This is a genomic window from Methyloglobulus morosus KoM1 (assembly GCF_000496735.2).
Lineage (GTDB): Bacteria > Pseudomonadota > Gammaproteobacteria > Methylococcales > Methylomonadaceae > Methyloglobulus > Methyloglobulus morosus.
In genome coordinates, this window is record NZ_AYLO01000064.1 from 1 (window position 1) to 50,029 (window position 50,029).

Consider the following 50,029-nt stretch of genomic DNA (forward strand, 5'->3'; position numbering starts at 1 on the left):
GTACTTAATGAGAATTTGGTTTTTTTTGCTCGGTAATATTTTGCCATATTGCTCTCTGCCTAGTTATAAACACTGGTTTTTGATGAAAGTACATAGCCAGTACAGAGATACTATAAATCTTTGCTGAGTTGTCCTCTGCGCCAAACACGTTCAGTACATCAGATGAAAGTCTCCAAGCTTATACATGATCAATATGTCAGTATGGTTAACTCTAAAAATTGTGGGCAATTTTAGAGTCGAAAATTGCAATTGAACCTACCGTAAGCTTAAGGCCTTGGGATGAATTATATTATTTTAGTACATCTCCCGTGATTGGCGAGCTTTATGCAATAACTCCTAAAATTTCTTCTGGATTTTACGCCTTCAGAGAATATACAGGCTAAGTTCCGTAGGTTGGGTTAGGCGCACAAAACAAATCACGCTAAGATTTCAATCAGATTGTCCGTGCGCCGTAACCCAACATTGGGCGGCAATTCAACCTCCGAACGTTGGGTTACGACGCGCCCAAACACCTTAACACGCTTTATTGCCCTACAGTTTGCGCGTCTAACCCAACCTACCGGAATATCTTATTCAGAAGCATCCAACTTGTAGCCAAACCCGCGCACAGTCTTTAGAAGTTTTAAGTCAAAATTATCATCGATTTTTCGCCGCAACTGGCGGATGTACACATCCACCACATTGGTCAGGGGGTCGGCGCTGTAGCCCCAGACTTGTTCCAGGATACGGGTGCGGCTTAATACCTTGCCGGGGACGCGCATAAAGCACTCCAGCAAGGCGAATTCCTTGGGGGTTAGGTCGATTAGGGTGTCCCCGCGCCGCACTTCATGGGTCTCCCCGTTCAATATCAGGTCCGCTATCTGGAGCTCCCGGGTCTCGGGTTTAATATCGCCGCCGCGCCGACGCATCAACACTTCAATCCGGGCCAGCAGTTCTTCAAAAGCGAAGGGCTTGGTCATGTAATCATCGGCTCCCGAACGCAAGCCGGTCACTTTGTCCTGCACGGTTTCCCTTGCCGTCAACATGAGGATAGGGGTGTCTATGCCAATGCTACGTAGCTGCTCGCAAACCTGTATGCCATTAAGGTCGGGCAGGCCCAAGTCCAGGATGATAGCCTGGAATTGTCCCTCAGTCCCCAGTGCTATGGCTTCCAGGCCGCTGCGTGCCACTTCGACGGCATAACCTTCTGCCTTTAGCCCGCGTTGGACAAAATCGACAATCCGCTGGTCGTCTTCTACAAGCAGGATCCGTGTATAACCAATATCCATTAGCGTTTTATCTGTAGGTTAGTGTCCATGGACTAGCTGCCATTTTGCCCCGCCGGAAGCAACGGAAGTGTAACAGTGAACGTCGAGCCTATGTTCTCCGTACTGGCAACCGTAATACTTCCGCCGTGTGCGTTTAAGATAGATTTTGCCATCGGCAAGCCCAGTCCGGTGCCATCGTTCCGCGAACGTCGGGCATTCTGGCTGCGGAATTGACGGTCAAAAATACGGTCCAAATCTTGGGTGGGTATGCCTATGCCTTGATCGGTTAGGGTAAAGACGGCTTCTTTGTCGTCTGTGCTTAACGCGATCCCGATGTGCCCTCCGAGTTTGGAATATCGGCAAGAGTTATCGCCCAGGATGAACAGTACTTGTCGCAACCGCTGTTTGTCGCCGCGTACCCAGATGGGTTCGTTCGAGGCATCCAAGGAAATCGAAATCGAGTTCTCTGCGGCCATTACTTGAAAATTCTCGACGGCGCTGACCACGAGGTCGGTCAGGTCTACGCTATCCCATTCAAATTGTAGGTTGGCGGTTTCGGCACGGGCTAAAAAGAAGAGGTCGTTGACGTACTTCCCCAACTGCATCGATAACTCAAGAATACGGAGCAAAGCATCTTTATATTCCTCTGCATTACGTTCCTGGCCTCTAAGGGTAACCTCCGCCTCGCCGCGAATGATGGTTATCGGGGTTCGTAGTTCATGGCTAAGGTCGGCCAAAAACGTCCGTCTCTCGCTATCCATGCGTTTTAATTCTTCATTTAACCCATGGAGTTCAAAAGTCCGGTCAGCCACCCGTTTTTCCAACAAGGCATGTCCCTCACGCAGCTTATCTTGCTGAAGTTCCAGCTTGGATGCCATCTGGTTGAAGTGATTGGCGAGATAGGCGAATTCATCTCGGGTATCGAGAGAAATGCGATAATGCAAATTGCCCGACGCTATTTCTTCGGTGCTTTTCATCAATGTTTCGATAGGTTTCCTGACACCGTGCAGGAGAAACACCCCGGACATCAAGCTAAACATCGCCGCCACTACTGATGCCAGGATGGCAATCCAACGCGACTGGGCAACCAAATTCTCCAGTTCTTGCTTGGCATTTGCGGCTTTTTCGCGTTCTGCGTTGATGGCGGCATCGATCAGGGGCTGGAATTTTCCGTCGATTTCTTCTTCGGAAAATTTCGAGAGCGTCTGCACTGCCATTTCGTTTTTGCCTTGTTGACGTAAGCGTTCGACTTCATCAAACCAATACTCGCTGGCATCCAGGAACGCCGTGAAATGGGCAACCCTGGACATCTCGGCAGGTTTGTCCTGCATATCACCAATTAAATTCCCAGTGGCTGGCGTTTGTATTGCTGTGTTTCTAAGTTCCTGCATCGCTTCGTATAGGCGATTTTTGGAAGATGCTACGCCCGCTTCCGCCGTTGGGCTGGACGTTATCAGCCTGTCCATCCGCTGCTTGAAATGGCGATAGGCTTCTTGGGACAACCGCTCATAACGGTCAAAAGCCTCATACGCCGTTTGGCTGCGCTGAAAATACCGGGAAACTTGGTTTGAGCCCCAGTAGAGGGCGATCCCTAAAAACAAGACAAATCCGAACGAAACAACAATGACAACAGTCAGGCGAAAACGAAACATGAGTTTTATTTTGCTTCTTCGTTCTCATCCAGGTGCTTTTCCATAGACCTGATGGCTTCTAGCTTTTCTCGTAACAGGCGGGTTTCATTTTTTTTCTCCCCGTTGTTGCTTTTCGATTCCGGTCCGGATGGTTCTGATCTTTGGCTACATTCCTGCGAGCCGTGCCTTCTTGAGGCATTGTTCAAGCGTTTTAAAATCTCCGTGTCTATGGTGACAAGTCGCTGTAATCTTGCATCGGGCATGTTTCCTGGAGGGATAGAATTTACGCCAGACAGTATCCTGGAAATATCGCCGCAGGCATCGGATAGCAAACGGCCTATCATCAAGCGTAAGTAAATGTCAGGGTTAGGGGATATTTTTTGCTGTTTAAGCAAGCTGCGGCAAGTCTTCGCGCGTGTAGAGCTTGGCATCGTTGCCATGCCGGATCCGAAAGCTTGCAGTTCATCAAAGTCTGATTGTAAGTAGGAACTGTTGTAACGGTTGGAATATCCGTATCCAGAATTAAATTCGGCACATCCAGCCAGCAGTAAAAGGCTGAGTGCTAATGTTATCGGTCGTATAGCGGTAGATGGTTGCATAATGATATTTGTACCCGATTGTTCAGGCTCCGCCGGCTAGCGGTAGCTGAACGCGGATACGAGCCCCTTGTTGGTCTTCCCTTGAATCAATAATATCGACATTGCCCTGATGGTTGGAAACATATTCTTTAACGATGGCAAGGCCTAATCCTGGCCCCTCGCTATTATCGTCGGGTTGGGGTGCTTTGCCACGGAAAAACGGCTCGAACACATGCGCCCGTTCATCGGGTGCAATACCGATACCTTCATCTTCGATTTCCAGTTCCATCTGGGAGCCTGAATCACGTAACATGATGCGGATTTCGCCGCCCGTTGGTGAGAACTTCACCGCATTTGACATGAGTTGTTCAATAATGCTTCGCAATTGATCGTGAATCCCGGAAATTTCGACCGGCCTGACCAGTTTTTTCAAGCGTATCGATTTGCTGTGCAAACGGGGTTGGAAGCTTTCGATGACCGATTCAAGCAAGACTTTCATATTGACAGTTTCCTTGCGGTTCAGTTCGGGCTTCGAGTTGATCTGGCTATAACGGACCAATTCCTCGGACACTGTTTTCAGCTTGTCAACATTGTTGCACAATAATAACGCGATGTTCTGTCTTGCAGGGTCTTGTTTTTCATTGGCCTCGTTCGCAAGCAGTTCTGCACCTTCACGAAGGCTTTCCAAAGGCATGTCGATTTCGCGAGCCACATTGTGCATGAACTGTTGTTTTGAAACCTCCAGCTCAATCAAATGTGTCCGCAGCCATTCCAGGCGATTGCCCAGATAACGCAGGTCAGAAGGCCCTTCAACATCAATGGGTTTATCCAGTTCGCCCGACCCTAAACAGCGGATACTGGCATCAAGTTGCCGCATTGAGCGCGAAAGTATAATTAGAAGTATGGCAATAAAGACAAAAGAGATGGCCAGTAGAACTGCGCCTTTGGTTAATAGCCCTTGTTCAAGGGATACGGATTGTTGGCGCAATTCGTTGAATTCATGTTCAACATAGCCTTCGAATTCACGCGAAAGGTTATTGGAAGATTCCCGAAGCCCTTGGAATGCTTCATCGACGGGTAATGTGAGGTCTTTCTCAGTTGGCGAGTTAATGATTTGCTGATAAATCAGGCTTTCTTTTTCTGATAATTCATTGACAGATAAGGCGATTTTGTTATTGACGTGCAATTTCTGCAAGGCGCTCAAGGCTTGGTTGAACGATGCCCGTGTGCTTTCATAAGATTGCCGCTCGTAAGGTTGGCGCAAGGTTGGGTCCGACAGGAGCAGGAACAGCCGGGCTTTCCGCTCGATATCGGATGTTTTTTGCAAAACCAGGCGAATCGCTTTGGTTTGTTCGAAAACCTGGGAATTGATAGTCCTCCCTAATGCTGAGGTTTCGCGCATACCAAAAGCGGCGTACATTACGGCTAAAAAAAGCGGGATCACGGCAATTACAAAACCCAGTACAATCAACGATTTTAGCGATAAAAGTTTCTTGAACTTTAATCGCCTGGAAACAGGTATGCACAGTTCCTCTAGCTTCGGCCAAAGCGATGCCAAATTCAGTTTACTGAGAATATCAAGACCGAAATGGGTAATGCGTTCTTTCATTGTTTTCCATGTTTGATTGTCAAAAGGATCCCTCTCTCCAATAAACTGTTCGGGAGGCCAAACCGCATGGCGCTAAGGCCTAAGGCTACCGTGATTTTTCAAGCAACATTTTAACCTAAATATTGTATACGCTGATTGTTGATTGAGTTCTATGAGGTTGGTAGATTTTTATCTCCTATGGGATTCTACAGCCAGATTGCTTGTGCAATGCATTGATAGGGGATGACGGCCTATCGCTAATCGGATAATACGGTGATATTCTGAAGAAATGCTTATGTCCATACAAGCACAACAGAAGATGATAGTTACAAAACCTACTTGTTAGGAATGCAGTAAAATTGGGTGTTCCTTAAGGGTTGAAATTATTTCTTTGGGAGACTTTCCTTCTGGCAAGTCTGGCATCAATTTCGGCCGTTGTGCCGAGGCTGGGAATTGGCCCTTGAAATGAGATGTCAAAGCAAATACCAATTTTGAATCACAATAACGGCCTGATGTCTATTTCTCGATAGACAAATTGTTGATTAAAACTTTTTTTGGTATATAATCGCTTGTTCTTTAGTTACGTCTGAAACAGGTCAGTAGTTCAATTGGTAGAATGGCGGTCTCCAAAACCGTTGGTTGGGGGTTCGAGACCCTCCTGGCCTGCCACTCAGTCGATAACAAAAACATACATACGTTACCTAAATTTAGAAATTAACGACATGAGCACACAAGCAGAAGCGCAAACGCCGGTTTTTGATATAGTCAAGCAAGTTTTTTCGGTTTTTCTCGTGGTTGCCGGTGTTTTTGCGTTCTATTTCTTCTCAGAAGTCTCTGTTTTATACCGCGTTATAGGCCTATTGGTCGTGGCGTTGGTCGTTTTGGGTTTAATGCTTACTACAGATTTAGGCCGCAATATCTGGGCCTTCTTCCTGGAATCAAGGCTGGAAGTTAGGAAAGTGGTTTGGCCTACCCGTGAGGAGACTACCCGCACAACTATGCTGGTGTTTGCTATGGTGTTCACCGTGGGCTTGATTTTGTGGTTGCTGGACATGGCGCTGTTCAAAGGTGTGCAGCTTTTGACTGGACAGGGCGGTTAACGATATGGCATTACGGTGGTATGTTGTTCACGCTTATTCGAATTTTGAAGGGAAAGTTAAGCAGGCCCTGGAAGAGAGGATAAAACGCGAAGGGCTAGAGCAATTTTTTGGAAAGATCCTGATACCCACGGAAGAAGTCGTCGAAATGCGGATGGGTCAGCAGCGCAAAAGCGATAGGAAATTTTTTCCAGGTTATGTGCTAGTGCAGATGGAGTTGACGGATGAAACGTGGCATTTGGTGAAAGATGTCCCCAAGGTTTTGGGTTTTATCGGAGGCACATCGGACAGGCCTGCCCCTATATCAGAAAAAGAAGCAATGACAATACTGAATAGGGTTGAGGAAGGGGTCAATAAGCCCAGACCAAAAGTTCTGTTTGAGGCGGGAGAAGTTGTCAGGGTCATTGATGGGCCATTTAAAGATTTTAATGGTGTCGTCGAAGAAGTGAATTACGAAAAAAATAAGCTGAAAATATCGGTGCTGATTTTTGGCCGTTCAACATCGGTTGAATTGGCTTTTGGGCAAGTTGAAAAAATCTAAGTAACCTGTGTCGTTCGTGCATTGAATTTGTTGAATCCCTTCCTTGGAGGTAGGGATTTTTGTGTCTAAGGGGAGCTGAAATGCGTTTGTACCCATATCGGAGAGAAAAATGGCAAAGAAAATAACTGCATACATTAAGTTGCAGGTCAAAGCCGGTGAGGCTAATCCCAGTCCGCCAGTCGGTCCAGCCTTGGGCCAGCGCGGTGTCAACATCATGGAATTCTGCAAGGCGTTCAATGCAAAAACGCAGGACGTTGAAAAAGGCTTGCCTTTGCCAGTCGTTATCACGGTATACAGCGACAAGAGTTTTACTTTCATTACCAAAACGCCACCAGCGTCAATCCTGTTGAAAAAGGCAGTTGGCATTAAGAGTGGCAGTAGCAATCCCAACACTAAGAAAGTGGGTACTGTAACGGTCGCCCAGTTGGAAGAAATAGCGAAAACCAAGATGGATGACCTGAATGCGGCAAACCTTGAAGCTGCCGTGAAAACGATAGCAGGCAGTGCGCGTAGTATGGGTCTGAATGTGGAGGGGATGTAATGGCACAGTTAACCAAAAAAGCAAAAGCAGTCAAGGCAAAAGTCGATAAGACCAAGCAATATTCGGTTGCGGAAGCTGTGCAGCTTTTGAAGGAGCTAAGCACCTCGAAATTTAATGAGGCAATTGATGTCAGCGTCAACCTCGGTGTTGATCCACGTAAATCCGACCAGAACGTCCGCGGCGCAACTGTCCTGCCAAACGGTACGGGTAAAACCGTGAGGGTCGCAGTTTTTACTCAAGGCCCTAATGCAGAAGCGGCTAAAGCGGCGGGCGCAGATATTGTCGGTATGGATGACCTGGGCGACTTGGTCAAAAAAGGCGAAATGAATTTTGACGTGGTGATCGCGTCCCCCGATGCCATGCGGGTTGTCGGTCAATTAGGCCAAATATTGGGGCCGAGAGGTTTGATGCCGAACCCCAAGGTTGGAACGGTAACGGCGGATGTTGCCACAGCGGTAAAAAATGCCAAATCAGGTCAGGTACGGTATCGCACGGACAAGGGCGGTATTATTCATTGCACGCTCGGGAAAATCAATTTTGATGCGGCCTCAATTCAAGGCAATCTTGAAGCCTTGCTAGCAGACTTGAGGAAAGCCAAACCGACTGCCGCCAAAGGAACGTACATAAAAAAGATTACACTTTCTTCAACAATGGGGCCTGGCCTTTGGTTGGATTCAAGTAGCCTTGGAGGCTAAGGAATGAATTAAAGAACTTTGGGTTGCCACGGCATTAATCGTCGGCAACCGTCAAAGACCGCAGGTGCCGAAAGGCTTAATGTTCCTGCGTAGACGGAAACCCTGGCCTGAATAGGTAAAAGGAACCGTAGGGGTATCCACTGGGATACGTTTGTAAATCTGAGTGATCAGATCATTAGGGAGGTCACCTGTGGCATTAAATTTAGAGGGCAAAAAAGCGGTTGTGGAAGAGGTTTCCAAATACGCCGCCAAAGCCCACTCTGCCGTCGCAGCAGAATACCGTGGATTGACGGTTTCGGAATTGACAGAACTCCGTAAAACCGCCAGGGAAACGGGTGTTTATGTGCGCGTGGTAAAAAATACACTGGCTAAAAGGGCTGTTGCCGGGACTGAATTCGAGTGTATGCAGGATGGCCTGGTAGGGCCGCTGCTGATTGCATTCTCGATGGAAGATCCAGGTTGTGCGGCACGCTTGATTAACGATTTTGCTAAAGCTCACGATAAGCTGGTAACGAAAGTTGTCGCAATCGGTGGGCAGTCTTTTGGTCCATCGGAACTTGCGCGGCTGGCGCGTTTGCCGACCCGCGACCAAGGTATTAGCATGCTGATGTCAGTCATGAAAGCGCCTGTTGAGAAGCTGGTTCGCACTTTGGCTGCCGTCAGGGACGAAAAGCAAGCAGCCTAAGGCTACCTAAACCAGTTAAATATTAAAGAATTTAGAGGAAATACAATGGCAATTGGAAAAGAAGACATTCTGGAAGCGGTGTCGAAAATGACTGTGATGGAAATTGTTGATTTAATTTCGGCAATGGAAGAAAAATTTGGCGTGTCCGCAGCTGTGGCTGTTGCGGCGGCTCCAGTCGCTGCCGCCGCAGCGGTTGAAGAACAAACGGAGTTTGATGTCGTCATGACCAGCTTTGGTGAAAATAAGGTTGCGGTCATCAAGACAGTCCGCACCATCACCGGCCTGGGGCTTAAGGAAGCGAAAGATGCAGTTGAAGGAGTGCCGACAACCCTTAAAGAAGGTGTTTCAAAGGCCGAAGCGGAAGAGATCAAGAAGCAGCTTCTTGAAGCGGGCGCGACTGTCGATATTAAGTAAGGGTTTCATGCAAGACAAGGCGTTAGCCTGACACAATCCGGTCGGTGGCAATGTTGTCATCGACCTTTTTCTGTTTGCGGTAAGCGGGCAGAAAAAAATCATCCATAGCGAAAAAAGGTCTGGAAGCAATATGTCCTACTCTTTTACAGAAAAAAAGCGTATCCGTAATAACTTTGGGAAAAGTATAGAAGTACTTGAGGTTCCCTATCTCCTGGCGACACAAATCAACTCTTATGCGGAATTTTTACAGGCTGGCATGCCACCTGCAAAGCGTATAGACAATGGGTTGCATGCAGCATTTTCCAGTGTTTTCCCCATCGAAAGCCATTCCGGTTATGCTGTCCTGGAGTATATTAGTTATCGCCTAGGCGAACCCACTTTTGATGTAAGGGAGTGCCAGCAGCGGGGCGCGACTTACGCGGCGCCATTGCGCGTACTGGTGCGCTTGGTGATCTACGACAAGGAATCGCCAGCTAATGCTAAGGTCGTAAAAGACATCCGTGAGCAGGAAGTTTTCATGGGTGAATTGCCCCTCATGACCGATAACGGTACGTTCGTCATCAACGGGACTGAACGCGTTGTCGTGTCGCAGTTGCACCGTTCACCGGGTGTTTTCTTTGATCACGATAAAGGCAAGACGCATTCTTCGGGCAAGTTGTTGTTCAATGCCCGTGTCATCCCTTATCGTGGTTCGTGGCTGGATTTTGAATTCGATCATAAAGACTGCGTCTATGTGCGTATAGACCGCCGCAGGAAAATTCCTGCCACTATTTTGTTGAGGGCCTTGGGTTACGATAATGAGGAGATGATTAAGATCTTCTTCGACACGAACCTATTCACCTTAAGTCCTGAAAAATGCTTATTCCATATTATCCCAGACCGGATGCGCGGGGAGATAGCTGCCTTCGACATCAAGCATGAGGATAAAGTGTTGGTGGAGGAAGGTCGCAGGATTACCGCCAAGCATATCCGAGAGATGGTTAAAGCGGGGCTTGTCGAAGTCGAAGTGCCTAAGGAATACCTAGTGGGTAAAGTGGTTGGGCATAACTTGATTGACCCGAATACAGGTGAGATCGTGGCTAAAGTCAATGACGAATTGACTTCAGCGATGCTGGATCGCTGTATTGAAAATGGGATTCAGGAAATCAATACTTTATTCGTTAATGACCTGGATAACGGGCCATATATGTCCAACGCGATGCGCCTGGATGCGACCAGTAATACGCTCGAAGCATTGGTCGAAATTTATCGTATGATGCGGCCTGGCGAGCCGCCCACCAAAGAATCTGCCGAAAATCTGTTCCAGAATTTGTTCTTTACCGACGAACGTTACGATTTGTCTACCGTCGGTCGGATGAAGTTCAACCGCCGATTGGGTCGGCAGGAAATTACTGGCACCGGTACATTGACCAACGACGACATTATTGATGTCCTTAAAGAGCTGATCAATATCCGTAACGGTGACGGCAACGTAGACGACATCGACCATTTAGGCAACCGGCGTGTGCGTTCGGTCGGCGAAATGATCGAAAATCAGTTCCGCGTCGGCTTGGTCAGGGTCGAAAGAGCCGTAAAAGAACGGTTGACACTGGCTGATTCCGAGGGCTTGGTGCCGCAGGAAATCATCAATGCAAAACCGGTTTCCGCCGCCGTCAAGGAGTTTTTTGGTTCAAGCCAGCTTTCGCAATTCATGGACCAAAACAACCCTCTGTCTCAAGTGACCCACAAGCGCCGCGTATCGGCTTTGGGCCCTGGTGGTTTGGCGCGGGAGCGTGCAGGCTTTGAGGTACGGGATGTACATGCTACCCACTATGGTCGGGTTTGTCCGATTGAAACGCCAGAAGGGCCTAATATTGGCTTGATCAATTCCTTGTCAGTCTATGCAAGGACGAACAATTATGGTTTTTTGGAAACGCCTTATAGGAAAGTGATTGACGGCAAGGTAACCGACCAGGTCGATTATTTGTCAGCCATCGAAGAAGGTGAGTTCGTTATTGCACAGGCCAGTGTTGCCGTAGATACAAGCGGAAAGTTGGTTGATGGTTTAGTTTCATGTCGACATAAGGATGAATTCACGTTAGCGATGTCCGACACCGTTCAATATATGGACGTGTCGTCAAAGCAAATCGTGTCGGTTGCCGCTTCCATCATTCCATTTCTTGAACACGATGACGCCAACCGTGCGCTCATGGGTTCAAACATGCAACGCCAGGCCGTACCCACCTTGCGGTCAGAAAAACCGTTGGTAGGTACAGGAATGGAGCGGACAGTTGCCAAGGATTCTGGGGTTACGGTGGTCGCTGATCGTGGCGGGCGTATTGAAGCCGTTGATGCGGCTAGGATCGTAGTGCGCGTGAATGATACGGAAACGGAAACCGGTACGCCGGGCGTCGATATTTACAACCTGACCAAATACACCCGCTCGAACCAGAATACCTGCATCAACCAAAAACCGTTGGTCAAGAAAGGCGACATCGTCAATGCCGGCGATATTTTGGCGGACGGCCCTTCCACTGATATGGGCGAGTTAGCGTTAGGCCAGAATATGTTGGTCGCTTTCATGCCTTGGAACGGTTACAACTTCGAGGATTCCATCCTGGTTTCTGAACGGGTCGTCAAGGAAGACCGTTTCACGACTATTCATATCGAAGAAAAAACCTGTGTCGCTCGGGACACCAAGCACAGCCCAGAAGAAATTACCGCCGACATTCCGAATGTCAGTGAAGAAGCCTTATCTAAGCTGGATGAGTCAGGTATCGTATATGTAGGCGCAGAAGTCAAAGGCGGCGATATTTTGGTAGGAAAGGTGACTCCAAAGGGCGAGACCCAACTTACGCCTGAAGAAAAATTACTGCGTGCTATTTTCGGTGAGAAAGCGGCCGATGTGAAGGACACGTCCTTGCGCGTACCTAGCAGTATTGAAGGAACCGTCATCGACGTACAAGTGTTCACCCGTGACGGGGTCAAGAAAGATAAGCGTGCGCTCGATATAGAAGACCAGGAAATCAAGCGTTATAGAAAAGACTTGGACGACCAACTAAAAATCCTGGAAGGTGACATATTTGACCGTGTAGCGAAGATGTTATTGGGCAAAGAGGCCAAATCAGGTCCTGGACAATTGAAAGCGGGGACTGAGATAACACAAGCCTACCTGGACAGCCTGAAGCATTCGGAATGGCTGAAAATCAGGATGAAAGACGAAGACCTGAACGTCCAACTTGAGGCGGTTAGCCAGCAGGTCGAACAGCAACGGAAAGCTTTTGACGAAAAATTTGAAATAAAGCGCAAGAAAATCACGATGGGCGATGATTTGCCGCCGGGCGTACTGAAGATGGTTAAGGTTTATTTGGCGGTCAAGAGGCGGATTCAGCCGGGTGACAAAATGGCAGGTCGCCATGGAAATAAGGGCGTTATCTCCATGATCCGTCCAGTTGAAGATATGCCTTATACCGCTGACGGCAATCCAGTCGATATTGTCTTGAATCCGCTGGGCGTACCGTCCCGAATGAACGTCGGGCAGGTATTGGAAACCCATTTGGGTTGGGCGGCGAAGGGCCTAGGTATCAAGATTGGCAAAATGTTGGAAGCGAGAGCCAAGGTAGTTGAAATCAGGGAATTCCTGGACAAGATATATAACAGCAGCGGACGCAAAGAAGACTTGGATTCCTTTACGGACAAGGAAATCTTGGAAATGGCTGCCAACTTGGTCGATGGTGTGCCCATGGCAACCCCGGTGTTTGATGGCGCGAGTGAAGATGAAATACGCACCATGTTGCGGTTGGCGGAATTGCCAGAATGCGGCCAAATTACCTTATATGATGGCTTGACGGGCGAACCGTTTGAACGTCAAGTTACGGTCGGCTATATGTATATGCTCAAGCTAAATCACTTGGTTGACGACAAGATGCACGCCCGTTCAACCGGCCCTTACAGTCTGGTCACCCAACAGCCATTGGGCGGTAAAGCCCAATTCGGTGGGCAACGGTTTGGTGAAATGGAGGTCTGGGCGCTGGAAGCGTATGGTGCGGCTTATACGTTGCAGGAAATGCTCACCGTCAAGTCCGATGACGTGACAGGTCGGACGCGCATGTATAAAAACATTGTCGATGGCGACCACAAGATGGAAGCCGGAATGCCGGAATCGTTTAATGTATTGATTAAAGAAATCCGTTCGTTGGCTGTCAATATCGAGTTGGAGCGGGAGTAACTTGCCTAAAAGCAAAACCAACTGATAGCTTGTTCTGGTACTGACCAGAAAATACTTAAAGAGGATAGATTCTTGAAAGATTTAATGAATTTCTTAAAGCGCCAAGGGCGTACCGATGATTTCGACGGCATCCGTATCGGCTTAGCTTCGCCCGACATGATCCGTTCCTGGTCTTATGGCGAGGTAAAAAAACCGGAAACGATCAATTACCGCACCTTCAAGCCTGAACGGGACGGCTTGTTCTGTGCGAAGATTTTTGGGCCGGTCAGCGACTATGAATGCCTATGCGGTAAGTACAAACGGTTGAAGCACCGTGGGGTAATCTGTGAAAAGTGCGGCGTTGAAGTGACGCTATCCAAGGTGCGCCGCGAACGGATGGGACATATCGACTTGGCGAGCCCGGTTGCCCATATCTGGTTTTTAAAATCGCTGCCTTCCCGTATCGCCCTGCTGTTGGACATGACCCTCCGTGAGATTGAACGTGTCCTCTATTTTGAATCTTTTGTCATCTTGGATTCAGGCACAACCCCATTGAATAAGGGTCAATTGCTGACAGACGATGAATATCTCGATGCGGTAGAGCAGTATGGCGATGACTTCACCGCAAAAATGGGTGCAGAAGCCATCTATGACCTGTTAAAAGCGATTGATTTAAAGGAAGAGGTCAATATCTTAAGGGAAGAAATTGGCGCAACAAATTCAGAAACAAAAATCAAAAAAATCTCAAAGCGCCTGAAAGTGATGGACGCTTTATTGAGTTCTAGGAATCGTCCCGAATGGATGATCCTGAAAGTGCTGCCTGTCCTGCCGCCCGAATTGCGCCCACTAGTTCCTTTGGACGGAGGTCGTTTTGCAACCTCTGACCTGAACGATTTGTATCGCAGGGTCATCAACCGAAACAACCGCTTGAATCGGTTGTTGGACTTGAGTGCGCCTGACATTATCGTCCGCAACGAAAAGCGCATGCTACAGGAATCTGTTGATGCATTGCTGGATAATGGTCGTCGTGGACGCGCAATTACTGGCACTAATAGAAGGCCGCTGAAATCCCTTGCCGATATGATTAAAGGCAAACAAGGTCGTTTCAGGCAAAACCTGTTAGGTAAACGTGTCGATTACTCTGGTCGTTCTGTGATCGTGGTTGGGCCAACATTACGCCTCCACCAATGCGGTTTGCCCAAAAAAATGGCCTTAGAATTGTTTAAGCCGTTTATTTTCAGTAAATTACAATTCCGCGGACTTGCCACGACCATCAAGGCGGCAAAAAAGATGGTTGAAAGGGAGGGTCATGAGGTTTGGGATATCCTCGAAGAAGTCATTCGCGAACACCCTATCCTATTGAACCGTGCTCCTACCCTGCACAGGTTGGGAATACAAGCATTTGAGCCGACCCTGATCGAAGGGAAAGCTATCCAGCTTCATCCTTTGGTGTGTAGCGCATTCAATGCTGACTTTGACGGCGATCAGATGGCGGTACATATTCCGTTGTCCATTGAAGCGCAATTAGAAGCGCGAACCTTAATGATGGCGACAAACAATATCTTGTCGCCGGCCAATGGCGAGCCGGTCATTAATCCGTCACAGGACGTGGTTTTGGGGCTTTATTACATTAGTCGCGAAAAGATAAACGCCAAGGGTGATGGCGGCATTTTTGTCAATGTTGGCGAAGTCCACAAGGCCTTGCTTGCCAAATCCGTTGAATTGCAATCAAAAATTCAATTACGCATCACAGAAAAAGTAACGAATGAGCAGGGTGAAACAGTCGATAAGACCCATCGTGTATCGACAACTGTGGGTCGCGCATTGATTTGGGAAGTCGTGCCGGATCGAATGCCGTTTGAATTGGTCAACTGTGATATGACCAAAAAGAACATTTCGCGTTTGGTCAATTATAGCTACCGACATTTAGGAAACAAAGACACGGTTGTTCTCGCTGACCAGATCATGTATTTGGGCTTCAGGTATGCCACGATTTCGGGGGTGTCTTTCGGTATAGAAGACATGGCGATACCCGCTAAAAAGGCCGATATCATCACCTCAGCGGAAGCCGAAGTGGGTGAGATCCAGTCGCAGTATGCCTCTGGCTTGGTGACTGACGGAGAACGCTATAATAAGGTCGTGGATATCTGGTCCCATGCGAATGATCAGGTGGCTAAGGTGATGATGGACGGTTTGGGTGAAGAGTCCGTCATAGATGCCGACGGCAAATCCGTGAAACAAAAGTCATTCAATTCGATCTTTATGATGGCTGAGTCGGGTGCTCGGGGTTCGGCGGCGCAAATTCGACAATTGGCGGGTATGCGCGGTTTGATGGCGAAACCGGACGGCTCGATTATTGAAACCCCAATCACTGCGAATTTTAGGGAAGGTCTCGACGTATTGCAGTACTTCATTTCGACGCATGGTGCCCGCAAGGGGTTGGCCGATACCGCATTGAAGACAGCAAACTCAGGTTACTTGACCCGTAGGTTGGTCGATGTTGCACAGGATCTAGTTATTATTGGTGCGGATTGCGGGACCTCAGATGGTTTGATAATGACTCCAATTATTGAAGGGGGCGATGTTGTTGACCCGCTTTCAGAACGTGTGCTCGGTAGGGTTGCTGCTGTTGACATTTTGGATGCCACAGGCGAAAACCTTATCGTCCCTAGAGGCACCTTATTGGATGAGCGGTGGGCGGCAATTTTAGATGAAAACAGCGTTGATAGGGTGTTGGTTCGTTCCATTATTACCTGTGAAAACAGGCATGGTGTTTGCGTCGCTTGCTATGGTCGTGATTTAGGTCGTGGCCATTTGGTCAATGTGGGTGAGGCGGTTGGCGTTATTGCCGCCCAATCCATCGGTGAACCCGGCACTCAATTGACCATGCGGACTTTCCACATCGGCGGTGCGGCATCTCGATCCGCAGCAATCAGCAATGTACAGGTTAAATCTGCTGGCACTTTGCGACTAAATAACCTGAAATCGGTCGTCAACCGTGAAGGCAACCTGATCGCGGTTTCAAGGTCGGGTGAGGTTGGGGTCGTTGACGAATATGGCCGTGAGAGGGAGCGTTACAAAATACCTTATGGAGCGGTGCTGTCAGTAAAAGAAGGGGACAGGGTCAAGGCCGGCGACATTATCGTGACGTGGGATCCCCACACCCATCCGGTCATAACTGAAGTTGACGGTGTTGTTGAGTTGATACATTTTGTTGACGGCGTGACCGTGCAAAAACAATCCGACGAAGTCACAGGCTTGAGTTCCCTGGTCGTTACCGATCCCAAGCAAAGGGGGAGTGCAGGCAAAGAGTTACGGCCAATGGTTAAATTGTTGGGCGCGAATGGGGATGCTATTTTCCTTCCTGGCACAGAAATCCCGGCGCAATACTTCTTGCCGACTGGGGCCATTGTCGGGATTAAAGACGGCGGGGAAGTGAAAGTGGGTGACGTTCTCGCCAGGATTCCACAAGAATCCAGTAAAACCCGTGATATTACCGGTGGTTTGCCGCGCGTGGCCGATTTGTTTGAAGCACGTAAGACCAAAGATCCGGCGATCTTGGCAGAAACAAGTGGAACGGTATCATTTGGCAAGGAAACCAAAGGCAAACAGAGAGTTATTATCACCGACTCGACCGGTGAGCAGGTGGAAACCCTAATATCAAAATGGCGACATATCACCGTATTTGAGGGCGAGTATGTTGAAAAAGGCGAGACGATTGCCGAAGGGGAATTGACGCCGCACGATATTCTTAGGCTGCGTGGCGTTGAAGAATTGGCTAACTATCTGGTTAAGGAAATTCAAGACGTATACCGTCTGCAAGGGGTTAAGATCAACGATAAGCATATCGAAGCGATCATTCGCCAGATGCTTAGGAAAGTCGAGATTACGGCACCTGGGGATACCTCGTTCCTGAAAGGAGATCAGATTGAACGTGCTTTGTTAAGGGAAGAGAATGATAAGATTGAAAAAGAAGGGAAAATCCCTGCCAGTTATGAATCGATTTTATTAGGCATTACCAAAGCCTCATTGGCTACCGAATCTTTCATATCAGCTGCATCCTTCCAAGAAACTACCCGTGTCTTGACTGATGCCGCAGTTCGAGGCTTGGGCGACAGTTTGCAAGGATTAAAAGAAAATGTGATAGTTGGGCGTTTGATACCGGCTGGAACTGGTTTGGCCTATCATGAAGCCAGGAAAAACAGGCAAGCCCAGAGTCAAGGTGTGGATACCGAAGTGACCCCAACGGTAGATACAGATGATGTCGAAGAAGCCCTGAAGCAGGCATTAAATAATGGCTAAGATAGTAAGCAATGAAATACAGCTTGACCTCATTATTGTTAGCAAGTATTATGCTCTGCTCACATGGGCTTAAGCAATTGAGCAAAGTCGAACTACCAAATTATAGTCGTTAAGTTAGGCGATTTTGAGTATTAAGACACCACCACTGTATTTGGAGTAAGGAAAATATGGCAACGATCAACCAATTGGTTCGTAAGCCGCGTGCAAAAAGAATAGAAAAAAGCAATGTACCCGCATTGGAGGCTTGTCCGCAACGCAGGGGTGTGTGTACGCGCGTTTATACGACAACACCTAAAAAACCGAATTCGGCGCTTCGCAAAGTGGCTAGGGTGCGTTTGACCAATGGTGCGGAAGTCAGTAGTTATATCGGTGGTGAAGGCCATAACCTTCAGGAGCACTCTGTTGTTTTGATCCGGGGTGGTCGTGTAAAAGATTTGCCTGGGGTTCGGTATCATGTCGTGCGTGGTAGCCTTGATGCGTCAGGTGTAAATAACAGGAAGTGCGGTCGTTCTAAATACGGAACCAAACGTCCGAAAGGTAAATAATCAGTTGGTGAAGAATGTCCAGAAGAAGAGTCGCTACTAAAAGAGAAATTATTCCAGATCCGCGGTTTGGCAGCATTACGTTGACCAAATTTATGAACATGATTATGGAAAGTGGCAAGAAATCAGTTGCAGAAGGAATTGTATACGGTGCTTTGGATGTGATTGAAAAGAAAGGCCATAGCGAGCCTTTGGATGTCCTCTCTAAAGCATTGGAAAATGTTCAGCCTAGGGTTGAGGTTAAATCGCGCCGTGTCGGCGGCGCAACCTATCAGGTGCCCGTTGAAGTCCGTCCTTCAAGGCGTATGGCATTAGCGATGCGCTGGCTGATAGATGCTTCCCGTAAACGGAATGAGAGGACGATGTCGTCCAAGCTTGCGGGTGAATTGATGGATGCGTTTGAAAGCAGGGGTTCTGCCGCTAAGAAGCGTGAAGATACCCACAGAATGGCGGAAGCCAATAAGGCGTTCTCCCACTACCGCTGGTAAAGATTGAAAAAAAATTAGGCTTAAGAGGTGGCTAGGAAAACGCCAATAGAGCGTTATCGCAATATCGGGATAATGGCTCATATTGATGCGGGAAAGACCACTACCACGGAACGGGTGCTGTATTACACAGGGGTATCTCACAAGATAGGTGAGGTGCACGATGGTGCTGCAACCATGGATTGGATGGAGCAAGAGCAAGAAAGAGGGATTACGATTACATCTGCTGCGACAACGTGTTTTTGGAGTGGCATGGAAAAGCAGTTTCCGCAGCATCGTATTAATATCATTGATACGCCGGGGCATGTTGATTTTACCATTGAGGTGGAACGGTCTTTGCGGGTGCTTGACGGGGCTTGCGCGGTTTTTTGCGCGGTAGGCGGGGTTGAGCCGCAGTCGGAAACGGTCTGGCGGCAAGCAGACAAGTACCATGTTCCGCGATTGGCATTTGTCAATAAGATGGACAGGTCGGGAGCGGACTTCCTGAGAGTAGTTAAGCAGATTGGGTTACGGCTTGGAGGTAAGGCTGTCCCTATGCAGTTGCCGATTGGTGCTGAAGAGCATTTTCAAGGTGTAGTCGATCTGGTCAAAATGAAGGCCATTTATTGGGATGATGCCAATATGGGCATGACCTTTAAAGAAACGGAAATTCCGACAGGCATGCTGGTAAGTTGCAATGAATGGCGAGAACGCCTGATTGAAGCGGCAGCGGATGCTAATGAAGAATTGATGGGCAAATACCTGGAAGAAGGTGTTTTGACCGATGAAGAAATAAAGCAAGGTATAAGGCAGCTCACGTTAGCCAACCAGATAGTTCCTGCTTATTGTGGTTCGGCATTCAGGAATAAAGGCGTTCAAGCCATGTTGGATGCCGTCATTGAGTACCTGCCTTCGCCAGTCGACATTAAGGCGATTAAGGGAATTCTGGACGATGAAATGACGGAAGCGGAGCGTCCGGCGTCGGATGACAAGCCCTTTGCGGCCTTGGCATTCAAGATTGCGACTGACCCGTACGTTGGGACGCTCACTTTTTTCAGGGTGTATTCTGGAATCCTAAGTTCTGGGGATGCGGTCTACAACTCGGTAAAAAAGAAAAAAGAACGCATCGGTCGTATCGTGCAGATGCATGCCAATAGTCGGGAAGAAGTAAAAGTCGTTTGTGCAGGGGATATAGCGGCTGCGATAGGGTTAAAAGATGTGACTACAGGGGAAACGCTTTGCGACCCGAATCATATCATTGTCCTTGAACGAATGGATTTTCCAGATCCCGTAATTTCGGTTGCGGTAGAGCCGAAAACCAAGGCCGACCAAGACAAAATGAGCGTCGCTTTGGCGAAGCTGGCTCAAGAAGACCCTTCGTTCAGGGTGCATACGGACGAAGAATCTGGGCAGGTCATCATATCGGGGATGGGTGAGCTCCATCTTGAGATTATTGTTGATCGGATGAAAAGGGAGTTTGGTGTGGATGCCAGCGTTGGGGCACCGCAAGTGGCTTACCGTGAAACCATTCGCAGCACAGTTGAGCAAGAAGGGAAATTTATTAGACAATCAGGTGGCAAAGGCCAATATGGTCATGTCTGGTTGCGGTTGGAGCCCAAAGTAAATGGTTCTGGCTACGAATTTATAAATGAAATTGTTGGCGGAGTGATTCCAAAGGAATATATTCCGGCAGTAGATAAGGGGATTCAGGAGCAGCTAAAAAGCGGTGTCTTGGCAGGTTATCCCGTTTTGGATGTAAAGGTTTCCCTGTTTGATGGCTCGTATCATGACGTTGATTCGAGCGAGATGGCATTCAAGATTGCAGGTTCCATGTGTTTTAGGGAAGGTGCAAGAAAGGCAAATCCGGTTCTGCTCGAGCCTATCATGAAAGTGGAAATCGTCACCCCTGAAGATTATATGGGTGATGTGGTCGGCGATGTCAATAGGCGGCGCGGGCTGATACAAGGCATGGATGACACGCCATCAGGGAAAACGATTAGTTGCGAAGTACCGCTAGCGGAAATGTTCGGTTATGCAACTGATTTGCGTTCGGCAACGCAGGGGCGAGCTACATACAGTATGCAGTTTGAGAAATACAATGAAGTGCCTGCATTTATTGCAGAAGCAATTATTAAAAAATCATCATAATTTGAATGTAACATAAAAGGTATTGAGTCATGGCTAAAGAAAAATTTTCACGTAGTAAGCCCCACGTCAACGTCGGTACAATCGGTCACGTTGACCACGGAAAGACAACGCTGACCGCCGCTTTAACGACAGTAATGGCTAAATTGCACGGTGGTGCAGTTAAGGCGTTCGACCAAATCGACAATGCGCCTGAAGAGCGTGCACGTGGTATCACGATTGCGACTTCGCACGTCGAATATGAATCTGCGGCTCGCCATTATGCACACGTTGACTGTCCCGGGCATGCCGACTACGTCAAAAACATGATTACTGGCGCAGCTCAGATGGACGGTGCAATTTTGGTTTGTTCTGCAGCCGATGGCCCAATGCCGCAAACTCGTGAACACATCCTGTTATCGAGGCAGGTAGGTGTTCCTTATATTGTCGTGTTCCTTAACAAAGCCGACATGGTGGACGATGCTGAATTGATCGAACTGGTCGAAATGGAAATCAGGGAGTTGCTGGATATGTATGAATTCCCAGGCGATGACACCCCGATTATTATTGGATCTGCCCTAAAAGCCCTTGAAGGTGAGGACAGCGAGTTAGGTATTCAGTCTGTCGTCAAACTGGTTGAAGCATTAGATAGTTACATTCCATTGCCTGAGCGTGCTGTTGACGGTTCTTTCTTAATGCCAATCGAAGACGTATTCTCAATCTCAGGCCGTGGTACCGTGGTAACAGGCCGTATCGAGCGCGGTATTATCAAGGTCGGTCAAGAAGTCGAAATCGTTGGCATTAAACCCACTATGGTAACTACTGTTACCGGTGTGGAAATGTTCCGCAAATTGCTCGACCAAGGCCAGGCGGGTGACAACGTAGGTTTGTTGCTCAGAGGCACGAAGCGTGATGAAGTGGAGCGTGGGCAAGTCCTCGCTCATAAAGGCACCATTAAGCCACACAAGAAATTTAAGGCCGAAATTTACGTATTGTCAAAAGATGAAGGTGGTCGCCATACACCATTCTTTGACGGTTACCGCCCTCAATTTTATTTTAGGACAACGGATGTTACTGGTGCCGTTAAGCTGCCTGAAGGTACCGAGATGGTCATGCCTGGTGACAATATCGCGGTTGAAGTCACGCTGATCAATCCTATAGCTATGGAAGAGGGCTTGCGTTTTGCAATCCGTGAAGGTGGACGTACCGTGGGCGCTGGGGTTGTTGCATCCATCATCGAATAAATTGTTGCACCTTAAATCGAGTAGAAGAAATGACAAACCAAACTATCAGAATCCGGTTGAAATCGTTTGACCACAAATTGATTGACCAATCGGCTGGTGAGATAGTAGAAACAGCAAGGCGGACAGGTGCCCAAGTTAAGGGGCCTATACCTTTGCCTACTAAAAAAGAACGCTTTACGATTTTGATCTCACCGCATGTCAATAAAGATGCGCGGGATCAGTATGAGTTAAGGACATACAAAAGGTTGCTTGATATCGTCGAGCCGACTGACAAAACAGTCGATGCGTTGATGAAATTAGATCTCGCCGCCGGTGTAGATGTCCAGATTAAATTGAATTAAGAAAAATAGAGGTTTCGGCAGATGTCAATAGGTCTTGTGGGTCGAAAATGCGGTATGACCAGAGTGTTTGGTGAGGATGGCGTTTCCGTGCCCGTTACTGTGCTACAAGTTGATTCCAACAGAATTGCCCAGATCAAAAGCGTTGAGGTTGATGGTTACCGCTCGATTCAAGTCGCGGTAGGTGACAAAAAGTCCTCGCACGTCACTAAGGCAATGGCTGGTCATTATGCCAAGGCTAATATGACCGCAGGCAGAGGATTGTGGGAGTTCCGGTTAGATGAAAACGAAGGCCAAGATTTAGCGGTTGGCTCTGAATTGCCCGTCAGTATTTTCTCGGCGGGACAAATGGTTGACGTGCAAGGAAAAAGCATTGGTAAAGGTTTTGCTGGTGGCATCAAGCGCCATCATTTCCACATGCAAGACGCTACCCATGGTAACTCCCGTTCTCATCGGGTATTGGGTTCAATCGGTATGAACCAAACGCCGGGGCGCGTATTTAAAGGTAAAAAAATGGAGGGTCATTTGGGGGATGTGAAAAGAACAACACAAAACTTGACTATCCATTCCATTGATACTGAACGGAACTTAATTCTAGTCAAAGGTGCAGTACCTGGTGCTAAAGGCGGTGATGTAGTCGTTACACCCGCAACAAAAATGCGAAATAAAGGTTAATCATGGCTTTGCAAATTCCAGCTTTAAGTGGAAGTAATTCCAGCAACATTGACGTGCAAGAGACGGTCTTTGGACAATCTTATAACGAGACGTTAATACATCAGTTAGTGACCCGGTATCTGGCCGGAGCGCGGGCGGGCACAAAAGCCCAGAAAACGCGGTCTGACGTAAGCGGCGGCGGGGCTAAGCCTTGGAAACAAAAAGGAACGGGTCGTGCGCGCTCAGGTTCTACCCGAAGCCCGATATGGCGAACTGGTGGTGTTGTGTTTGCGGCAAGGCCCAGGGATTACAGCCAAAAATTGAATAAAAAAATGTTTCGCGTCGGCATCCGTTCTATCCTTTCTGAATTGCTTAGACAAAACAGGTTGGTGGTCAGTGACTCTATTATTCCTGCCACGCCCAAGACTAAAGAATTTAATGCCAAGCTAAAAGATGTCGATGCAAGGCGTGTGTTGATTATTGTGGATAAGATTGAGGAAAATCTTGCCTTGGCATCGCGGAACATCCCCAATGTGGAGATTGTTGAGGCGGTAAACTTAAGTCCAGTCTTGTTGGTGGCTGCCGATAAAATTATTGCGACATCTGCTGCAATCAAGAGTTTGGAGGAGCATTTAGCATGAGTAATTACCAGTTGAGTGATATCTTGGATGCGCCGGTCATTTCAGAAAAAAGCACAATTGCCGCTGAAAAAGACAACCGATTTGTCTTCAGGGTGAAAAAGCAAGCGACTAAGATTCAGGTCAAAAAGGCTATAGAAGCTATGTTTAGCGTTGAAGTGGATTCGGTTCATGTGCTAAATGTTAAAGGCAAGAAAAAGCGCTTTGGCAAAACCCTGGGGCAGCGTTCAGATTGGAAAAAAGCCTATGTCAAACTCAAGCCCGGCCATGACATTAGCTTTGCAACTCCATAGTTTATTTAAGATAAAGAGACAATAGGAAACGGTACAAAATGGCTATTGTAAAGTCAAAACCGACATCACCAGGTTCGCGCTTTGTAGTGCGAGTCAAGAGCGAAGGTCTTCATAAAGGAAAGCCTTACGCGCCCTTGTTGAGTAAGCTCAGTAAAAGTGGTGGTCGGAATAACCAGGGTCGAATAACGACACGGCATGTAGGCGGTGGACACAAACAGCACTATCGAATGATCGACTTTAAGCGTAACAAATTCGATATACCTGCGGTTGTAGAACGTCTTGAGTATGACCCAAATAGGACGGCAAATATTGCCTTGATCTTATTTAAAGATGGTGAGCGCCGTTACATTATCGCGCCTAAAGGACTTGTGGTAGGTCAAGAACTTGTTTCGTCTGAAACCGTTCCGGTAAAGCCAGGTAATTGTATGCCATTGCGAAATGTACCAATGGGTACAGTCGTCCATTGCGTGGAGTTAAGGCCTGGCAAAGGCGCGCAGCTAGCCCGAAGTGCTGGAGCATCAGCACAATTGGTTGCGAGGGATGGTGCCCATGCGACGATACGGTTGCGCTCAGGCGAGATGCGGAAAGTCTTGGCGGATTGCCGCGCCGTGATTGGAGAGGTGTCAAATTCAGAACATAATTTGGCATCGTTAGGAAAAGCGGGAGCTACGCGTTGGCGAGGTGTCAGGCCAACAGTTCGAGGCGTTGTAATGAACCCTGTAGACCATCCGCACGGTGGTGGTGAAGGAAGAACGTCAGGAGGGCGTCATCCTGTCTCCCCTTGGGGAACGCCCACGAAGGGCTATAAAACTAGAAAAAACAAACGCACTGATAGCATGATTATCAGGCGCAGAAAATAAGATAAGAGAGGTATATCCGTGCCACGGTCAATTAAAAAAGGTCCATTCATCGATCATCATCTTCTAAAGAAAGTCGAAGATGCTGTTCATGCAAATAATCGCAAGCCGATTAAGACGTGGTCTAGAAGGTCGATGATTATCCCAGATATGTTGGGGTTGACGATAGCCGTTCACAATGGGCGGTTACATATACCCGTACTCGTCTCTGAAAACATGATAGGACATAAACTGGGCGAGTTTGCGCCGACCCGTACCTACAAAGGCCATGTGGCTGACAAGAAATCTAAATAAGGTTGTTGTGTAATGGAAGTTTCAGCGAAATTAAGTAATGCACCATTATCTGCCCAAAAAGCGCGGCTGGTTGGGGATTTGATCCGTGGCTTACCTGTAGAAAAAGCACTGAATACATTGAGATTTAGTTCAAAGAAAGGTGCGGCGATTGTCAAAAAAATTCTTGAGTCGGCTATAGCTAACGCCGAGCATAACGACAGTGCCGACATAGATGAATTAAAGGTGTCAACTGTATTTGTCAATGAAGCGGCAACCATGAAAAGATTTAAGGCAAGAGCTAAAGGACGTGCAAATCATATCCTTAAAAGAACCTGTCACATTACAATTAAAGTTTCGGAACACGGGTAGGCAGAAAATGGGACAAAAAGTACATCCAATCGGCATTCGACTTGGCATAGTAAAGGATTGGAACTCAAGATGGTATGCGAATAGCCATGATTACCCTTTGTTCCTGAATCAAGATTTGGAAGTCAGGCAATTCCTTAAAACAAAATTGGCACATGCTTCAGTAAGTCACATCCAAATTAACCGGCCAGCTAACAATGCCCATATCACAATCCATACCGCAAGGCCAGGGATTGTTATAGGCAAAAAAGGCGAAGATATAGATGTGCTGAGACAACAAATATCCAAAATGATTGGGGTGTCAGTGCAGCTGAATGTGGAAGAAATCAGGAAGCCGGAGCTTGATGCCTATTTGGTGGCAGAAGGTGTGGCGCAGCAACTCGAAAAACGAATTATGTATCGCAGGGCAATGAAACGTGCAGTAACAAATACTATGCGGCTTGGTGCGGAAGGCATAAAAATCATGGTTGGCGGACGTTTAAATGGTGCCGAGATCGCCCGTACCGAATGGTATCGGGAAGGTCGGGTGCCTTTGCATACCTTAAGGGCGGATATTGATTACGCTACTGCTGAAGCCAATACAACTTATGGAATTATTGGCATAAAAGTATGGATATTTAAAGGCGAAGTATTTGATATGGATACGCACAATGCCGCCATTAATTCTGATGCCAAGAAATAAGTAAAGAGAAGGGTCATGCTGCAACCAAAAAGAACAAAATTCCGTAAACAACACAAAGGTCGAAACAACGGTGTTGCCGTCCGTGGATCATCCGTCAGTTTTGGCGAATATGGCTTAAAATCCATTAGTCGTGGCAGGTTAACTGCCCGTCAAATCGAATCTGCCCGTCGGACAATTACACGGCACGTTAAACGTGGCGGCAAGATTTGGATACGTATATTTCCTGACAAGCCAATTACCAAAAAACCTTTAGAAGTACGTATGGGAAAAGGTAAAGGTAGTGTAGAATACTGGGTTGCACAAATTAGGCCCGGCACGATGTTATACGAGATACAAGGCGTTTCTGAAGAATTAGCTCGTGAGGCGTTTACCCTAGCTGCAGCTAAGCTGCCATTGAAAACTCTGTTCACAGCTCGGACGATAATGTAATGAAGGCGAAAGATTTACGTAAAAAAACCAAGGAAGAATTGGGTGCATTGCTTATCGAACTTTCCAAGGAAAGATTTAACTTAAAGATGCAAAAAGGCACAGGTCAGCTTTCTCGGCCGGATCAGGTCAAGAAAGTAAGGCGTGATATAGCGCGCGTCCACACCCTTATCACTGAAATGGCGAGATCGACACATGGTTGAAAATGAAGTCAAACTGCGGACAATAACCGGGAAGGTAGTCAGCAACAAAATGGACAAAACCGTAACGGTCTTGGTGGAGCGTGTGGTCAAGCATCCGGTTTATGGCAAGTATATTAAGCGTTCAACGAAATTGATGGCGCATGATGAACAAAACGTTTGCCAAGAAGGCGATCTGGTATCGATCACGTCATGTAGGCCGTTATCTAAACACAAGGCATTTAAATTGGTTGAAGTTTTGGAAAGTGCCAATCGGTAAGTGTTGCGGTTACACAGTTAAATAGGAAATAATCATGATTCAGATGCAAACTAACCTTGATGTTGCCGACAATAGCGGGGCAAAAAAGGTCATGTGTATCAAAGTATTAGGAGGGTCGCATAGACGGTATGCGGGCATTGGTGACATCATCAAGGTGAGCATAAAAGATGCTATTCCTCGTGGCAGGGTTAAAAAGGGCGAGGTTTACAATGCGCTGGTCGTTAGGACAGCCAAGGGCGTACGCAGGGCAGATGGTTCCGTTATCCGTTTTGATGGTAATGCTGCGGTCATCCTCAACAATAACTTGCAGCCGCTAGGTACCCGTATTTTTGGGCCAGTGACCCGTGAATTAAGGGGTGAGAAGTTTATGAAAATTATCTCGCTTGCTCCAGAAGTGTTATAGGGGACGCGCATGTTAAAGATTAAAAAAGGTGATGATGTTGTCGTTCGCACCGGAAAAGACAAGGGCAAAAGTGGCAGGGTAACGCAGATTTTGAAAGACAACAAAATCTTGGTCGAAGGTATTAATCAGGCCAAAAAAAGTCAAAAACCCAATCCAAATGCAGGGATAACGGGTGGAATTATCGCTAAAGATATGCCAATTGATGCCTCTAATGTTGGTATCTACAATCCTACAACCAAAAAAGCGGATCGTGTAGGGTTCAAGGTCTTGGAAGATGGCAAGAAAGTTCGGTATTTCAAGTCAACAAACGAAATTGTTGACGTTTAAGGTTTAGGATCATGGCTAGATTAGAGTCCGTTTATAAAGAAACAATTCTCCCAGAATTGGTAAAACAATTTTCCTACAAGTCTGTTATGCAGGCGCCACGGATCACCAAAATCACGCTTAATATGGGTGTGGGCGAAGCCGTTGCAGACAAGAAGACTTTGCAATCTGCTGTTGCCGATATGGAAAAAATTTCTGGGCAAAAGCCGGTGATTACCCTGGCAAGAAAATCCATCGCTGGTTTTAAAATCCGTGATGATATGCCAATAGGTTGCAAAGTGACTTTGCGTAGTCAAAGGATGTATGAATTCCTCGATAGGCTTATCAATATCTCTATACCAAGGATTCGTGATTTTAGGGGCTTAAGCCCAAAAAGTTTTGATGGTCGTGGCAATTATTCGATGGGCGTGAAAGAACAGATCATTTTCCCTGAAATTGATTATGACAAAATAGATGTGTTGCGTGGTATGGACATCACCATTACGACGACTGCGAAAACAAATGAAGAAGGGTTGGCGTTATTAAAGCTCTTTAACTTTCCGTTTAAGAATTGAGATTTAGATATGGCGAAAAAATCCATGATTGCCCGTGAAAACAAGCGCAAGAAATTGGCGTTAAAGTTTGATGTAAAACGTCAAGTATTAAGGGAAACCATAAGGTCTCCTAAGTCTTCATTTGAACAGAAAGAATCGGCACAACTGCAATTACAAAAGATGCCCAGAGATTCGAGTGCGGCTCGTATCAGGAATCGTTGCGGCCTGACAGGTCGTCCCCACGGATATTACCGGAAATTTGGTTTGAGCAGGAATAAGTTGCGGGAAGCGACCATGCGTGGTGATGTTCCTGGAATGGTTAAGGCCAGTTGGTAATGGGTACTAAAGGTTTGGAGACAAAACAATGAGCATGTCAGACCCTATAGCGGATATGTTGACTCGGATTAGAAATGGTCAATCTGCGGGTAAAAAATCGATACAACAGCCATCATCCAAAGTAAAGCTGTCTATCGCTAAGGTTTTGAAGGATGAAGGTTATATAACTGATTTTCGCGTCGAAACAGTGGGCAACCATAGTGAGATGATAATCGACCTTAAGTACCATAAAGGTACTCCAGTGATTGAAGAAATTAAAAGAATAAGTCGGCCTGGTTTGCGAATTTATAAGTCCAAAGATGAACTTCCAAAAGTGTTGGGCGGTTTGGGTATCGCTATCGTGTCTACTTCAAATGGCGTCATGACGGATAGGGCTGCAAGAGCCAAAGGTCATGGCGGTGAAATTATTTGTACAGTTTGTTAATGCAGGCGTTTTATGTCCAGAATTGCTAAGGCTCCCGTTACTATCCCGAAAGGTGTTGATGTCAAATTGACTGGCAACAATATGACTGTTAAAGGAAGTAAAGGTGAATTGTCATTCGATTTCAACCCGGCGGTTGGAATTACGGTTACTGATAATGTTATCCAGATGCAGTGGGATAAAGACAATAAGAACTCCGTAGCCCAAGCGGGAACGGCGCGAGCTATTGCCAACAGTATGGTAAGAGGTGTCTCTGATGGTTTTGAAAAGAAATTGACTCTAATTGGCGTTGGTTATAGGGCGCAAGCTAAAGGTAATGTGCTTAGTCTGTCTTTAGGTTATTCGCATCCGGTTGATTTTGACGTTCCGGCTGGAATTACAGTTGAAACGCCTTCCCAAACTGAAATTTTAGTTAAAGGCAGCGACAAGCAACAGGTTGGCCAAGTTGCCGCAAAAATTAGGGCTTATCGCCCGCCTGAGCCATACAAGGGCAAAGGCGTCAGGTATGCCGATGAGAATGTGGTGAAGAAAGAAGCCAAGAAAAAGTAGCGGCTTGAAATAGATAAGGTCGAAGTAGATTTAGTTTGAAATAGGTCAGTAAATGGACAAGAAAAACACCCGGTTAAAGCGTGCGACTAAATTGCGCTGCAAAATTAGGCAGCAAAAAGCAATTCGCCTATCTATACATAAGACAACGCAGCATATTTATGCGCAAGTCATTAGCGGGGATGGTACGACAACGCTAGCAAGCTCGTCCACTAACCAGTCAGAAATCAAAAGTGGATTGAAGAACACCGGTAATATTACTGCTGCTGCAGAAGTGGGTAAGTCTATCGCACAGAAAGCCATTGCAGCGGGTATTACGGAAGTTGCGTTTGATCGTTCTGGCTTTAAGTATCATGGTCGTGTTAAGGCTTTGGCAGATGCTGCCCGTGAAGCCGGATTAAAGTTTTAGGAGAATAAAATGTCTACAGCACCTGCACAAGGTAGTACAGATGGTTTGCAAGAAAAGCTGGTTAACGTAAGGCGTGTTGCCAAAGTGGTCAAAGGTGGTCGCGTATTTGGTTTTGCAGCCCTAACTGTGGTCGGAGATGGCGAAGGGCGTGTTGGTTACGGTGTCAGTAAAGCGCGTGAAGTGCCTATCGCTATCCAAAAGTCATTGGAACAAGCCCGTAAGAATATGCGTAAAGTCGCATTGAAAGGCGATACTTTACAATATCCGATTATGAACACAACGGGAGCGGCGAAAGTGTATATGCAGCCTGCATCGGAAGGTACCGGCATTATTGCCGGCGGTGCGATGCGTGCGGTGTTTGAAGTTGTCGGTGTGCATAATGTACTTGCTAAATGCATAGGTACAAACAACCCGATCAATGTGGTCAGGGCGACTATCAATGGCCTGACCGGAATGCATAACGCAAACCAAATAGCGGCGAAACGCGGTTTGACCGTTGAACAAATAATTGGATAGTGCAATGGCTGGTAATAAGTTAAGCGTCACGATGACGAAAAGCAAATTCGGAAGATTGCCCGTTCATCAAGAATGTCTAAAGGGTTTGGGTTTGAAGAGGATCAACCAGACTGTTGAAGTTCTTAATACACCAGAAAACCGGGGTATGATTAACAAGATATCCTATATGTTGCGAGTCGAGGAAAAATAATGTTTTTGAACACTATCCAAGCAAGCGAAGGGTCAAGAAAAAAAGCAAGACGAGTTGGCAGAGGTATTGGTTGCACTAAAGGCAAGACCTGTGGCAAAGGCCATAAAGGCCAAAAAGCCCGTAGTGGCGGGTTCCATAAAGTTGGTTTTGAAGGCGGTCAGATGCCTTTGCAACGACGTTTGCCTAAAATTGGCTTTATATCAAGATCAGCAAAATATTCTGCGGAAGTAAGGCTGGGTGAATTGGAAAAGCTGGGTTTGCATAGTGTTGATTTAGCCATATTGATCGAAAACAACATTGTCCCTGCCTTTACTCAAAAAGCGAAAGTCATTAAGTCTGGTGAAATAACCAGATCGGTTACGCTTAAGGGCATTAACGTGACAAGCGGTGCAAAGCTGGCAATTGAAGCGGCTGGTGGCAAGGTCGAGGTTTAAGTGAACACCCCAAAAACTGCGATGCCAACCTATAAATCAGGTGGTTTTTCTGAGTTACAGTCCAGGTTATTATTTGTATTTGGTGCATTTGTCGTTTATCGAATAGGTGCCCACATTCCTGTTCCTGGCATCGATCCAAAAGCGCTGCAAGTCATGTTTGAACAACAGAGTGGTTCCATTCTTGATATGTTCAACATGTTCTCCGGAGGTGCCTTGATGCGCTTAAGTCTTTTTGCGCTCGGAATTATGCCCTATATTTCTGCATCTATTATTATGCAGTTGATGACGGTCGTTATTCCAGCCATGGAGCAGCTAAAAAAAGAAGGCGAGTCTGGAAGAAAAAAGATTTCTCAGTATACGCGGTATGGAACAGTAGTGCTGGCGACATTCCAAGCGATAGGGATATCTTTGGCATTACAGAACCAAACGGCTGGTGGTTTGTCAGTGGTATTGGCTCCTGGTATTAGCTTTATTGTTGTGACGACTATCACTTTGGTGACCGGTACAATTTTCCTGATGTGGCTGGGTGAGCAAGTGACCGAGCGGGGCATAGGGAATGGTATTTCCTTAATTATTTTCGCAGGTATCGTTTCGGGCTTACCCAAAGCAGTAGGTGGAACTTTGGAACTAGCGCGCACTGGCGAAATGAACGGTGGGTTTATTATTCTCCTGTTTTTGATTGCGATATTGGTTACGGCTTTGGTTGTTTTTGTGGAGCGCGGTCAAAGGCGGATTACCATCAATTATCCAAAGCGGCAACAAGGTAGGAAAATGTATGCAGGGCAGACTAGTTTTTTACCCTTAAAGCTGAATATGGCGGGTGTAATTCCCCCGATTTTTGCTTCAAGTATTATATTGTTTCCTGCGACAATTGCCGGCTGGTTTGGTAACACTGAGGGTTTTACTTGGTTGCAAGATATCGCGACGATGTTGTCGCCAGGGCAGCCCGTGTATGTGTTGTTTTATGCCTCTGCTATTATTTTCTTTTGCTTTTTTTATACGGCATTGGTCTTTAATTCAAAAGAAACGGCGGAAAACCTTAAAAAATCAGGCGCTTTTTTGCCAGGTATTAGGCCCGGCATACAAACTAGTGCTTACATAGACAAGGTGATGACACGCTTGACTTTAATTGGCGCTATTTATATTACCTTAGTTTGCTTATTGCCTGAATTTCTGATCGTTTACTGGAATGTACCCTTTTATTTTGGCGGGACTTCTTTGTTAATTATTGTTGTTGTCGTGATGGATTTTATTTCACAGATGCAGACTCATGTCATGTCCCAGCAGTATGAAGGGCTGATGAAAAAAGCAAACTTGAAGAAATAAAACTAACTGAATAGTAGGAGTTGTTTGTGAAGGTACGTGCCTCAGTCAAAAAAATTTGCAGAAATTGCAAAGTCGTTAAGAGAAGTGGTGTTGTTAGGGTTATCTGCATAGATGGAAGACACAAACAACGGCAAGGATAGAAAGCAGTTGTTGCTGTAATAGAATAATAATGCTAAAATTTTCAGTTAACTTTAGATCCTATTCAATGGAGTACTAGATGGCACGTATTGCCGGGATAAACATACCAGAACATAAGCACGCGGTGATCGCACTCACCTCTATTTATGGTATTGGCCGTCAGACAGCAAGTGATATTTGTGGGAAAGTCGGCATATTGACATCCGTAAAGATAAAAGACCTAACTGAAGACCAGTTGGAGGCTATCCGGGGTGTTGTGTCTAAGATGACGGTTGAAGGCGATCTTCGTCGTGAAGTGTCCATGAATATCAAAAGGTTGATGGATCTTGGCTGCTATCGTGGCATTCGACATAGGCGTGGCTTGCCTTTAAGGGGGCAGCGCACCAGAACAAACGCTCGTACTCGCAAGGGTCCGCGGAAACCAATTAAAAAATAAGATAGCAATAAGGTTTGATTAATGGCAAGTCCAGCACGTACAAGAAAACGGGTAAAGAAAGAAGTTGCAGATGGCATTGTCCATGTCCATGCCTCTTTTAATAACACCATCATTACGATTACCGACAGAAAAGGTAATGCGCTTTCGTGGGCAACATCCGGGGGGTCAGGTTTTCGGGGCTCCAGGAAAAGCACCCCGTTTGCTGCCCAGGTTGCCGCTGAAAAGGCAGGTACAGTTGCATTAGAATTTGGCATGAAAAACCTTGATGTGCATATTAAAGGGCCGGGCCCAGGGCGAGAATCTGCAGTGCGTTCCTTAAATAATTTAGGTTTTAAAATTAATAACATCATAGATGTGACGCCCATTCCACATAATGGTTGCCGTCCACCTAAGAAACGCCGCGTGTAAAGGAGCTGTATAAATGGCAAGATATTTAGGCCCCACATGTAAATTAAGCAGAAGAGAAGGAACAGATCTTTTTCTAAAAAGCAGGGGCAAATCCTTAGAAGGAAAATGCAAGCTTGATCAAAGACCTGGGCAACACGGTACTAAACGTAACAGAAGCTCTGACTATGCGCTCCAGTTAAGGGCAAAACAGCGTTTGCGTCGGATCTATGGTATTCTGGAAAAGCAATTCAGGAATTATTATAAGTCTGCCGATATGAAAAAAGGGGCGACTGGTGAAAACCTGTTGAACTTGCTTGAGTCGCGGCTGGATAATCTTGTCTATCGTATGGGCTTTGCCGCCACTCGAGCAGAAGCTAGGCAGTTGGTCAGCCATAAATCTATACAAGTCAATGGTGCGTCGATCAATATACCCTCATACCAACTGTCAGTTGGTGATGTATTGTCAGTCAGGGAAAAATCCAAAAAGCAACAACGCATTATTGATGCTTTGGTTGTGGCTGAACAATATGGTTTTCCTACTTGGGTTGAAGTTGACTCAAAAAAGATGACGGGAACATTTAATTCTTTGCCGGATCGCGTTGATCTGGGTAGCGATATCAACGAACAGTTGGTCGTGGAATTATATTCAAAATAATTGCGGTTCTGAGGAATATACATGCAGAATTCTTTTGCTGGCTTGTTAAAGCCTCGGTTAGTTGAAGTCGTAAGCAAGACACCTAATCATTCACGTATTGTTATTGAACCTTTGGAAAGGGGGTTTGGGCACTCATTGGGTAATGCCCTGCGTAGGGTGTTGCTTTCCACTATCCCGGGTTGCGCTGTTACAGATGTTGAGATCGACGGTGTTCAACATGAATACACCACCATTGAAGGTGTTCAAGAAGACGTCATTGATATACTATTGAACCTGAAAAAGCTGGCTATCGTACTGCATTCAAGGGATGAAGTTGAGCTGACCCTCACCAAAAACGGTGAAGGTAGCGTGACTGCTGCAGATATTGCCCTGCCACATGATGTAGAAATTATAAACCCTGATTTGGTCATTGCAAATTTGACCCAATCCGGTGTTTTGAACATGAAACTCAGGGTGCGACGAGGTCGCGGTTATGAACCATTTAGCGTGCGTAAAACGAATTCAGATTATGTGCCTGTGGTTGGTGCCTTGCATTTAGATGCTTCTTACAGTCCAGTAGCCAAAGTTGCCTATCATGTTGAAAGTATGCGTGTTGAACAGCGGACCAACTTGGATAAATTAATTATCGAACTAGAAACAAACGGTACAGTTGATCCAGAGCAAACCATTAAATTGGCAGCAACTATATTGCATGACCAATTGTCCGTTTTTGTTGATTTTGAACGGGTTGTTCAACCACAAATAGAAGATGTATCAGTTACCGAAGATGAAATTGATCCGGTATTGCTGCGTCCAGTAGATGATCTAGAGTTGACTGTACGTTCGGCAAATTGCTTGAAAGCAGAGAACATATTTTATATTGGTGATTTAATCCAGCGGACTGAAGTCGAGTTATTGAAAACGCCAAACCTTGGCAAAAAATCGCTAACCGAAATAAAAGACATCTTAGCTTTGAAAGGCTTGTCGTTGGGTATGCGTCTTGATAACTGGCCACCAGAAAGCCTTGCTGACCAATCCCATACCATTACCCATTAGAAACAGGTTTAGCAATGAGACATCGTAAAAGCGGTAGACAATTAAATATGAATAGCAGCCATAGAAAGGCGCTATTCAGCAACATGGCTAACTCATTGTTTAAGAATGAGTTAATTAAGACGACATTACCAAAAGCAAAAGAATTACGCCGTGTGGCTGAACCGTTAATTACCTTATCAAAAGAAGATAGCGTAGCCAAACGTCGTCTCGCATTTGCAAGATTACGTGACCGTGACATGGTGACTAAATTATTTAACGAATTGGGGCCGCGTTACAAAAATCGCCCCGGTGGTTATCTTAGGATTATGAAATGCGGTTTTAGGCCGGGAGATGACGCGCCTATGGCATATGTTGAGTTGGTTGACAGGCCGACTCAGTCTTAATTGATGACTTAAAAGCATAAAAAAACCGGCATTGCCGGTTTTTTTATGCTTGTCGCCAGAAGGAAAGAGTTATTTTTCCAATAATTCTAATTTACCCGGTTTACCGTTCCAGTCATCAGCATCCGGCAAAGGTTTCGTTACTTCTGTGATGACAGGCCACAGCTTGGATAGCTCTGCATTCAGTTGAATAAATTGTTCTTGCCCTTCGGGTACTTCATCCTCAGCGAAGATGGCGTTGGCAGGGCATTCCGGTTCGCATAAGGTGCAATCGATGCACTCGTCAGGGTCGATCACCAAAAAATTGGGGCCTTGATGAAAGCAATCGACCGGACACACGTCCACACAGTCGGTGAATTTACATTTGATACAGTTTTCGGTGACTACAAAAGCCATTATTTTCTACCAGGATAAATTAAGGATTGTTTATATTTCAATTATTTTAGCAGAATTTAACAGCCTATAGAACAGAAAAGGCAGGTTATTTAAGCCTGCCTAATTTGCGAATTTTCGTTTTCTATAGCCGGAGCGTCTCGTTTTTATTTCAGGCTTGCAGAATTGAATAGCGACAAGAAAGCATTTTTTACGCCATTGATTTTACGGTTTTTGGTATTGGCGAGAGCGAGTTTTACTTCGTCTTTTAGCTTGTTGTCCGCGAAAAGCTGATCATCTCTGGACGGTGCCGATAACGCCTTCTCAAAATATATTTCAGCTTCTGTAGGGTGGTTATTCGCCCGTAGAAAATCGCCGTAAAAGTAATTGGCATCAATGCCATTTGGATTGATTTTAAGTGCAGCCTGGAACATTTGCTCTGCCTTTTCGGTATCGCCGAAAGCGATAGGCCATTTAGGAGCCATATAGTAGAGCGTGCCTAGTGTCACATAAGCCGAACCGTTCGCAGTTTGAGGGTTCATTTTAATGGACTGGAGCAATAAATCTCGTGACTTATGGATAGCATTCAAGGCAGTAAAACCATCTTGCAATTCGGCATTTGTAGCCAATATGACAGCTTGCCAAAAAAGCAGTTCAGAGGAATTCGGATGCTGCTCGGTTAATTTCGTGGCTTTTTTCAGCAAGGCATCATAAGCGCCTTCTTGGCTGCTTTTAGGTAGGGTGTAATAGATTGACGCCCACTCGGATTCGATTGCTTGAACAGAATTAGCCACGCCATCTGCATAGCATTGAAGTGAGAGTAGCAGTAATGCAACAAAAGTTGTTTTTTTCATACATTCACTATAGAACAATATTGGCTATTATTCAATAGGCTTCTGAAATATATGCTTATTAAGTCAAAATATTTATTTATTTCGCCAGTTTTTGTATGGGTTTATGGCCAAATTGTTGTTGTAATAACGCAAATCATGGGTGACTTCAGCACCTAACCAAGGCGGTTTCATGAAATGTTGCCCAGCTTCATGGAGTTCAATCTCTGCTACAACCAAACCTTGGTTATCGCCAGCAAACTCGTCAATTTCCCAAATATTGTTTTCATTGGGGACAAAATACCGTGTTTTTTCTATTAGCGGTTTATTGCACAGCATAGTGAGGATTTGCTCCGCATCGGCTAAAGGGATTTCATATTCAAATTCTAGCCTTTCTGTGCCGATGGTCGCACTTTTAATATTTAACCAGGCTTGAGTGTCGGCAATGCGTACCCGAATCGAACTGGTTGGCAGGGAGCTTAAATAACCTTGTTTGTAAGTGGCGGATTTTTGGATATGGTCGCGCCAACCTTCGTTAGCCACCAAAAATTTATGTTCGATTTCTAACGCCATGATTGTTTTTTCATTTTTTACATTGTTGCTGGTCGCAATAAGGGGGGGTACGGGTTTCAGAACAACCGCATAAAGCAATAGTTCCCGTTGTGCCGGCATAAAATTTCACTGATTTCTTGCTCGATTTTTCTCTGTGGGAATGGTCACATAACGGCATGCTTTGGCTATAGCCGCAACTGCACCATGAATAACGCTGCCCAATTTGTACCTCAAGTGGTAATGGATTGTTAGTTTTTGTAGTCATTGTGTATTTATCGTATGATAGCTATATATAGTTATATATAAATTGATTTTAATGCTGATCAATATTCTATAACGGATTTTAAATCGTACTGAAACATTAGTGATATTTTCGGTGACATGCCGCGTATTGTTTGGATCAACAAAAGCGATTGGCTAAAGCCAGGGCCCATCGTTTACATGGGTTTGCTCAATGCGCTGGCGTTCGTTCAGATGGGTTTGCCTACCGATTATTTTATAGGGGCAGGGCCTGATTCCGATACGAATGAAGATTTGGCCGATTTTTACGGGCAGCAACCCCATGATTTGCTTGCCATCCATCGCATCAAGGATCAAAAGCGTGGGCAGCGCCGCGTTTATAGCGTTGCTTTGGAAAACTTGGCGGCTTATTGCAGCCGAGGCGAAAAGGTCGTGGTGCTTACGCGAGAAATAGGCGCGTTATCTCTGTTATTAAGGCTCAAAGCAAAGTACCCCAAATTAAAAGTGCTGTACGAGGCGCATGATTATTATTTGACGACTCGGTATCTTAAAAAGCAAGGCCTTTCCATTTCGGATTTGCGTAGGTGCTGGTCGGAATGGATGTTGATACCAAAAACAGACGGCTTGATTTGTCTTACTGAGCATCAACGCGCTTTATACCAACAAGGTTTCCCGAAATTACCTATTATTGCGCTTCCTTTGGGCTGTTTGACACCTACGAAAAAATCAACGTTAGAGCAACGCAGATTACACAGGCGCATCGTTTATATTGGGCATTTGCACCATTTCAAAGGTGTGGAACTGATATTTGACTTGGCGGGGCGGTTAAAGCACGGCAATGTTCAATTGCAAAGTTTTGGCGGCAATGCGGATGAGATAAGGTCCTTACAAAACAAGGCTGAGCAGGAAGGGCTGGGGGAGGTATTACAATTTAAGCCTTTTATCAGCCCTAAGTCGTTGCATGAGATTCTGGACAATGAAATCAGTTTGGGTTTGATGCCGCTGCTGGACACGTTTTATAACCGATACTTGACTTGCCCTGTCAAGGCATTGGACTTTCTTGCGCATGGTCTACCAGTGCTTGCCAGCGATTTGCCCAGCACACGGGGCGTGTTGTGTGAGGCTGGGTTTTATTGCTCCAGTAAAAGTGTGACTGACTTTGCCCGTAACGCACTTATGCTGCTGGATGACCCGGCACTATATGAATCGGCAAGTGCGGTCAGTTATGGCAGGCGGGACGAATTGCAGTGGCAGTTACGCGCACAAGCCATATTGGATTTTGTCGAAAAGGGTTAATCAAGCAAACAGAATCCAATCTATCTCGATTTGACGTCGTGTATTCCGAGTAGCCACCCAAGCTTATGCAATCGGATAAGCTGGAGTACAATTGCGTGGCGGCGAATAAGCATTTTTAAAGCAGGGAAAAAGGTTATTGCCATGCTGCATTCCATCCGGTGTTTAAGCTATCGGTTTGTTTAGGAAAACAGGAGAGAATCAACCATGCCATCAGTTTTAATTACCGGGGCCAATCGCGGCTTAGGGTTAGAGTTTTGTCGCCAATATGCCGATGCAGGTTGGAAAGTTATTGCTTGTTGTCGCAATCCAGCACAAGCTGAGGCATTAAATGCGTTGCGCCAATCTCACGACTTTGTACAGATTGAAGCATTGGATGTGGCAGATTTCGGTCAAATCGACGATTTGTCGAAAACATTGCTGGATGCCTCCATTGATGTGTTAATCAATAATGCGGGCGTTTATGATGACCAGCGCGGCAATGGTTTTGGGCAATTGGATTATCAGGCTTGGCAGCACTCTCTACTAATCAACACGTTAGCTCCTGTGAAAATGGCGGAATCTTTTTCGCCCCAAATCAAGCGTAGCGGTAAAAAATTGATCGTCAATATTAGTAGCCTGATGGGCAGCCTTGCCGATAACGGCAGTGGCGGCAGCATTTTGTATCGTTCAAGCAAGGCGGCGTTAAATGCGTCAATGAAAAGCTTATCGATTGACTTAATGAATCAAAATATCGGCGTATTAATCCTTCACCCAGGCTGGGTACAAACCGATATGGGCGGCGCAAATGCCTTGATCGACAGCAAGACCAGCGTAAGTGGTATGCGCGCCGTGATAGACGGTTTTACCCTGGCGCAATCCGGCGCTTTTATTAAATATGACGGCACCCCCATGCCTTGGTAGATAAAAATGTTCAATAAGTTGGTTTACTCAATTTTTTTCTTATTACAGTCTTTTTTCGTTGTCGTCAGTGCGGGCGATGTGACGATCCCAGGCGCAATCGAAGTGCCAGGGGGAAATAGTGCGTATTTGACGGTCCATGCCAAAGGCGACCAGATTTTCCATTGCACTCTCAAAACGGGTGAATATTCCTGGAAATGGTATGCGCCTGAAGCAAAGCTATACGATACGCAAAACCAAGCCTTGGTCGGCAGTCACGGCGCGGGTCCAAGTTGGACGCACAAAGATGGCAGCAGCGTTAAGGCGAAGGGCGTCCAGAAAATCGATGCGCCCGATAAGTCGGCTGCACCTTGGTTGTTGCTTGAAGCCATAGAACATGAGGGCGATGGCTTACTGGCCCAAACCAATTATATTCAACGCATCAATACCCAAGGCGGGGTTGCCCCATCATCCGGTTGTGATGCCAATCATCTCGGATCGGAGAAGCGTGTTCCCTATAGCGCTGATTATAACTTCTACCGCAAATAACGGTCGCTAGGCTATTTGCCGTCCCGTTCCAACACTTGCTTCAAAAATGGAATAGTCAACTTGCGCTGGGCGGCCAATGACGCCTTGTCCAATTCGTCAAACATTGGCCACAAAGATGACAAATTCCTGTCGTAATGGGTCAGCAGGAATCGTGCGACTTGTGGTGTAATGTCAAAGCCCATTTGTTGCGCTTTATGGGTCAACGCGGCGATTTTGTCATTATCGTCCAGGGGCTGAATTTTTATCGACAATCCCCAGTTGATACGGGTTTGCAGGTCAGCCAAGGTGAAGGCCAGGGCGTTGGGCGGACGGGTTGCGGATAGGACCAGCCTGTGGTTGCGGTCACGATGGTGATTAAAAAAATTAAAAAAGGCCAATTCCCAATCGGCAAGCCCCATTAATGCCTCAATATTGTCCAGGCAAACAAGCTCGAACGCTTCAAGTCCGTTCAGTAACTCGGGTTCGCTTGAAATGGAAGTTGATAAATCCAAGTAAAAGGCACGGATGCCTTGGTTGAATGCATCCTGGCAGCAAGCCTGCAATAAATGGCTTTTGCCATGACCCTTGTCGCCCCAAAGGAAAATAAGTTGTTCGCCTGCGCCTGCAACCGATTTCCTTAATTGGACGATAATTTCCTGGTTGCTGCCGGGACAAAAATCGTCAAATGTTTGGTTGGACCTGAATTCAAATGTTACGGGTAGCTGTTCAGCCATTCAGGCGCGGGTTCCCGATAACCGTATGTAAAAAGTCGCGCCAAAAAAAATCATCAGGCTTAACAGGATTTCCAGCAAGGCGAATTGCCTTGTGTTTGCGTTGGCATAAGCTTCAGAACAGCCGTGCATAAAATAGATAAGGCTAATATAAGCGAGCCACGCGCAACTTTTTAGGCGACCCTCCAAAAATCCGCGCATGGGCAATAACAGGGGGGTAATCGTGAGGATTAACATGAAAGCCACAGGTAATTCGGACGCAGGCGTAAGGATCGTATTCCACAGCATCAACAAAGCGAACAATCCAAAAAAACCGACTAAAGCAATACGATAAGGGAAGTCGGATGCAATTTTCATGTGCCTTGTTTTAACAGCAACGCGGTTTTTGCCAGGCGTGCACCTAATGCCAAGCACAGCGCTTTTTCCTGCTCGGTGATGGGCAGATCTTCCGATGTGACTCGGCTAGGCCCGTAAGGCGTCCCTCCTGATGTGGTTTCGCGTAGGGCATTTTCCGAATAAGGCAAACCGAGAGTTACCATCCCGTGATGCAATAATGGCAACATCATCGACAATAAAGTGGTTTCCTGTCCGCCGTGCATACTGCCCGTAGACGTAAATACCCCGGCAGGTTTGCCTGAAAGCGCACCGGAAAACCAGAGTTCAGTCGTGCCGTCGAGAAAGTATTTTAACGGTGCCGCCATATTGCCGAAGCGGGTAGGGCTGCCTAATGCGAGGCCATCACAGCCCTTTAAATCTTCTAATGTAGCGTAAATTGCGCCTTCGGCTGGAATAGTGCTGGCGGTTTTTTCGCACACGGCGGAAACATCGGGGACTGTCCTAAGCACGGCTTCCGCGCCTTTGACAGATTCAACGCCGCGCGCAATAAGGTGAGCCATTTCTGCTGTTGAGCCGTCGCGGGAGTAAAAAAGGATCAAGATTTTTACCATAATTATTTGAAATGGTTCCGATGATTAAAGGAATCTCTGGTCGCGCCCTTCGATAGGCTCAGGGCGAAAGTAATCATTCTGTTCATGGGGGGGGCGAACCATGAATGGAATCATAAGTTCATCGATTGTTAAAGGATGCCAAGCACATTTTCCGGTGGACGACCAACCGCCGCCTTGCCATTGGCGACTACAATGGGACGTTCAATCAAGATAGGATGGCTGACCATGCCGTTGATTAAGGCTTGGGTATCCAATGCACTGTTGTCCAAGCCGTTGGCCTTATATTCGGCTTCCTGTTTACGCATTAAAGCGCGGGGTTCGATACCCAGTTTTTCCAGAATATCAGCCAATTCGGCAGGGCTGGGCGGTGTCTTCAAGTATTCAATGACTTCCGGTTCAATGCCTTTGTCTTTCAGTAATTGCAGGGTTTGCCGTGATTTCGTGCAACGTGGGTTGTGGTAAATTTTTACGGACATAGTGATCCACCTGTTCAAAACGAATATCAATCAATCTTCAATATGAGCGATTATAATAGCATTCTCACCTATCCTGGATTTTTATTGTGGCAATAACTATCACCAAAGAACGGCTATTAGACCGTGCCAAGCAATACGGCTTATTGGCACGGCTGGATCGGCCTATCGGCATCCTTATCCTGCTTTGGCCTGCGCTTTGGGCCTTATGGATAGCTAGCGGGGGCAAGCCTGACCCATTGGTGTTGACCGTGTTCTGCCTGGGCGTGGTGTTGATGCGGTCGGCGGGTTGCGTCATCAACGACTATGCCGACCGCGAATTTGACCCGCACGTGGAACGCACCAAACTAAGGCCAATCGCATCCGGCAAAGTCCAGGCTAAAGAAGCGTTGGTCGTTTTCGTCACGCTATGCCTGTGTGCATTCGGACTGGTTTTATTGTTGAATACGTACACTATTTTATTGTCCTTCGGAGGGGCGTTTTTAGCGGCCAGTTATCCTTTTATGAAGCGGTATACGCAGTTGCCGCAAGCCTATCTGGGCATAGCCTTTGGTTGGGCGGTGCCGATGGCGTTTGCAGCCCAACAAAACCAACTTCCTGCCGTAGCCTGGGTCATGTATTTGGCGGTGGTGTTATGGGCATTGGTGTACGATACCATGTACGCGATGGTCGATAAGGATGACGATTTGAAGATCGGCGTTAAATCTACTGCCATCCTGTTTGGTGATTTCGACCGCCACATCATGGCGGCATTGCAGTTGGTGATTATCGGCTTATTGATGACAGTTGGATTGATGCAGCAATTAAGCTGGCCTTATTATCTGGGCTTAACGGTAGCGACCGGATTGTCCGTTTATCAGCAGGGTTTGATTTTCCGTCGGGACAAGAAACGATGTTTCCAGGCGTTCTTAAATAATAACTGGTTTGGTTTGGCGGTGTTTGCGGGGATTTTTTTGGAATATGGCATTAAATAACGGATAAAAAACGATCAAACTCATTCCGCAACAAAGGTATTTGGCTCATCAAACGGTGGCCGTCATCGAGCATTAACAGGCGACAACGGTACTGCTGGCAGAATCTCCAGGCGTTTTCAGGGGGTACGATGTCATCCTGCCAGCCGTGGAATACCCAGGTCTGTCCTAACGGCTTGAATTCATGTCGCAGATAATCCGGTAAGTAGAAAGCAGGCGCTAATAAGAAAAGCCCCGATACAGGAAGGGTTTCCGCAGCAACGGTTGCTACATAAGCGCCCATGCTGGAGCCGATCAGAACGATTTTGGAATAGTTCGAGAAATCCATCGCCAGCAGTTGCTTAACCCGTTCATCTGGATTTATTTCATCCCGATAATCAGGGCTTTCCATCTTGTAACCATGACGTTTGGCAACGTCGGCAAAAGCCAGCGTTTTTTCTCCCCAAGGAGTGCTATCTTTGCCGTGGTTGTAAATGACCAGTTTGTTCATGATTTTTGGTGATTCTGTTTGTCTGTTAAAGACAGCAATTATAAGTTATTCGCCTTAAACGTATCACATTGGCCCAAATCCCCCGTTTGCGCACCAACGGTAAACCAGCGCATCCGTTGTGCCGATGAGCCGTGGGTAAAGGACTCCGGCACCACATAACCCTGCGATTGTTTCTGCAAACGGTCATCGCCAACGCCACTGGCAGCACCCAACGCTTCTTCAAGGTCGCCGGGTTCCAGGATCTTGCGGAATTGATTGGCCTTATTTGCCCAAACACCTGCAAAGCAGTCAGCCTGCAATTCCATCCGCACTTGTAATTGCTTGCCTCGAGTTTCACCGGCGCGTTGCTGGGCGGTTTGCACTTGGCTGGCTATGCCCAGTAGGTTTTGGACGTGATGTCCAACTTCATGGGCGACCACGTACGCTTGGGCGAAATCGCCCGGCGCATCGTACTGTGAGGAAAGGTCATTGAAAAAACTCATGTCGAGATAAAGCTTACGGTCGCCAGGACAATAGAACGGCCCCATCGCCGATTGTGCGTAGCCACAGGCAGATTCTACCTGGCCGCTGAAAAGCACCAGTTTCGGGTCTTCGTAATGGCGGCCTAGTTGTTGGAATATAGCTCCCCATGTGTCTTCGGTGTCCGCCAAAACCACTGACATGAATTTCTTTGTCCGTTCATCCTCAGGGCTGGATTGAATGGCCCCTCCGGTTTGCGACGGCGCTAAACTGGACAATTGGCCTATGGTATTTATTACGACCCTGGGGTCAACGCCTAACAAAAGGGCGACCACGGCAGCCGCAACCATTCCTAAGCCGCCGCCCGGAAATCCAGTGCTACCCAGGCCTCTGCCTAACCCCGAACTACGGCGGTCTTCGATATTCTCACTTTCCCGTCCATCGTCCTGGCGCATAAAATTACCTCGTGGTATTTATTTGGGGTTGACCAAAGTGACTTGATAAAAGTATTTTTTGGTTAAGAAAAATAAATCTTGCTGTTTTAGTATGCAATGAATTGGCTTAAGAAAGCACGGGTAAGCCTCCAGATAAGTTCGGGGTGGGAGGAGCGCTTTGATTCCGTTCCTCAGTATCCTATAGACAAATTTTAAGCGCCTCTTTCGCTTCATCCCAGTACGCATCAAGCTCCGAGAGTTGACAGTCCCTTAAGTCGCGACCTGTAGATTCGACTCGCTGTTCTATGTATTGAAAACGACGGGAGAATTTTTTGGTGCTGTGCTTGAGTGCTAATTCAGGGTTAATTTTTAAGTGACGCGCCAAATTAACTGTCACCAATAACAGGTCGCCGATTTCTTCCTCGATGTGGGCTTGGTTGCCTGAAGCCCAGGCTTCTTTGACTTCATCCAGTTCTTCTTGCACCTTATCGAAAACGGGCTCGATAGTCGCCCAGTCAAAGCCAAAGTTGGCGGCACGATTTTGGATTTTCTCGCATTCGAGTAGGGCAGGGAGGCTACCCGCAACGCCGTCCAATACGCTAAGTTGAACGGAAGCCTTGTTTTTTTCTTGGCGTTCGTCCGCTTTGGCCTGTTCCCAGGCTTGATGGCGTTCTTCATCGCTTGCATAAACGGCATCTGCAAATACGTGGGGGTGTCGCCGAATCAATTTGTCACAAATGGTTTCCGAGACTTCTTCAAAAGTGAAGTGGTTACGTTCGGCAGCAATTTGTGCATGGAAGGCGACTTGCAGCAATAAATCCCCTAGCTCGGCGCGTAAATCATCCATGTCATTGCGCTCAATGGCATCGACAACTTCATACGCCTCTTCGATAACGTAAGGGATTAAGCTGCGAAAATCCTGTTTGATATCCCAAGCGCAACCATCTTCCGGTTGGCGCAATCGCGCCATGATATCTAAGAGTTGTTGGGTATTTTTTAGCATTCGGTGCCAAGGTTATCAAAAGGATGTGCCAAAATTTTCAAAATACCGTTGCTGGAAATCTTCCATAGAGAACGAATGGTTCTGGGTGCCATTATGTTCTATTTTTATGGCGCCCATCAATGAGGCAATGCGGCCTGTTGTTTCCCAAGGCAATCCGTTCATCAGGCCATATAAAAGCCCGGCACGATAAGCATCACCACAGCCGGTAGGGTCTACAATGCTTTTCGGTTTGGCGGCGCGAACATAGATGCACTCACCATCGGCATAGATTTTGGAGCCTTGGGCGCCCAATGTAATGATTAAGGCATCTACTTTTTTTGCGATTTCCTCAAGGGACAAGCCGGTACGTTCCTGCATCAGTTCGGATTCATAGTCATTTAAGGTTAACCAAGTCGCTTGCTCTATAAACTGCAATAGCTCGTCGCCGTTAAACATCGGCATGCCCTGGCCGGGATCAAAAATAAAAGGAATGTCGAGTTCCTTAAATTGTTTGGCGTGCAATAGCATGCCGTCCTTACCGTCTGGTGAGACGATTCCAATCCTGATGCCCCCATCAGTGGGGATTGAGTTGAGATGCGAATAATTCATTGCCCCAGGATGAAAAGCGGTAATCTGGTTACCGGCTTCATCCGTCGTTATATAAGCTTGCCCGGTGTAACTGTTGTCCTGAACTTTGATATATTCGCTAGATAAGCCGTTTTGCCCAAGCCATTGGGCATAAGGTTCAAAGTCGTGCCCAACTGTCGCCATGATCAATGCTTTCTCGCCCAGTAACTTCAGGTTAAAGGCGATATTGCCAGCACAGCCGCCATATTCGCGGCGCATGACCGGGACGAGGAAAGAAACGTTCAGGATGTGTACTTTTTCAGGCAGGATGTGATTTTCGAATTTGTCATGGAACACCATAATGGTGTCATACGCCATAGAACCACAGATTAACGCACTCATTGTATCCCCCGTAAAAATAAGATAGAACCCCAGGTTATTCCCGCCCACACCAGCGACAGCATGACGGCTGCAGAACCGATGTCTTTGGCTCGTCCCGACAGTTCATGATGTTCAAAGCCCACTCGGTCAACGACAGCCTCAACCGCTGAATTGAGCAGTTCGACCAATAGTACCAGCACCATGCTGCCGACTAGCAGAAGTTTTTCTATGATGGACTCGCCGAACCATAAGCCCAAAGGCGTGGTCACCAAAAACAGTAAGACTTCCTGCCTGAAGGCTTCTTCATGTTGCCAGGTTGCCTTGAAGCCGTAATAAGAAAATACACAGGCATTGAGGATACGTTTGATGCCTTTTACATTTTGGTTAGCCATTCGTCGTTACAATCATATTTTGTTAGGGGATGGGCATGCTCAGTCATTAATCAGGTTCTGGTATTCTGCGCCGCTCATGAGTTGGTCCAGATCCGTTAAGTCATCTGCTTTGATACAAAAAAGCCAAGCGCCATAAGCATCGTCATTGACCAATTCAGGCTCGTCGATAACGGCTGTATTGACAGCCAAAACCTCACCTGAAACGGGGCTGAACAAGTCCGATGCGGTCTTGACGGATTCTACGACGGCGCATTGTTCTTGTGCTGCCAGCTTTCGTCCCAATTCAGGCAGCTCGATGAAAACCAAGTCGCCTAATTCCTGCTGTGCAAAGTCGGTGATACCCACCCGGACGGTATTGTCATTTTCGAGTCGCGCCCATTCATGCGAAGGTGCGTATTTTAAGTCAGTCGGCAAATTCGTCATTTAAGTTTCCAACGGTTTGGGTTATGTTCTCTTCTCTTCTTGAGCTTTAGGTTAAAGCCCAGCTATCAGGGCAATAATTATTCTTTAAGCCCGTGGCTAGGCATTATACTTTAAGCGTCTTTTATTAACGACCTGTCTGTGACATGCATTTTCCTTACGGCAACAAAATTTCGCTGAAACCGATCCTGATTTTACTGGCGTGCTGTTTTTTTGCAGGTGCGAATGCGGGTGACGATGATGCCGTCGGTCAGGAAGCACAGGATAAGCATATAGGCATAGGCGGCCAGCCAATTGTGGTAATCGATAGCGTAGCACAAACAAAATCAGGTCTAAAGACTTTGCGGGTGAAAACTATCCAACACCAGGCAGAATTCGAGGCGATGGGTAAAGTCATCAGCATCCAGCCATTACTGGCACTAAAGGAGCGCTACCTGGTTGCCCAAGCCGAACTCAACGGTGCCAAATCTCGGTTGAAACAGTCAGGGCAAAGCCTTAAACGTCAGCAGGATTTATTTAGGCATGGTGTATCGGCCAAACGGTCTTTACAGGAACATGAGGCGTTGGGCTCAGCGGATCAAGCCTTGCTGGATGCCAGCTATGCACGGCATTTGGCGATAGCCAATGAAGCCCGGCTCTTGTGGGGTGAAACGCTGGCCCAATGGGTGTTGTCCGATAAGGCCGTTCAAGTGAATGATTTTTTATCGGGAGGGCGGCGGCTCTTGCAAATTACTTTGCCTGCCAATAAACAATTGACGAGCGAAATTGATACTATAGTAATAGAGCCATCCGGTCAGCGTAGCAAGGCCCGTTCTGCAACATTGATTTCCAGGTCTAGCCAAGCCGACAACACCCTACAAGGTCAAAGCTATTTTTTTCAGGCTAACGGTGATGACCTGAGTATCGGCATGAAAGTAACGGCCTGGATACCCGAACCAGGATTGGGGGAGAGCGGGGTTATCGTCCCGGAATCGGCATTGGTCTGGTACATGGATCAGGTTTATGTTTACATTAAGGTTGCCAAAGATAGGTTCGCCCGACGTGCCATCAAGAATATCGAGTCAGTTCCTGACGGCTATTTTGTAAAAGATGATATAAGGGCAAACGAGGAAATCGTAACAACAGGAGGGCAAATGTTACTGTCTGAGGAGTTACGGGGACGGATACCGGATGAAGATTGAATATTCAGCCTTTAAAAAAATTGAGCACCGACAATAAGGATTTTGAGGCATAATCGTCCATTTTTACGGGATATGCGTGAGTTGAAATTGATCCCCATTAGGTAATGATAAGCTGCGTCCGTTTGAATCCATCCAAATCCGAATGATCTGTGTCCCGTAACGAGTAGAAATTAATGACCATGTTCACCATCACTAAAGAAGTCTATTTTTGCTACGGTCACCGTCTGATGAACCATGCCGGCAAGTGCCGTAATTTGCACGGGCATAGCGTCAAGGCGGCTATCTCTGTCGTGCAGGAAACGTTGAACGAACAAGGCATGGTGTGTGATTTTGCCGACATCAGGGAGTGTGTTGAGACATATATTGACGGGCATTTGGACCACAATTTCCTGCTACATAAAGATGATCCACTTATCCCTGCGCTGAAAGCAAACAACGAACGCTTTTGTGCGCTGGATGAACATCCGACAGCGGAAGTCCTGAGCAAAATGATTTATCTGCACTTAAAGGAAAGCGGTTTTAATGTGTCCCAAGTGGTGCTGTGGGAAACGGCCAGTGCCTATGCTAGTTACAAGGAAGGTTAATCTACAATCATGAGCTTTTTAAACCCCATCAACAAATCCCTTTGCCTAGAGCAAGTTTGTGCGTCTAATTATGAAAAGCTATTCCGGTTAATTCCCGACCTGCGTGAAATCAAGGACAATGCCATTGGTTTGGCAAGCAATAATACGACCCTGCATCTACAAATTATCGAACAAACCGCCTATACACTGACCATCGAATTAAGTCATTGCTTTAACAAAAAAACAGATGAATTGTTGGAGCCTGCCGTCAGGATCAGGATTTACTTGGATGCCCAGTTGGCGGAAGCATTAAGCGACCACGCCAGGGCTAGCGTAAACCAGGTATTCAAAGATTTTGGCTTGTGCCGTGAAATCATGAACTACAAATGGCGGCTCAATTATTTTTTGCAAAAATGGCTAGACCATTGCCTGACTAAAAATTACCAATTCAACACCTAGTTGCTTATGGCACTGAATTTTTGGCAAACCAAAACGCTAACGGAAATGACCCATGACGAATGGGAATCTTTGTGCGACGGCTGCGGTAAGTGTTGTCTCCACAAGCTGGAGAACGAAGAGACGGGCGAGATTTGCTATACCAATGTCGCCTGCCGCTTGTTGAGCTTGAATACCTGTCGATGTACTCATTACCAGGAGCGCACCCAGTTAGTGCCGGCGTGTCTTGACCTCAGGCAACACGAAATCTCAGGATTTAGCTGGTTGCCGTCCACCTGCGCTTATCGTCTGCTTGCTGAAGGCGAAGATTTGCCTCTTTGGCATCCCTTGGTTTCCGGTAAGCCGGGCACTGTGGTTGATGCTGGCGTTTCCATCAGGAGTTTTGCGATTGCAGAATCGCAAGTCGATGACTTGGAAGATCATGTGATTAAGTGGTTAGAATAGCGGCTTATAGATTCGGCCTTTTAATGTCTGAACCGTTCGTGCTGAGCTTGTCGAAGCACACACCGCCTTTTGACAGGCTCAAGGCGAACGGAAACTTAATACTTCACAAG

The 50,029-nt window shown here is 46.7% G+C and carries 66 protein-coding genes and 1 tRNA gene; 49 read left to right on the forward strand and 18 right to left on the reverse strand.

What is annotated here, in order from left to right; all coding sequences use genetic code 11:
• Window positions 1-569: 569 nt before the first annotated feature.
• Genes MGMO_RS08995 through MGMO_RS09010 form a run of 4 tightly spaced genes read right to left on the reverse strand, consistent with a single transcriptional unit; the run spans window position 570 to window position 5,065 of the window.
• On the reverse strand, window positions 570-1,268 hold the full coding sequence (locus tag MGMO_RS08995; RefSeq protein WP_023494741.1) for a response regulator transcription factor: 699 nt from the start codon (window positions 1,266-1,268) through the stop codon (window positions 570-572).
• 32 nt (window positions 1,269-1,300) lie between these two features.
• Window positions 1,301-2,899, reverse strand: a complete 1,599-nt coding sequence (locus MGMO_RS09000) for a sensor histidine kinase (protein ID WP_023494742.1) — start codon at window positions 2,897-2,899, stop codon at window positions 1,301-1,303.
• A 5-nt stretch (window positions 2,900-2,904) separates the two neighbouring features.
• Window positions 2,905-3,477 (reverse strand): hypothetical protein, encoded by a 573-nt coding sequence (locus tag MGMO_RS09005; RefSeq protein WP_023494743.1) that lies wholly within the window; start codon window positions 3,475-3,477, stop codon window positions 2,905-2,907.
• 22 nt (window positions 3,478-3,499) lie between these two features.
• Complete coding sequence (locus MGMO_RS09010; RefSeq protein WP_023494744.1) at window positions 3,500-5,065, reverse strand: sensor histidine kinase; 1,566 nt, start codon at window positions 5,063-5,065, stop codon at window positions 3,500-3,502.
• Between the two features lie 572 nt (window positions 5,066-5,637).
• On the opposite strand from MGMO_RS09010, the gene MGMO_RS09015 reads away from it, so the two are divergent.
• From MGMO_RS09015 to rplQ, 41 genes are all read left to right on the forward strand, one after another.
• Window positions 5,638-5,713: transfer RNA gene (locus MGMO_RS09015), tRNA-Trp, on the forward strand.
• 53 nt (window positions 5,714-5,766) lie between these two features.
• Window positions 5,767-6,144 carry a preprotein translocase subunit SecE gene (secE, locus tag MGMO_RS09020; protein ID WP_023494745.1) on the forward strand — a complete coding sequence of 126 codons (378 nt, stop codon included), beginning with the start codon at window positions 5,767-5,769 and terminating at the stop codon, window positions 6,142-6,144.
• 4 nt (window positions 6,145-6,148) lie between these two features.
• On the forward strand, window positions 6,149-6,682 hold the full coding sequence (gene nusG / locus MGMO_RS09025) for a transcription termination/antitermination protein NusG (RefSeq protein WP_023494746.1): 534 nt from the start codon (window positions 6,149-6,151) through the stop codon (window positions 6,680-6,682).
• A gap of 109 nt (window positions 6,683-6,791) precedes the next feature.
• Window positions 6,792-7,223 carry a 50S ribosomal protein L11 gene (gene rplK, locus MGMO_RS09030; RefSeq protein ID WP_023494747.1) on the forward strand — a complete coding sequence of 144 codons (432 nt, stop codon included), beginning with the start codon at window positions 6,792-6,794 and terminating at the stop codon, window positions 7,221-7,223.
• Complete coding sequence (gene rplA, locus MGMO_RS09035) at window positions 7,223-7,918, forward strand: 50S ribosomal protein L1 (protein ID WP_023494748.1); 696 nt, start codon at window positions 7,223-7,225, stop codon at window positions 7,916-7,918. The genes rplK and rplA overlap by 1 nt, the downstream gene beginning before the upstream one ends.
• A gap of 190 nt (window positions 7,919-8,108) precedes the next feature.
• On the forward strand, window positions 8,109-8,603 hold the full coding sequence (rplJ, locus tag MGMO_RS09040; RefSeq protein ID WP_023494749.1) for a 50S ribosomal protein L10: 495 nt from the start codon (window positions 8,109-8,111) through the stop codon (window positions 8,601-8,603).
• A 45-nt stretch (window positions 8,604-8,648) separates the two neighbouring features.
• Complete coding sequence (gene rplL, locus MGMO_RS09045; protein WP_023494750.1) at window positions 8,649-9,017, forward strand: 50S ribosomal protein L7/L12; 369 nt, start codon at window positions 8,649-8,651, stop codon at window positions 9,015-9,017.
• Window positions 9,018-9,147: 130 nt separating this feature from the next.
• Window positions 9,148-13,224, forward strand: a complete 4,077-nt coding sequence (gene rpoB / locus MGMO_RS09050) for a DNA-directed RNA polymerase subunit beta (RefSeq protein ID WP_023494751.1) — start codon at window positions 9,148-9,150, stop codon at window positions 13,222-13,224.
• 84 nt (window positions 13,225-13,308) lie between these two features.
• A complete protein-coding gene (gene rpoC / locus MGMO_RS09055) occupies window positions 13,309-17,505 on the forward strand; it encodes a DNA-directed RNA polymerase subunit beta' (RefSeq protein ID WP_023494752.1) in 4,197 nt (1,398 codons plus the stop codon).
• Window positions 17,506-17,672: 167 nt separating this feature from the next.
• On the forward strand, window positions 17,673-18,050 hold the full coding sequence (gene rpsL / locus MGMO_RS09060; protein WP_023494753.1) for a 30S ribosomal protein S12: 378 nt from the start codon (window positions 17,673-17,675) through the stop codon (window positions 18,048-18,050).
• Window positions 18,051-18,064: 14 nt separating this feature from the next.
• Window positions 18,065-18,535, forward strand: coding sequence for a 30S ribosomal protein S7 (gene rpsG / locus MGMO_RS09065; RefSeq protein ID WP_023494754.1), 471 nt, complete (start codon window positions 18,065-18,067; stop codon window positions 18,533-18,535).
• 27 nt (window positions 18,536-18,562) lie between these two features.
• Window positions 18,563-20,659: an elongation factor G gene (gene fusA, locus MGMO_RS09070; protein ID WP_023494755.1), complete on the forward strand. Its 2,097-nt coding sequence runs from the start codon at window positions 18,563-18,565 to the stop codon at window positions 20,657-20,659.
• Window positions 20,660-20,688: 29 nt separating this feature from the next.
• Complete coding sequence (gene tuf, locus MGMO_RS09075; RefSeq protein WP_023494756.1) at window positions 20,689-21,879, forward strand: elongation factor Tu; 1,191 nt, start codon at window positions 20,689-20,691, stop codon at window positions 21,877-21,879.
• 29 nt (window positions 21,880-21,908) lie between these two features.
• A complete protein-coding gene (gene rpsJ / locus MGMO_RS09080) occupies window positions 21,909-22,220 on the forward strand; it encodes a 30S ribosomal protein S10 (protein WP_023494757.1) in 312 nt (103 codons plus the stop codon).
• Window positions 22,221-22,241: 21 nt separating this feature from the next.
• Window positions 22,242-22,892, forward strand: a complete 651-nt coding sequence (gene rplC / locus MGMO_RS09085) for a 50S ribosomal protein L3 (protein WP_023494758.1) — start codon at window positions 22,242-22,244, stop codon at window positions 22,890-22,892.
• Window positions 22,893-22,894: 2 nt separating this feature from the next.
• Complete coding sequence (gene rplD / locus MGMO_RS09090; protein WP_023494759.1) at window positions 22,895-23,512, forward strand: 50S ribosomal protein L4; 618 nt, start codon at window positions 22,895-22,897, stop codon at window positions 23,510-23,512.
• Window positions 23,509-23,802, forward strand: a complete 294-nt coding sequence (gene rplW / locus MGMO_RS09095) for a 50S ribosomal protein L23 (protein ID WP_023494760.1) — start codon at window positions 23,509-23,511, stop codon at window positions 23,800-23,802. Before rplD ends, rplW begins: the two co-directional genes overlap by 4 nt.
• 38 nt (window positions 23,803-23,840) lie before the next feature.
• The gene (rplB, locus tag MGMO_RS09100; protein WP_023494761.1) at window positions 23,841-24,662 is read left to right on the forward strand and encodes a 50S ribosomal protein L2; all 822 of its coding nucleotides are present in this window, start codon (window positions 23,841-23,843) and stop codon (window positions 24,660-24,662) included.
• Between the two features lie 18 nt (window positions 24,663-24,680).
• Window positions 24,681-24,953, forward strand: coding sequence for a 30S ribosomal protein S19 (rpsS, locus tag MGMO_RS09105; protein WP_023494762.1), 273 nt, complete (start codon window positions 24,681-24,683; stop codon window positions 24,951-24,953).
• 12 nt (window positions 24,954-24,965) lie between these two features.
• The gene (gene rplV, locus MGMO_RS09110; protein WP_023494763.1) at window positions 24,966-25,301 is read left to right on the forward strand and encodes a 50S ribosomal protein L22; all 336 of its coding nucleotides are present in this window, start codon (window positions 24,966-24,968) and stop codon (window positions 25,299-25,301) included.
• Window positions 25,302-25,308: 7 nt separating this feature from the next.
• Window positions 25,309-25,980 carry a 30S ribosomal protein S3 gene (rpsC, locus tag MGMO_RS09115; RefSeq protein WP_023494764.1) on the forward strand — a complete coding sequence of 224 codons (672 nt, stop codon included), beginning with the start codon at window positions 25,309-25,311 and terminating at the stop codon, window positions 25,978-25,980.
• Window positions 25,981-25,995: 15 nt separating this feature from the next.
• Window positions 25,996-26,409: a 50S ribosomal protein L16 gene (rplP, locus tag MGMO_RS09120; RefSeq protein ID WP_023494765.1), complete on the forward strand. Its 414-nt coding sequence runs from the start codon at window positions 25,996-25,998 to the stop codon at window positions 26,407-26,409.
• Window positions 26,409-26,609, forward strand: a complete 201-nt coding sequence (gene rpmC / locus MGMO_RS09125; RefSeq protein ID WP_023494766.1) for a 50S ribosomal protein L29 — start codon at window positions 26,409-26,411, stop codon at window positions 26,607-26,609. Before rplP ends, rpmC begins: the two co-directional genes overlap by 1 nt.
• Window positions 26,602-26,865, forward strand: coding sequence for a 30S ribosomal protein S17 (gene rpsQ, locus MGMO_RS09130; RefSeq protein WP_023494767.1), 264 nt, complete (start codon window positions 26,602-26,604; stop codon window positions 26,863-26,865). The genes rpmC and rpsQ overlap by 8 nt, the downstream gene beginning before the upstream one ends.
• 34 nt (window positions 26,866-26,899) lie before the next feature.
• Window positions 26,900-27,268, forward strand: coding sequence for a 50S ribosomal protein L14 (gene rplN / locus MGMO_RS09135; RefSeq protein ID WP_023494768.1), 369 nt, complete (start codon window positions 26,900-26,902; stop codon window positions 27,266-27,268).
• Between the two features lie 9 nt (window positions 27,269-27,277).
• On the forward strand, window positions 27,278-27,595 hold the full coding sequence (rplX, locus tag MGMO_RS09140) for a 50S ribosomal protein L24 (RefSeq protein WP_023494769.1): 318 nt from the start codon (window positions 27,278-27,280) through the stop codon (window positions 27,593-27,595).
• A gap of 11 nt (window positions 27,596-27,606) precedes the next feature.
• Window positions 27,607-28,146 (forward strand): 50S ribosomal protein L5, encoded by a 540-nt coding sequence (gene rplE / locus MGMO_RS09145; RefSeq protein WP_023494770.1) that lies wholly within the window; start codon window positions 27,607-27,609, stop codon window positions 28,144-28,146.
• Between the two features lie 9 nt (window positions 28,147-28,155).
• Window positions 28,156-28,461 (forward strand): 30S ribosomal protein S14, encoded by a 306-nt coding sequence (gene rpsN / locus MGMO_RS09150; RefSeq protein WP_023494771.1) that lies wholly within the window; start codon window positions 28,156-28,158, stop codon window positions 28,459-28,461.
• A gap of 28 nt (window positions 28,462-28,489) precedes the next feature.
• The gene (gene rpsH, locus MGMO_RS09155; RefSeq protein ID WP_023494772.1) at window positions 28,490-28,885 is read left to right on the forward strand and encodes a 30S ribosomal protein S8; all 396 of its coding nucleotides are present in this window, start codon (window positions 28,490-28,492) and stop codon (window positions 28,883-28,885) included.
• 12 nt (window positions 28,886-28,897) lie between these two features.
• Window positions 28,898-29,431: a 50S ribosomal protein L6 gene (rplF, locus tag MGMO_RS09160; RefSeq protein ID WP_023494773.1), complete on the forward strand. Its 534-nt coding sequence runs from the start codon at window positions 28,898-28,900 to the stop codon at window positions 29,429-29,431.
• Window positions 29,432-29,483: 52 nt separating this feature from the next.
• Window positions 29,484-29,837: a 50S ribosomal protein L18 gene (gene rplR, locus MGMO_RS09165; RefSeq protein ID WP_023494774.1), complete on the forward strand. Its 354-nt coding sequence runs from the start codon at window positions 29,484-29,486 to the stop codon at window positions 29,835-29,837.
• A 9-nt stretch (window positions 29,838-29,846) separates the two neighbouring features.
• The gene (gene rpsE / locus MGMO_RS09170; protein ID WP_023494775.1) at window positions 29,847-30,353 is read left to right on the forward strand and encodes a 30S ribosomal protein S5; all 507 of its coding nucleotides are present in this window, start codon (window positions 29,847-29,849) and stop codon (window positions 30,351-30,353) included.
• A gap of 4 nt (window positions 30,354-30,357) precedes the next feature.
• Window positions 30,358-30,543 (forward strand): 50S ribosomal protein L30, encoded by a 186-nt coding sequence (rpmD, locus tag MGMO_RS09175; protein WP_023494776.1) that lies wholly within the window; start codon window positions 30,358-30,360, stop codon window positions 30,541-30,543.
• Entirely contained in the window at window positions 30,543-30,977 is a 435-nt protein-coding gene (gene rplO, locus MGMO_RS09180) for a 50S ribosomal protein L15 (protein WP_023494777.1), read from the forward strand. The genes rpmD and rplO overlap by 1 nt, the downstream gene beginning before the upstream one ends.
• 21 nt (window positions 30,978-30,998) lie before the next feature.
• Window positions 30,999-32,303, forward strand: a complete 1,305-nt coding sequence (gene secY / locus MGMO_RS09185; protein ID WP_036307343.1) for a preprotein translocase subunit SecY — start codon at window positions 30,999-31,001, stop codon at window positions 32,301-32,303.
• 26 nt (window positions 32,304-32,329) lie between these two features.
• Entirely contained in the window at window positions 32,330-32,443 is a 114-nt protein-coding gene (rpmJ, locus tag MGMO_RS18990; protein ID WP_082458330.1) for a 50S ribosomal protein L36, read from the forward strand.
• Window positions 32,444-32,520: 77 nt separating this feature from the next.
• The gene (rpsM, locus tag MGMO_RS09190) at window positions 32,521-32,877 is read left to right on the forward strand and encodes a 30S ribosomal protein S13 (RefSeq protein WP_023494779.1); all 357 of its coding nucleotides are present in this window, start codon (window positions 32,521-32,523) and stop codon (window positions 32,875-32,877) included.
• 21 nt (window positions 32,878-32,898) lie between these two features.
• Entirely contained in the window at window positions 32,899-33,285 is a 387-nt protein-coding gene (gene rpsK, locus MGMO_RS09195) for a 30S ribosomal protein S11 (protein ID WP_023494780.1), read from the forward strand.
• 13 nt (window positions 33,286-33,298) lie between these two features.
• Window positions 33,299-33,919, forward strand: coding sequence for a 30S ribosomal protein S4 (rpsD, locus tag MGMO_RS09200; RefSeq protein ID WP_023494781.1), 621 nt, complete (start codon window positions 33,299-33,301; stop codon window positions 33,917-33,919).
• 21 nt (window positions 33,920-33,940) lie between these two features.
• Complete coding sequence (locus tag MGMO_RS09205; RefSeq protein WP_023494782.1) at window positions 33,941-34,954, forward strand: DNA-directed RNA polymerase subunit alpha; 1,014 nt, start codon at window positions 33,941-33,943, stop codon at window positions 34,952-34,954.
• Window positions 34,955-34,968: 14 nt separating this feature from the next.
• A complete protein-coding gene (gene rplQ, locus MGMO_RS09210; protein ID WP_023494783.1) occupies window positions 34,969-35,337 on the forward strand; it encodes a 50S ribosomal protein L17 in 369 nt (122 codons plus the stop codon).
• A 69-nt stretch (window positions 35,338-35,406) separates the two neighbouring features.
• Here the strand turns inward: rplQ and fdxA are convergent, their stop codons facing one another.
• From fdxA to MGMO_RS21100, 4 genes are all read right to left on the reverse strand, one after another.
• On the reverse strand, window positions 35,407-35,730 hold the full coding sequence (fdxA, locus tag MGMO_RS09215; RefSeq protein WP_023494784.1) for a ferredoxin FdxA: 324 nt from the start codon (window positions 35,728-35,730) through the stop codon (window positions 35,407-35,409).
• Between the two features lie 143 nt (window positions 35,731-35,873).
• Complete coding sequence (locus MGMO_RS09220) at window positions 35,874-36,560, reverse strand: tetratricopeptide repeat protein (RefSeq protein ID WP_023494785.1); 687 nt, start codon at window positions 36,558-36,560, stop codon at window positions 35,874-35,876.
• 72 nt (window positions 36,561-36,632) lie between these two features.
• A complete protein-coding gene (locus tag MGMO_RS09225; protein WP_036307344.1) occupies window positions 36,633-37,109 on the reverse strand; it encodes a CYTH domain-containing protein in 477 nt (158 codons plus the stop codon).
• 10 nt (window positions 37,110-37,119) lie between these two features.
• Window positions 37,120-37,353 carry a CDGSH iron-sulfur domain-containing protein gene (locus MGMO_RS21100; protein WP_082458332.1) on the reverse strand — a complete coding sequence of 78 codons (234 nt, stop codon included), beginning with the start codon at window positions 37,351-37,353 and terminating at the stop codon, window positions 37,120-37,122.
• A 116-nt stretch (window positions 37,354-37,469) separates the two neighbouring features.
• Here MGMO_RS21100 and MGMO_RS09230 point away from each other — a divergent pair, with 116 nt between their 5' ends.
• The 3 genes from MGMO_RS09230 to MGMO_RS09240 all read left to right on the forward strand — a co-directional run bounded on the left by MGMO_RS09230 (window position 37,470) and on the right by MGMO_RS09240 (window position 40,049).
• Window positions 37,470-38,624 (forward strand): glycosyltransferase, encoded by a 1,155-nt coding sequence (locus MGMO_RS09230; RefSeq protein ID WP_023494787.1) that lies wholly within the window; start codon window positions 37,470-37,472, stop codon window positions 38,622-38,624.
• A gap of 204 nt (window positions 38,625-38,828) precedes the next feature.
• Window positions 38,829-39,524 (forward strand): SDR family oxidoreductase, encoded by a 696-nt coding sequence (locus MGMO_RS09235; protein ID WP_023494788.1) that lies wholly within the window; start codon window positions 38,829-38,831, stop codon window positions 39,522-39,524.
• 6 nt (window positions 39,525-39,530) lie between these two features.
• Window positions 39,531-40,049, forward strand: coding sequence for a DUF3455 domain-containing protein (locus MGMO_RS09240; protein ID WP_023494789.1), 519 nt, complete (start codon window positions 39,531-39,533; stop codon window positions 40,047-40,049).
• An 11-nt stretch (window positions 40,050-40,060) separates the two neighbouring features.
• Here MGMO_RS09240 and hda read toward each other — a convergent pair whose 3' ends face one another.
• From hda to arsC, 4 genes are all read right to left on the reverse strand, one after another.
• Window positions 40,061-40,762, reverse strand: coding sequence for a DnaA regulatory inactivator Hda (hda, locus tag MGMO_RS09245; protein ID WP_023494790.1), 702 nt, complete (start codon window positions 40,760-40,762; stop codon window positions 40,061-40,063).
• A complete protein-coding gene (locus tag MGMO_RS09250; protein ID WP_023494791.1) occupies window positions 40,763-41,116 on the reverse strand; it encodes a DUF2069 domain-containing protein in 354 nt (117 codons plus the stop codon).
• Window positions 41,113-41,706 (reverse strand): NAD(P)H:quinone oxidoreductase, encoded by a 594-nt coding sequence (wrbA, locus tag MGMO_RS09255; RefSeq protein WP_023494792.1) that lies wholly within the window; start codon window positions 41,704-41,706, stop codon window positions 41,113-41,115. The genes MGMO_RS09250 and wrbA overlap by 4 nt, the downstream gene beginning before the upstream one ends.
• A gap of 128 nt (window positions 41,707-41,834) precedes the next feature.
• A complete protein-coding gene (gene arsC, locus MGMO_RS09260) occupies window positions 41,835-42,182 on the reverse strand; it encodes an arsenate reductase (glutaredoxin) (RefSeq protein ID WP_023494793.1) in 348 nt (115 codons plus the stop codon).
• A gap of 98 nt (window positions 42,183-42,280) precedes the next feature.
• On the opposite strand from arsC, the gene ubiA reads away from it, so the two are divergent.
• A complete protein-coding gene (gene ubiA / locus MGMO_RS09265) occupies window positions 42,281-43,153 on the forward strand; it encodes a 4-hydroxybenzoate octaprenyltransferase (protein WP_036307346.1) in 873 nt (290 codons plus the stop codon).
• On the opposite strand, the gene MGMO_RS09270 is transcribed toward ubiA, so the two are convergent.
• From MGMO_RS09270 to gcvH, 6 genes are all read right to left on the reverse strand, one after another.
• Window positions 43,146-43,640: an alpha/beta fold hydrolase gene (locus MGMO_RS09270; protein WP_023494795.1), complete on the reverse strand. Its 495-nt coding sequence runs from the start codon at window positions 43,638-43,640 to the stop codon at window positions 43,146-43,148. The genes ubiA and MGMO_RS09270 overlap by 8 nt on opposite strands.
• A gap of 38 nt (window positions 43,641-43,678) precedes the next feature.
• Window positions 43,679-44,554, reverse strand: coding sequence for a KPN_02809 family neutral zinc metallopeptidase (gene ypfJ / locus MGMO_RS09275; RefSeq protein ID WP_023494796.1), 876 nt, complete (start codon window positions 44,552-44,554; stop codon window positions 43,679-43,681).
• 178 nt (window positions 44,555-44,732) lie between these two features.
• Complete coding sequence (gene mazG, locus MGMO_RS09280; RefSeq protein ID WP_023494797.1) at window positions 44,733-45,536, reverse strand: nucleoside triphosphate pyrophosphohydrolase; 804 nt, start codon at window positions 45,534-45,536, stop codon at window positions 44,733-44,735.
• 15 nt (window positions 45,537-45,551) lie between these two features.
• A complete protein-coding gene (locus MGMO_RS09285) occupies window positions 45,552-46,484 on the reverse strand; it encodes a carbohydrate kinase family protein (protein WP_023494798.1) in 933 nt (310 codons plus the stop codon).
• Window positions 46,481-46,855, reverse strand: coding sequence for a diacylglycerol kinase (locus MGMO_RS09290; RefSeq protein WP_023494799.1), 375 nt, complete (start codon window positions 46,853-46,855; stop codon window positions 46,481-46,483). The genes MGMO_RS09285 and MGMO_RS09290 overlap by 4 nt, the downstream gene beginning before the upstream one ends.
• Before the next feature lie 39 nt (window positions 46,856-46,894).
• Window positions 46,895-47,278: a glycine cleavage system protein GcvH gene (gene gcvH, locus MGMO_RS09295; RefSeq protein WP_023494800.1), complete on the reverse strand. Its 384-nt coding sequence runs from the start codon at window positions 47,276-47,278 to the stop codon at window positions 46,895-46,897.
• 143 nt (window positions 47,279-47,421) lie between these two features.
• On the opposite strand from gcvH, the gene MGMO_RS09300 reads away from it, so the two are divergent.
• The 4 genes from MGMO_RS09300 to MGMO_RS09315 all read left to right on the forward strand — a co-directional run bounded on the left by MGMO_RS09300 (window position 47,422) and on the right by MGMO_RS09315 (window position 49,919).
• Complete coding sequence (locus MGMO_RS09300) at window positions 47,422-48,456, forward strand: efflux RND transporter periplasmic adaptor subunit (protein ID WP_023494801.1); 1,035 nt, start codon at window positions 47,422-47,424, stop codon at window positions 48,454-48,456.
• 179 nt (window positions 48,457-48,635) lie between these two features.
• Window positions 48,636-49,040, forward strand: coding sequence for a 6-pyruvoyl trahydropterin synthase family protein (locus MGMO_RS09305; protein WP_036307348.1), 405 nt, complete (start codon window positions 48,636-48,638; stop codon window positions 49,038-49,040).
• A 9-nt stretch (window positions 49,041-49,049) separates the two neighbouring features.
• Window positions 49,050-49,478 carry a DUF1249 domain-containing protein gene (locus MGMO_RS09310; RefSeq protein ID WP_023494803.1) on the forward strand — a complete coding sequence of 143 codons (429 nt, stop codon included), beginning with the start codon at window positions 49,050-49,052 and terminating at the stop codon, window positions 49,476-49,478.
• A gap of 6 nt (window positions 49,479-49,484) precedes the next feature.
• Entirely contained in the window at window positions 49,485-49,919 is a 435-nt protein-coding gene (locus MGMO_RS09315) for a YcgN family cysteine cluster protein (RefSeq protein ID WP_023494804.1), read from the forward strand.
• Window positions 49,920-50,029: the final 110 nt, after the last annotated feature.

Excerpts from the sequence above, each read along its gene's own strand:
- MGMO_RS09235 (WP_023494788.1), top strand. The coding sequence starts at position 38,829 with ATGCCATCAGTTTTAATTACCGGGGCCAATCGCGGCTTAGGGTTAGAG.
- MGMO_RS08995 (WP_023494741.1), bottom strand. The coding sequence starts at position 1,268 with ATGGATATTGGTTATACACGGATCCTGCTTGTAGAAGACGACCAGCGG.
- rplK (WP_023494747.1), top strand. The coding sequence starts at position 6,792 with ATGGCAAAGAAAATAACTGCATACATTAAGTTGCAGGTCAAAGCCGGT.
- rpoC (WP_023494752.1), top strand. The coding sequence starts at position 13,309 with ATGAATTTCTTAAAGCGCCAAGGGCGTACCGATGATTTCGACGGCATC.
- mazG (WP_023494797.1), bottom strand. The coding sequence starts at position 45,536 with ATGCTAAAAAATACCCAACAACTCTTAGATATCATGGCGCGATTGCGC.
- MGMO_RS09220 (WP_023494785.1), bottom strand. The coding sequence starts at position 36,560 with ATGAAAAAAACAACTTTTGTTGCATTACTGCTACTCTCACTTCAATGC.
- arsC (WP_023494793.1), bottom strand. The coding sequence starts at position 42,182 with ATGTCCGTAAAAATTTACCACAACCCACGTTGCACGAAATCACGGCAA.
- MGMO_RS09285 (WP_023494798.1), bottom strand. The coding sequence starts at position 46,484 with ATGAGTGCGTTAATCTGTGGTTCTATGGCGTATGACACCATTATGGTG.
- rplN (WP_023494768.1), top strand. The coding sequence starts at position 26,900 with ATGATTCAGATGCAAACTAACCTTGATGTTGCCGACAATAGCGGGGCA.
- MGMO_RS09000 (WP_023494742.1), bottom strand. The coding sequence starts at position 2,899 with ATGTTTCGTTTTCGCCTGACTGTTGTCATTGTTGTTTCGTTCGGATTT.
- MGMO_RS09315 (WP_023494804.1), top strand. The coding sequence starts at position 49,485 with ATGGCACTGAATTTTTGGCAAACCAAAACGCTAACGGAAATGACCCAT.
- rpsL (WP_023494753.1), top strand. The coding sequence starts at position 17,673 with ATGGCAACGATCAACCAATTGGTTCGTAAGCCGCGTGCAAAAAGAATA.
- MGMO_RS09290 (WP_023494799.1), bottom strand. The coding sequence starts at position 46,855 with ATGGCTAACCAAAATGTAAAAGGCATCAAACGTATCCTCAATGCCTGT.
- rpmD (WP_023494776.1), top strand. The coding sequence starts at position 30,358 with ATGGCTGGTAATAAGTTAAGCGTCACGATGACGAAAAGCAAATTCGGA.
- MGMO_RS09300 (WP_023494801.1), top strand. The coding sequence starts at position 47,422 with ATGCATTTTCCTTACGGCAACAAAATTTCGCTGAAACCGATCCTGATT.
- rplR (WP_023494774.1), top strand. The coding sequence starts at position 29,484 with ATGGACAAGAAAAACACCCGGTTAAAGCGTGCGACTAAATTGCGCTGC.
- rplD (WP_023494759.1), top strand. The coding sequence starts at position 22,895 with ATGGCTTTGCAAATTCCAGCTTTAAGTGGAAGTAATTCCAGCAACATT.
- fdxA (WP_023494784.1), bottom strand. The coding sequence starts at position 35,730 with ATGGCTTTTGTAGTCACCGAAAACTGTATCAAATGTAAATTCACCGAC.
- MGMO_RS09305 (WP_036307348.1), top strand. The coding sequence starts at position 48,636 with ATGTTCACCATCACTAAAGAAGTCTATTTTTGCTACGGTCACCGTCTG.
- hda (WP_023494790.1), bottom strand. The coding sequence starts at position 40,762 with ATGGCTGAACAGCTACCCGTAACATTTGAATTCAGGTCCAACCAAACA.
- rplE (WP_023494770.1), top strand. The coding sequence starts at position 27,607 with ATGGCTAGATTAGAGTCCGTTTATAAAGAAACAATTCTCCCAGAATTG.
- MGMO_RS09270 (WP_023494795.1), bottom strand. The coding sequence starts at position 43,640 with ATGAACAAACTGGTCATTTACAACCACGGCAAAGATAGCACTCCTTGG.
- rpsE (WP_023494775.1), top strand. The coding sequence starts at position 29,847 with ATGTCTACAGCACCTGCACAAGGTAGTACAGATGGTTTGCAAGAAAAG.
- rpsG (WP_023494754.1), top strand. The coding sequence starts at position 18,065 with ATGTCCAGAAGAAGAGTCGCTACTAAAAGAGAAATTATTCCAGATCCG.
- rplA (WP_023494748.1), top strand. The coding sequence starts at position 7,223 with ATGGCACAGTTAACCAAAAAAGCAAAAGCAGTCAAGGCAAAAGTCGAT.
- rplO (WP_023494777.1), top strand. The coding sequence starts at position 30,543 with ATGTTTTTGAACACTATCCAAGCAAGCGAAGGGTCAAGAAAAAAAGCA.
- rpsC (WP_023494764.1), top strand. The coding sequence starts at position 25,309 with ATGGGACAAAAAGTACATCCAATCGGCATTCGACTTGGCATAGTAAAG.
- nusG (WP_023494746.1), top strand. The coding sequence starts at position 6,149 with ATGGCATTACGGTGGTATGTTGTTCACGCTTATTCGAATTTTGAAGGG.
- MGMO_RS09240 (WP_023494789.1), top strand. The coding sequence starts at position 39,531 with ATGTTCAATAAGTTGGTTTACTCAATTTTTTTCTTATTACAGTCTTTT.
- rpmC (WP_023494766.1), top strand. The coding sequence starts at position 26,409 with ATGAAGGCGAAAGATTTACGTAAAAAAACCAAGGAAGAATTGGGTGCA.
- gcvH (WP_023494800.1), bottom strand. The coding sequence starts at position 47,278 with ATGACGAATTTGCCGACTGACTTAAAATACGCACCTTCGCATGAATGG.
- ypfJ (WP_023494796.1), bottom strand. The coding sequence starts at position 44,554 with ATGCGCCAGGACGATGGACGGGAAAGTGAGAATATCGAAGACCGCCGT.
- rpsD (WP_023494781.1), top strand. The coding sequence starts at position 33,299 with ATGGCAAGATATTTAGGCCCCACATGTAAATTAAGCAGAAGAGAAGGA.
- rplP (WP_023494765.1), top strand. The coding sequence starts at position 25,996 with ATGCTGCAACCAAAAAGAACAAAATTCCGTAAACAACACAAAGGTCGA.
- rplQ (WP_023494783.1), top strand. The coding sequence starts at position 34,969 with ATGAGACATCGTAAAAGCGGTAGACAATTAAATATGAATAGCAGCCAT.
- rpsQ (WP_023494767.1), top strand. The coding sequence starts at position 26,602 with ATGGTTGAAAATGAAGTCAAACTGCGGACAATAACCGGGAAGGTAGTC.
- wrbA (WP_023494792.1), bottom strand. The coding sequence starts at position 41,706 with ATGGTAAAAATCTTGATCCTTTTTTACTCCCGCGACGGCTCAACAGCA.
- rplL (WP_023494750.1), top strand. The coding sequence starts at position 8,649 with ATGGCAATTGGAAAAGAAGACATTCTGGAAGCGGTGTCGAAAATGACT.
- MGMO_RS09310 (WP_023494803.1), top strand. The coding sequence starts at position 49,050 with ATGAGCTTTTTAAACCCCATCAACAAATCCCTTTGCCTAGAGCAAGTT.
- MGMO_RS09250 (WP_023494791.1), bottom strand. The coding sequence starts at position 41,116 with ATGAAAATTGCATCCGACTTCCCTTATCGTATTGCTTTAGTCGGTTTT.
- rpsK (WP_023494780.1), top strand. The coding sequence starts at position 32,899 with ATGGCAAGTCCAGCACGTACAAGAAAACGGGTAAAGAAAGAAGTTGCA.
- rpsN (WP_023494771.1), top strand. The coding sequence starts at position 28,156 with ATGGCGAAAAAATCCATGATTGCCCGTGAAAACAAGCGCAAGAAATTG.
- tuf (WP_023494756.1), top strand. The coding sequence starts at position 20,689 with ATGGCTAAAGAAAAATTTTCACGTAGTAAGCCCCACGTCAACGTCGGT.
- rplW (WP_023494760.1), top strand. The coding sequence starts at position 23,509 with ATGAGTAATTACCAGTTGAGTGATATCTTGGATGCGCCGGTCATTTCA.
- rplF (WP_023494773.1), top strand. The coding sequence starts at position 28,898 with ATGTCCAGAATTGCTAAGGCTCCCGTTACTATCCCGAAAGGTGTTGAT.
- rplX (WP_023494769.1), top strand. The coding sequence starts at position 27,278 with ATGTTAAAGATTAAAAAAGGTGATGATGTTGTCGTTCGCACCGGAAAA.
- MGMO_RS09010 (WP_023494744.1), bottom strand. The coding sequence starts at position 5,065 with ATGAAAGAACGCATTACCCATTTCGGTCTTGATATTCTCAGTAAACTG.
- secE (WP_023494745.1), top strand. The coding sequence starts at position 5,767 with ATGAGCACACAAGCAGAAGCGCAAACGCCGGTTTTTGATATAGTCAAG.
- rplB (WP_023494761.1), top strand. The coding sequence starts at position 23,841 with ATGGCTATTGTAAAGTCAAAACCGACATCACCAGGTTCGCGCTTTGTA.
- rpoB (WP_023494751.1), top strand. The coding sequence starts at position 9,148 with ATGTCCTACTCTTTTACAGAAAAAAAGCGTATCCGTAATAACTTTGGG.
- MGMO_RS09230 (WP_023494787.1), top strand. The coding sequence starts at position 37,470 with ATGCCGCGTATTGTTTGGATCAACAAAAGCGATTGGCTAAAGCCAGGG.
- rpsM (WP_023494779.1), top strand. The coding sequence starts at position 32,521 with ATGGCACGTATTGCCGGGATAAACATACCAGAACATAAGCACGCGGTG.
- rplV (WP_023494763.1), top strand. The coding sequence starts at position 24,966 with ATGGAAGTTTCAGCGAAATTAAGTAATGCACCATTATCTGCCCAAAAA.
- MGMO_RS09205 (WP_023494782.1), top strand. The coding sequence starts at position 33,941 with ATGCAGAATTCTTTTGCTGGCTTGTTAAAGCCTCGGTTAGTTGAAGTC.
- MGMO_RS09005 (WP_023494743.1), bottom strand. The coding sequence starts at position 3,477 with ATGCAACCATCTACCGCTATACGACCGATAACATTAGCACTCAGCCTT.
- rplC (WP_023494758.1), top strand. The coding sequence starts at position 22,242 with ATGTCAATAGGTCTTGTGGGTCGAAAATGCGGTATGACCAGAGTGTTT.
- secY (WP_036307343.1), top strand. The coding sequence starts at position 30,999 with ATGCCAACCTATAAATCAGGTGGTTTTTCTGAGTTACAGTCCAGGTTA.
- rpsJ (WP_023494757.1), top strand. The coding sequence starts at position 21,909 with ATGACAAACCAAACTATCAGAATCCGGTTGAAATCGTTTGACCACAAA.
- MGMO_RS09225 (WP_036307344.1), bottom strand. The coding sequence starts at position 37,109 with ATGGCGTTAGAAATCGAACATAAATTTTTGGTGGCTAACGAAGGTTGG.
- rpsH (WP_023494772.1), top strand. The coding sequence starts at position 28,490 with ATGAGCATGTCAGACCCTATAGCGGATATGTTGACTCGGATTAGAAAT.
- MGMO_RS21100 (WP_082458332.1), bottom strand. The coding sequence starts at position 37,353 with ATGACTACAAAAACTAACAATCCATTACCACTTGAGGTACAAATTGGG.